Genomic DNA, 57671 nt, shown 5'->3' on the forward strand with positions numbered 1-57671 from the left:
CTAATTGGTTAAACATGAGCGGAATGCTGGTTGGTATGGCTTACCATCTTATCGTAAACCAATTGGATGGTTTCATAAGCTCTGTGCTGGGGCTATTGGTAGCAGGCGGCATATTGCTGGTCATGTATATTTTTAAAGCGCTCGGAGCAGGTGATGTGAAATTATTCGCAGCTATTGGAGCTATCAGCGGTGTTTTGTTTTCTTTATATGCTATTATGTATACCATCATTTTTGCAGGAATTATTGCACTTATCGTATTATTATTCACTAAAACTTTTTTGATCAATATTACATTGGCACTCTTACATATTAAGGAATCTATTAAAGATAAATCACTAACACCTTTGGATGAATTTAAAAACAATATTTCCAACCGGTTTCCATTCATTTATGCTGTTATACCAGGTGTTATCACAGCATTTTATTATATGTATCTGGCTTAAGGAGGAATAACATGTCTACGCAACTGGATGAATATTCAATAGAGTATGTTGAATCTAATGGAACATATTTAAAACTGCAAAAAAACCAGAATGAAGGATTTAAACAAGACGATTTTCAGGAGCTTCAGCTGAAAATGATTCAGTCAAATCATTTTCCCAGACTGCTGCCAATGAGCTTTGAAGATATAAATAACCGGATTTCCGTTTTTTATAAAATTGAAGGTTTACGAAAGTTACGTTCATTAACAAAAGAACACCCACCTACCATGCAGGAATATTATGCTTTGTTTATCAATCTTATTCAGGCATTGCAAGATTCGAACAATAATATGCTGACAGACCGTCACTTTGTATTGAATGAAGAGAATATTTATATAGGAAATGGTTATCACGATGTAAATTTAATTTACCTGCCGCTTAAACAAAGTGAGGAGAATAGCTCTGTTTATGAAAGTTTGAAACAACTGTTGTTAAATATGGCGAGTGAAGTTAAAGGGTTGAATGGTACGCAGTTTAAAATGATTCTTAACTATATCAAAGATCCCGGTTTCAGTCTTCAGGGAATAAAACAGTTATTAAGCAAACTTCAAGATAAACAGCAGGAGCATGCTGCTGAAGAGGACAATCAGGAAGAAGAGAATCATCAGGAAGAATATAAAACAAAAAAGATAAGGCGAATGCCCCCTTTAAACAGGAAATTAAAACTTTATTCCGTATTAATTGGGGTTCTGTTACTCGCCGTTGTCTGGAATTTTTATGATGGATCTCCAAGTCCGTTTATGTTTACATTATCAATCATCTTATCGCTTGCTGTTATTGGTGGTGTAGTCGTTTATTGGTTTGTATGGCGGCCTGGTGTAGAACCAATTATTACTGAAAAAGAAGTAAAGGTGAAGAAAAAACAAAACAAACCAAAGCAAACAAGGGAAAGAAAAGCGAAGGCTGCGTCATCAAATGAATGGCAACCTGAAAAACAAAAGCAGGAAAGCAATCAGCTGACGGAAACAGGTTTTGCATTACCTCAACAGGAAAGTGCTTCAACCATTGATTCAACTACTGGAAACAATGCAATACCTGAGAAACCACAAACACAAGTTTATGATGAAACAATGCTGCTGGATGAATCGGAAATGGTATCCGAATCGAAATTACGAAAAGCACAAAATTATTTGCTGGTGGACCGAGAAGGAACGGAAGAAAGAATGGAACTGGATGAAGATAATTTTGTTATTGGCAGGGCAGAAAAAGGAACAAATTTTGTTGAAAACAGCATCGGTGTATCGAGAATGCATATTGAATTTATAAAACTCTCTGATACTTACGGGATAAAAGATTTAGGTGCTAAAAATGGTACCTACATTAATCAAGAGAAGATAATTCCTTATAAAATTTATGAACTGGAAGATGAAGATGAGGTACAAATCGGAAAAACAATCTATACGTATAGGGTCGTCTATGATTAATACAAGGAAGGGAATAAAATTGTACGGAGGAAAGGTAAGTGTAAACCCTTCATCCAAAAAGGTGAATGAAGATTACCTTACATACGTCAGCGATACGATGAATAATGGTGAAGATGTACATATAGGAATCATTGCTGACGGGATGGGAGGACATACATCAGGAGATGCCGCGAGTTACTATGCAGTCCATTTTATATTGAAATGGTGGAAGCGTATCCTCTGGGAACATGATTCAGTGGATGCATTTTTTAAGGATTGTCAAGCCAGTATTATAGATGTCTTTTACGAAATCAATGATAATTTAATTGAGTTAGGAAGACTGGAGAATAAGAAAATTGGTACAACATTAAGTGTCATATTATTTGTAGGGAATGACTATTACGTTTGTCATATCGGAGACACACGAATTTATCGATATAGGGAAAGCGTGCTGGAACGAGAGGAGAAACCGACAGACGATACTATTGATCTGGATGAGGAAAAGTCGCTATTACAGCTGACAGAGGATCATTCCTGGGCATCGGAGCAAATTAAAAACGGTAAAATGGAACCTGAAGCTGCCAATAATCATGAAAAATCTCATTATCTTACGCAATGTCTGGGTGTAAAAGGTGGCATTAAGCCTTTTACCGCTTCAGGATCTTTTACAAGTGCTGATTACTTTTTATTAACCTCTGATGGGTTTCATAATTTATTTTCCGATAATTGGATAAGGGATCAATGGTGCAATAAACTTGAAGAAGGGGCAAGTATGCAGGAAATCTGTGATTACTTTTACAAATTAGCTAAAACATCTCATTTCCGTGATGATGTTTCCATACTTACGGTTAATATCAGTGAAAGAACTGGGGAATAAAAATGGTAAAAACGCTTGAATATATTGATGGGAAGTACAAGATAGTAAGCTTTCTATGTGAAGGCGGCACATCTCATGTATATGAAGTAGAAATTGCTGGGGAAGAGCGGGCTGTTTTAAAAATATCTAAACAGCCCACAACCCTATTAAACGATCAGATTGATAATGAGGCTAAAATTCTTGCTGCTGTTAACCATGAAAATATACCCAAACTGTTTGATAAGGTAATGGTGGATCGTCACTACCACGGTATTATCATGGAAAAATTGGAAGGCAAGCGCCTATCGGATATTATTGAAAATGAAGGAAGGAAGTTCGATTGGCAGGAACTGTTGGATGTTGCCAAACAACTTGCTGATATCATTCAAACTTTCCATCAAAAAAATTCGCCAATTGTGATCAGGGATATTAAACCATCAAATATTCTGTTGTCTAACCGAACCGAGGTACATTTAATAGATTTTGGGACATCTGCTGTACTGAATGCTGCCGAGCGGCATAAAGCTTTAGGAACAATTGGTTATGCAGCACCGGAACAGTTTGAAAACGGGGGTATTGATTTGCGATCAGATTTATTTTCATTTGGAGCCACATTGTTTTACATCGTAAGCGGCGGTAAAAATATTTACACAAGCAATGCAAGAAATATATTATCCAATAACCTTCCTAAATCTTTTGCTCATTTTATATTGAAGCTGACAGAAACAAATGCGGATGAGAGATATGACTCGATAGACCAAGTTATAAATAAATTAAATAGAGTACGGCCAACTTTTTTGGAACGTATTTTCCGTTCGGATATTGACCAGCCAATGTAGATTTTATAGAACCTTGGAGGTGATTATATGGAAGATTCTCATGTGCTAAAGCATGGATATATTAAAGAAGAGAACGAATCAATTATTTATCAAATTCAAAAGGAACAAACAAGATTGGTTGATAAGGAACAATTATATGAATTAAAGAAAGATGATCCTTTATTCTTTAAGTTTCAAAACTGCAAAGTAGATGATACATATGTTCGTGTTTCCTACGAGAAGCTGCAAGGATATAAATCTATTCAGCATTTTTTAGAAGCCGATCAAGAAGTTAAACGTCAAATAGCTATTAACCTTTTGTCCGTAGAAAAAATGATTGGCACACAATATACCACGCTAATTCATCCAACTAATATTTATGCTGATGATATAGGTAATGTCATGCTGGCTCATCGTGGCATTCGTTCTGTTTTTCCAACCGAGGAATTAACAGTTCCTCAGCTTCTGTCAGAGTTAAAGAAGATAATCATTTATCTGTTTTCATCCTATAGTTTATCGCAAATCAACAGTACAAAAAAGAAGAACATATTAAGAGAAAATTCTTTTCTGGAAAAAATTCATCAGGCCGACAGCATAGAGCATCTTAATCGAGTGCTCCATTCTGAACCAATTCCAGAGCAGAAGCAGGGAAAAGAAATTCCGAAAAAACCGTTGCTCTCTGGTATTTTAATAGGTGTACTTGCCGGTATGTTATTGCTCTATATGTTTAAAGTAGTACCAATGTCTGAAGCGGCAGATAACCAAATGAACCAAGAAGCGGAACTAAGTCATGAAAATCTGGAATTAATTGATGAAAAAGAGGAACTGCAAGCTTCACTTGAGAATAGAGATTTAATGATAAGAGCCTATGAAGCAGCTATAAATGGTGATACAGAAGAAGCCATTTCAACTTTCGAAGGTGTTGAAAATCTTCATGAAAACGCTGAAATGATATTACTTGAACAATATCTTAACTCAGATACTCCAGAAAGTCTGGAAAAAGCAGCCAATTTGGGTGAAGACTACCCTTTGAGGGTTGTTGAAGGATTAACGGGACTAAATAGTTCAGATGCTAATGAGGCAATTCTTACGATAGCATCTGATATACCGGAAGTTAGTATTGAAAAAGCCTGGATAAATGAAGAATATGAATCTGTGATTGAAGTTTACGATGATAATCAGGAAAATGAAAGAGCAAAATATCTGGCGGCTCACAGTTATATTGAACTGGAAAATCATGAAGCGGCACTGGATCTTGGGCAAGAACTCGAGGATAATGATATTCAAATTGCCAGTCTTATTCTCCAACAGGAGGAAATAGCGGACGATGATGACCTGGATGATGATGAAAGAGATGATTTAATTGAGGAATTGGATGAAATGATTGATGATTTGGAATAATAATAGAAAGTCTGGGCAAATTTGTTATTGGATGAATGGTTCAAATCAGAATCCGATATAATGAGAAAGATAGGTTCTTTTACGAAATGCAGGATAGGGATCGTTTTAGCTATGAACTTATTTTACGTTACGTCCTGTCTCTTAGGGCTTGAAAGATTTTAATTAATTTATTCAAATGAATGGTAATAGCTTACAAGCCAAAACTGAAAAGCAAGTGATCAAGCCGATGAACTCCCGAATGAAAAGCTTCAGCGGACCCGCCACTGTATAGGGGATTTTCGTCAGATATGCACTGGAAAAATTCCGGGAAGGTTTGGTGAAATGTTGATTCTGAGCCAGGAGACCTGCCTAATGCTTCTATATGTATATAGATGATGGAAAAGTCTGTAGTGTATTTGTTATGCAAATAAACTACAGACTTTTTCTGTTTAGCAGTCTTTCTTATTCTGAATAAGGTCAGGCTAATCCTATTACTATAAAGACTTGGAGAACAGCTAATTTCAACAAAAAGGAGATGGATAAAATGAGTCTGTTACAAGAAACAATAGGAAAGATTGAATCACTTGATCAAATAAAAATGAATGAGATAAGAATGAGACTGGATAATCTGGTGAAACCTCCAGAAAGTCTAGGTAGATTAGAAGATATCGCTATTCAGCTTGCTGGAATTACAAAAACAGTTTATCCAGACCTGAACAATAAAGCCATAATTGTCATGGCCGCCGATCATGGCGTCTATGAAGAAGGGGTTTCCGGCAACCCGCAAAATGTAACATATATACAAACACCGCTATTTCCAAGGGGACTAACAGGTGTGTGTGCGATCAGCAAGGTTTCCGGTGCTAAAGTTGTAGCAGTTGATATTGGTGTAAAAGGCGACATTTCAAGTGAGACCGGCGTAGTCATTCGTAAAATAAAACATGGTACAGATAATATAGCTAAAGGCCCTGCCATGACAAGGGATGAAGCAATAAAGTCAATAGAGGTTGGGATACAAATTGCCAATGAGGAAATTGAAAATGGTGCACAATTACTTGGAATCGGTGAAATGGGGATTGGGAATACAACACCATCCACTGCCATTTTATCGATATTAGCAGGAGTTGATGACCCCGTTGAAATCACAGGTATAGGTGCCGGGATTGGAGAAGGCGGAATTGATCACAAGGCAAAAGTAATTGATGAGGCGATTAAGCTTAATCACCCTGATCCTAAAGATGGCACCGATATTTTAAGCAAGGTGGGAGGTTTGGAAATTGGAGGGATGGCCGGTGTCATTCTTGCAGCGGCAGCGAAGCGAACCCCCGTTGTTGTCGATGGTTACATATCTACTGCAGCCGCCCTGATTGCTGCAGTGATTGAACCTAAGGCAAAGGAGTTTATGATTACTTCCCATGTTTCTCTTGAACCCGCTGCAAAAAAAGCCAGCGAACTGCTTGGCATTAATCCGTTAATGGAAATGAATATGCGTCTTGGAGAAGGGTCTGGGGCCGCACTTGTTTTCCCGATTATCGAATCAGCATGCAGCATTATCAGAAATATGGCCACGTTTGATGAAGTCGGAATGAAAATTTAACTATATACAGATAAAAAACGGGCTGCCAAATCACTCTGGCAGCCCGTTTCTTCAAACATTCCCTACTCCCCATCAATCTGCCAAGCGCCATTTCTCCTCGGATCTCCGCCGCCATACATCCCCTGGGTCACTCCGTTATCATCAAGAATAACACCCAGTCCTTGAATTCCGCCGTAGAATAGCGGTGATTCATGGCCAATCACGGAGTATCCCATATTTCTAAGGTGCTCCACCGTTTCCTCCGGCAGGGCTTCCTCGATATATATCACTTCTTCATCATTGTAAAACCGTGGCAGCTCGATGGCTTCCTGCAGACTGAGCAGGTCTCCCTGATCATTAAGCGCATAGTGATACTGCATAATACTCTGGAAAAGCATGGCAGGGATTCTTCTGCCCCCTGGTGTTCCGAGTCCGAGTACCGGTTTTCCTTGTTCTTCAAAAATTATCGGCGACACAAAGGTTCTTGGTCTTTTACCTGGTTCATAGCGGTTGATGGAATCATCGACCTGACTAAAGTTATCCAACTGATTATTGAGAAAGAAACCTTTTGTATATCTTCCCGAACCATAAAATTCTCCCAGTGAATGCGTAGCTGAAACCATTCTTCCTTCTTTATCAACAATCACAAAGTGGGTCGTATGTCTGGAATCATTTTTTTCTGAAGGAGAATCAAATAGTGTGGAAGTATCTATATCGGTTACTTCATCATAGGAAATTTCATCCAGCATACTATCGATATACTCATTGCTCATTAATGCGTTATGATCAATCACATCAAATCCCGGATCACCTAACGTATCAACGCGATGACTGTAGGTGACTTTTGATATTTCATTGATCAAATGCATATAAATATGCTGCAGTTCTTCATGGTTGACCAAATCTCCCATAGAAATATCCTCTGGAATGTCTTCATCTGGAAGCACTTCCTGCATATTTATTTTTTCAGTAAGCTGCAGTGCCTGAAGCACTACGGTTCCCGATGATGGGGAAGAACCACCATAAATGACTTGATCTCCCATATCTGCCATTGCCGGTTCTGTTATTTGCACATCATAAGCTTCAAGGTCTTCCGAGGTAAATCCTAATTCCTGTTGGAGCGCTTCTCCGATTTCACCACTATAAAAACCATCAGCTCTGTTCTCCCGAATTAGCTTCAATGTTTCTGCAAGCTCTGTTTGTACAAGGGTGTTGTTCACTTCTAATGTTTGACCACCAGGGAAAAATAATTCACTTTCCTGCGGATTCAGTTCCAAGTATCGAACAGCATTCCCTGTTTGCTGATGAAAAATTTCACCAATTTGAAAACCCTCTTCAGCTACTTCGACTGCAGGTTCCAATAGACGCTCCCATTCAAGCTTTCCGTGATTTTCATGAACCTGCTCCATTCCTTTTACTAATCCCGGTACAGCTACACTTCTTTCAGGCCATGCTTCACTTTCAGCTGCAGCCTCCCGGTAATCATAACTTACAACACCTTCTTCGGGGTCATGATATAACATCATGCCGCCACCGCCAATACCGGAGCCATAAGGTTCCACGACATTAAGCATAAAAGAGACAGCTACAGCTGCATCAATGGCATTGCCGCCATCTTCAATGATTTGCATGCCGACATCAGCAGCTAGGGGGTGAACAGCACTGACACCATACACTTCCACCTCAGCATCTTCTTCACGCTCATTACTTTCTGTATTATCTGCACCAACTGATTCCACTTGCCTTTCAGTAAAATCACTGCTGGAGTATGGCTCTCTGAATGGATCAAATTCATCCTCAAAATAAAAGTTCCAGCTGATCAATCCGATAAAAACAATCCCTGCAAGGATGTATGTAATTTTTAAATGAAATTTATAATTCATGGTGCCACCTCCACTCCTTCCAGGACACCGGCCGCATCCAAATCAACAATCAATCGGCCGTTTTCTGTCGTCCACCAGTCCTCATCCAGTTCTTTTCTTAACGTCCGAAAAATGCGAAAGTCCCGGTATGGTTTTGTCCAGCCGGCTGTTTCCCTAGGACGTGTATCTTCAATGTACATCGGCACAAAAGACATTTGCTTGGAACCGTCCGCCAGAAAATCAAGCTGTGCAATCGTGGATTCTTTTGTCCGTGTCCACCCTTGGTCAAATATAAAGTTCCCCATGCTGTTTAATACAAGCGTACGGTTACCACTTGTTCCTTCCACTACAGATACGGGTTCGAGTACATGGGAATGGTGCCCAATAACAATATCAGCCCCTTGGTCAGCCAGGAATTGCGCCTGTTGCTCTTGGGCTTCATTGGAACCAATCTGATATTCGTCACCCCAGTGGATGTGAACAATAACAATATCGGCACCGCCCCCGCCTTCTGATTCCGGTGCTTTACCTCGAAGCAATCGATTCCTTAACTCATCCCAGCCTAGGTTTTGTGGAGTGAATACACCCCCCACATAATCTTGGGCACTGAACCCCTGCACAAAAACATCAGTAAAACCAATAATACCAGCACGGACATTTTCATTTACATCAAAATAGTACATTTCCGCTGCATCAATGGCGCCTTCTGCCAATTCTTCATCAGATAAGTTCATCGCATCACCGATTCCAAGTGTATCAATCGCTGCATCCCTTGTGTGGTCCAGTGTTTGCTGGAGAGATAAATCGCCAAAATCAAGTGCATGGTTATTGGCAAGACTGACGGAATCAAATCCTGCATTTGTCAATGCATCAATTGCCCAAGGCTCCGAATAAATGTGAATATCCTTGTTATGGAGTTCCGCCTCATCCATTATCGCATTGATTTCTTCATCTTCGGTATTTAAAATTGGTGTCTCGAAATTTCCGGTTACATAATCGGATTCGTCAAAAAAAGGCTGCACATAATCAAACACACGATCAATTGGCTCATTACTGCGGACAGCTGCATCATGCACGTGACGTCCCAGCATCATATCGCCGACGAAGGACATACGGTATTCCACATCGTCCGGCCGTGTATCCTCAGGCAGATCAGCTGAGAAATACCACTGATGAGCAAAAAAAGGAACTGAGAGTACTACTAGTGCAATAATGGAGTGAAGTGTTGCCTTTTCCCGGTGCCGGATTGTTATTAATTTTAATTTTTCCTTAAAAGATAATTCCTTAGACATAGATAAACGCTCCTACTTTAAAACAAATGAAAACCGGTGATAATAGCGAATGTGAAAAATGCAATAATAAATGTAGATGAGAAGGTAGGGAGGACACCTTGCTTCTGAATGGAATTAGCAATTAAGCCCGGAACAATGACACCAATCCCCCTTAATTCCATCATAGGAAAGGGGGTGAGCGGATATAAGAAATCCATTCCCATTTTCAAAAGGATACCAACCGTCAGCATGGCGGCAAACTTCCTTCTTCCATATAAAACAGTTACTCTTCCTATTACTTGTGTCACGATTAAAAATGTCAATATACTGATCAAACCTACAACGACCACATACATTAATTGATCAAAAACAAGGGCAAGGTATCCTGGGACCACTAAGCCGGCAGGGACAATTCCCGTTTTTTCCGCATAAAGCAGAGAAAGTAGAACTCCTATAATAATTGCAATGTACAAATCTGTTCCAAACACTTCATTTACAACTCCTAATCTAAACCTGCCTTTACTCCCAACTTATGATGAAGATTTAAGAAGGAAAATTGGCATAAGCTTTTTCTTTTTTGGGTGACTTCCATTGATATTGTTTTGCTTTCTTCGAGCTGTCCAAATTTATCTCTTCAAAACCAAGTAATTCGATGGCGTCTGAAAGTTCTTGGCCGCCGCCATGAATGTTTCCAATCCCATAAATAAGGCTATTGGGTTCGAGCTCGGTTATTGAACCCATTATTTGTACTGTAGACTGTTTTTCCAAATTAATCAAAGTCGTTATAGAAAGTTTGCCATCCTCATATGCCTGTACAACGGGGGTAACATTTTTCCCTGTTAGTATAAGTTTATGTGCATCTATTTTCGGAAGCACTTCTTCAGCAAACTGAATAGTACGGTCTACACGGTCATCACGGCAATTCATGATCACTACTTTATTTTCAGATGGATAATCCTGTTCCTGTATTTTATTCCAAATATTAATAGTGGAAGTTGGGTCATTGGCAGCAAATCCATTAAAGAAAAAGCTTGGGGCAGCTGCTTTTCCAAATTGATGAACCCGCATTGCACCTGGATCTACCGGGGCATTTAACATACCGCGCAACGCCACGTCCCGTTCAATTCCAAGGATCTCAGCCACAGCTAGACCAAAGGCTGCATTTTCAGCGAACATCATATATGGAAATTCAGCCAAATAGGCTTCATCTATAAGACTTGTATCTGCCACAACCACTTCCGTGTTCCGCTTTTTTGCGATACGCCGGAAATGTTCCTCGTATGTATTTGGCGGGATTACAAGATAACCATTTTTAGGAATTGTTTTTCCAAAGGCTTCCGCTATTTGATCTAAGGTCGGCCCCATCACGTCCAAGTGATCCTCCATGACATTGGTGATAACCGTAATATTGGCTTGTACAAAACGTTCCTGAAATACATGCTGATATTCAGGATTGACCGCCATGCACTCTGTTACGAAGGCATTGACATCCCTTCTGGCCACTTTGCTGACCATCATTTTCTGTTCAGAAATATTAGCTCCTTGCAGACTTCTGACAATGGGCTCTTCTTCCTCTCTATCCCAAAAAAACAGCCGGGGTGATGTCCCGGTCGTTTTACCAGCCACACGCTGACCATCTTCTTTTATCATTCCCATAAGCAATCGGGTTACCGTGGATTTCCCTCGAATTCCATTAACAAGAATTTTATTCGGGATTCGTTTGATGTTTCTTTCCAATTTATTTCGTTCCAAAATACCAAGTAATAAAACAATGGCAGCAAAAAAAGCCAAAAAAATCATTTCTTTCACGGAAAATCCTCCTATCAATGCACGTCCAAAAAAGGAGAGTGTAAAGGACCGACCATTTCGAAATCCCATTTTCACCAGACTTTTTGAACTATTTCTATCAATCTTCTAACCTAAATAATATGACCTATATTATTATAAATCAATGAATAAGATAATACATCATTCTTACTTTTTCATTACCCTATTTAGAAAGAAATGAAGCATAAAAATATTAGGAAAATTAAATGAGGTTTGTATAATGTGTTATTAAATGAAACATTATTTCGTCCGGAAAATGCCATTATGGTAATTGGCTATAATGACCGAAGCTTTAGTGAAGCAAAATGGCCGGAGAAAAAAATAGAGTCAGTATGGGCAGCGGGAGATTTATCATGTGTACAGAAGAAAGAATTATAAAAACATGGTGAGGAGAAACTATGAATCCAGAGAAGATCGCTCGATTAGGACACTGCTGATTAGAAATAAACCTATTGAATTTAAATTAGAAACGGAATTAGTATTTTTACAGGTTATTGGGTTTATTATTTTTTAAGAAAAGCACTATGTTAATATTGGTAAAGACTATGCCAGTATCGTATATTAAAACAGGAGTGAGACAGACTTTCTCCACAGTGTAATGATTGAGAAATGGGATGAAAAAGAATTTTATAAGGCCAGAGACAGTTATTACGCCAGTCTGCAGTATGTAAAAGGAAAATTTGCTGCCATACTTAGTCAACATTTTGTACAGGATATTAATTTATTGGGATAGCGGGTTTATCGTCTATAATTGGAAATGCAGTGGCATAGCATTATGATGACAGTATGCAGCTGATGACCGATATGGTGGATAATCTGGCATAAAAATATTAAGGCTTGGAATAACCCAAAGTTCTCTAAGATGCATTTTCCATAAACCGTATACTGAAAATGATACATTGCTGAAAACTATTTACTCATCTTTTTACTCCTCCTGGGAATGCTATAAAATGTAAATTAATTTCTGAGAGGATGAGCAGATTGATGAAAAGAAAATTAATTATAGTATTTGCTGCTGTGCTCGCTGTAGTTACAGTACAATCAGCCTTCAGCACGACGGTTTTTGCAGAAGAAGAACTGGTGCCTGTATGGGAAGAGAAGAAGGATCATCATAATAAACATAGTTTGGAAAAGTATGAATCACTGATCATACACGAAGCGGAGAAGCTGGAAATTGAGACAGAAGGCAAAAAACTGGAAGATCTGGCAAAGGAAGTCTTTGAAACTAATCTAAAAAATATGGCAAAGGAAATGGGGCTGGATGCAGAAGGAAAGGATATTGAAGAATTAAAACAGCAGGTGCATCATGCAAAAGTTGTGGAAAAAGCGGAAGAGCTGGGCGTGGAATCCAGCGGAAAAACGCCCGAGGCGCTGGCTGAAGAAGTGCATGAAGTCATGGTTCGAAATAAAGCGGGTGAGTTAGGAATAGATGCCGCGGGGAAGGACATTGAAACCCTCAAAAAAGAAGTCTCATCGTTACTTATAACAAATGAAGCAGAGTCGATGGGGATTGATGTTGGGGATAAAGATCCAGATTTGCTAAAGCAAGAAATCAGGGACCGTAAAATAGCACAAACTGCGGAAGAACTCGGTATTAATACAGACACATTGGATACAGAACAGCAGCTTGATGAAATACTAAAGCATCATGCCGTTGAAGCAAAAGAGAGAGAGTTATTCCCATTTGATGATAAAAATGGGAAATTCCATTAATAAACTGCAGATCCCCAATGTGAATTGGGGATCTTTTCGCAACAAAAACCTTTATTCCAATTTATATGTGGAAGTTTAGCTCTGTTTAGAGAGGGATCCAAAAAATATTTGCCAAAAGTGAAAGATATGACAAAAAGGTACAAGAACATGCAGGATTTCTGCTGTTTAAGATAGAAGATTATATATGAAGCACTGACAAAATGGAGGTAATAATAGATGGCAAGTTTTGATGATTTTATGAAAATTGATTTGCGGATAGGAACTGTGTTAAAGGCTGAATCTTTTCCGGAGGCACGCACACCTGCGATTAAATTGGAAATAGATTTTGGAGAGGAAATTGGTGTGAAACAATCTTCTGCACAATTAACAAAAAGATATGAACCAGAAGAACTGGTAGGCCGGCAGGTTACAGCAGTGGTAAACTTTCCGCCAATGCGCGTTGCCGGGTATAAATCAGAAGTGCTCGTGCTGGGCGGTGTGCCGGAAGAAGGGGATGTTATTCTTCTAATGCCGGATGAAGAGACGAAAAATGGAACAAAGATTTCATAACAAAGAGGTGAGCATATTTTTGAAAGATATTATTGTTTCCTGGAGCGGAGGAAAGGACAGTGCACTGGCACTCAATGAACTGCTCAATGATCAAAATCACCGTGTAAGAGGGCTTTTCTCCACGACATCTTCAGCTAGCGGTCGTTTGCCAGTTCATGAGGTAAAAAAAGAATTTATACACCAGCAGGCCAAAGAAGCAGATCTCCCTTTATATGAGGTGGATATACCTGCAGGCGCAAGCAACGAGCAGTATGAAACAATTATGAGGCGAGCGTTTGACAGCTTTAAAAAGCAGGGGATAGAAACGATTGCTTATGCAGATTTATTGCTGGAGGATATTAAAGCCTATCGAGACGATCTCCTTGCATGTACAGGAATGAAGGGATTATATCCTTTATGGAAAAAAGATACAAGGGCAGCGGCAAATGATTTTGTTGCAAAAGGCTTTCGTGCAATTGTTACAACGATTGATGCTGAAAAACTTCCTGCAGAAAAGGCTGGTAAGTTATTTGATCAAAAATTTATCGATTCGCTTCCTGAAGATGTGGATCCGAGCGGGGAGTATGGAGAATTTCACACCTTTGTATTTGACGGACCAATATTTAAGAACCCGGTTTCAGTTAAGAAAGGAAACCAATTCAACACATTTTCCGGAAAGTTTATACATGCAGAACTAAAATAAATGGAGGCGATATAATGGCACAATTAAATTATGAAATTATCAAAACGATAGGTGTTCTTTCTGAATCACCGAAAGGCTGGACAAAGGAATTGAATTTGATAAGCTGGAATGAGAGAGAACCTAAATATGATATACGTGACTGGTCTCCTGACCACGAGAAAATGGGAAAAGGGGTTACTTTGACAGAAGGAGAAATTTCTAAGCTAGGTGAAGCGATTAAATCAATGTGAATTTTATCTTTTGCTGGTTATAGCGTTATAGCTATCTTATTTGTTGTCATAGGCTATAATAAAAAGTATAAAAATCAATCATGAGATTAGTCTTGATTATTTTTATTAGCATAGAAGCTATGCGGTTTTTAAGAACTGGAATATTACTAAAATAGAAATCATACGGACGAGTTATGGGGGACGAAAAAATGAATATTATAGAAGCGTTAAAAAATCTTTTACCCTCTAAAAGGGTGACAACCAATGAAAATGTACTAGAACAGCATAGTTCAGATGAGTCCTATCATACGCCGCATACGCCGGATGTTGTCGTATATCCTGAAAGTGCTCAGGAAGTCAGTGAAATTATGAAACTGGCATCCAAGCATAAAAAGCCTGTAATACCTTATGGACTCGGTACTAGTCTAGAAGGGAATATGATTCCATATAATAATGGGATCATACTGGATTTTTCTTTAATGAATAAGGTGCTGGAAGTAAAGGCAGACGATTTTTTGGTGAAAGTGCAGCCGGGAGTCACGCGTACTCAATTGGAAAAAGAATTAAAAAAATACGGGCTATTTTTCTCCGTAGATCCAGGAGCAGACGCAACACTTGGCGGCATGGCTGCTACTAACGCGAGTGGAACGACTTCTGTTAAATACGGTATTATGCGGGATAATGTTCGGGACATGGAAGTCGTGCTTGCTGACGGGACAATAATACATACAGGAAGCCTCGCCCAAAAATCATCTTCAGGCTATCATTTGAACGGGCTTTTTGTTGGTTCGGAAGGGACCTTGGGCTGTATTACGGAGTTGACTTTACAGGTGAAGGGTATTCCTGAAAATTCCATAGCAGGCAGAGCTGCTTTTGCTACAGTAGATGGCGCAGTAAATGCCGTGATCAGTGTGCTTCAGGCAGGAATTCCTGTAGCTAGAGTAGAGCTTGTTGATGAGGCTTCCATGATACAAATAAATAAATTTAGTGAAACAGATTACAAAGAGGTGCCTACTTTATTTCTTGAATTTCATGGTAATGAGGCAGGCCTTCAGCAGGATGTGGAATTCACGAAAGAAATTTTAAATGATCATGATTGTAAAGAGCTTGCCTTTGAGTCGGATACGGCGGCGAGGAATAAGTTGTGGGAAGCAAGGCATAATGCTGCTTATGCCTACCTGCATGGGAATCCCGGAAAGAAACAAATGGTAACCGATGTTTGTCTGCCGATTTCCGAGCTTGCCGGTGCCATAAAAGATGCAAGAGAAGCAGTGGAATCTTCTGAGCTCACAGGTGGCATTGTCGGCCATGTCGGTGATGGGAACTATCATATCTTATTAATGGTGGATGTCGATAATCCGAAAGATATTGAAAAAGCAAACCAAGTGAATGAGCGGATTGTAAAGTATGCACTTGCACGCGGCGGCACCTGTACAGGCGAACATGGCGTTGGGGTAGGTAAGCAGAAGTATCAGAAAGAGGAACACGGGGAAGCACTGGTAGTTATGCAAAGAATTAAAAAAGCGCTTGATCCGGATGATATTTTGAACCCCGGAAAAGTGATTGATCTATAAACGGTCGGGCATAAAAATGAATCTGCTGTAGCATACTAGGGTAAAATTACAGGAGGTTCAAGTCTATGTCCGAAGAAAATAAAAACAAAAATAAAGATAAGGGCAGACAGCGGAATGTGAGAAAGTATGACACGGAGCCAAACCGAGATAAAGACGTGGAGTTTTCCGAGGAAAGTGAATTTCTGAATCTGGATAATAAGAAAAACAAAAGAGAGCAATAATGAAATAGCTGCCTAATGACTTAACGTTGAGAATGCAAACAAGCAATTCACAAATAATGTCGCAGTGGTATTCACAATAGAATTCACTGCGATGTTTTTATTGTTAAATTAGGATATTCACTCTTTTATTTGAAATGCATCTAGAAAATCAAATCACTCTCATTTTCACAGATATGAAATAAATATTTCCCTCTTACCAATTTCCAGCAAATTGATATACGAATTACACTCAGAAACAAAGGTATTTGAATAATTGTTAAAAATTTAATAGAAAAACAGAGAGATTGCGATGTTTTACACTTAAAGCTAACGAAGTAGGTTTGTGGTTAATGAAAAGTAGAAGTAAATGTTAAAATTTATAAAGCGCTTTTAATATCATCATTGGGGGAATGTGTTGTCAAGGCCGTAAAGGTTTATCATTATGATGCTTTTAGTAAAGAACCTAATAAGGGAATCCAGCGGGAGTAGTTTTAAACGGAGATGAATTAACAGATGCACAGATGCAAGAAATTGCTTTTAAAGTAGGATTTAATAAAGCTGCTTTCCCAGTTAATTCGGAAGTGGCAGACCTAAGAATACGTTTTTTTATGCCAGGTCACGAAATGAATTTGTGTGGTCATGCAACAATGGCAACTGTTTATGCGTTAAAAATGAAAGGATTATTAGGTGGAAAAACAGAATTAACGGTTGAAACAAGGGCAGGAATTTTACCTATAACTATTAATTCGACTACTAAAAAAGAAATAATTATAACGATGAGCCAAGCATCACCAACATTTGAAGAGTTCAATGGTTCAAAAAAAGATTTAGCTAATTCAATAGGCTTACAAGAAACCGACATAAATGATAATTTACCAATTCTATATGGAAGTACAGGTACCTGTACATTATTAATTCCAATTAAAAACTTAGATGCTTTTAAAAGATGAAACCAAATAATAAAGATTTTCCTGCTGTTTTGAAGGAGAAGCCTAAATCATCCATTCATCCATTTTGTACAGAAACTTATGACTCTGATGCTGACATGCATGCTCGGCACTTCTCTTCGCCGTATTCAGGTACTGTTGAGGATGTCGTAACAGGTACTGCTTCAGGGGTAATGGGAGCTTTTTATGCTAAGTACATAAATAAGGATTTTAAAGAATCACTAACTCTTGTAGTTGAGCAGGGGCATGAAATTGATAAAAATAGTCGGGTAGGAGTACAGATTTCTAAGAATGGTGAATCAGATCATGTTCAAATTACTGGAAATGCAGTTCGTGTTAATAAATTCAATTGTATGTTAGAAAATTAATAGTTTGTGAAGAATGGAACTTAAAGTAAAGGGTGCAATTGATTAATAAGAACAAAGTAATTTTGGCAGCGTAACCTAAAAGACCCTGAATGACTTCAAGTGGAGCTCCGTTATTCAATACATGTGTTGCGTAACTGTGTCTAAGTTGGTGAGAATGGATAGTTTTATTAACCCCAGCACGTTGAGAGATTCGTTTTATGATATATCTCATGTGAGCTGCACGCTCTCTATGGGGAACTCGTTCTGTTACAAATATAGCTGGATCCTTGTCACTTCTACTATTTAAATATATCTTTAGATAAATGTTACATCGAATATTAAAATACACCTCTCTTTCCTTATCTCCCTTTCCTTGTATAATTGCTGATTGACTTTCCAATTTATGCTGTTCTGATCCAGTGAAATGATTTCTCCAATACGCACCCTGTAGAAAACATACATTCTAATTATCAACATCATCTCCAAACAGCAGAATGAAATAATCTTTCAATAATTCTGGTATATATTATGATAATTAATGTTTAAATCAAATTATGATATTCAGCCAACGGGGCAGGTTAATAGTGAAGAGGTTTTAACTTTATTCCACAATCCAGATAAAATATGGAAAAACATGAAATTGGTATTATTATGTTTTAGGTTATTTAAATGTTTGGTACAATAAAGCATGCGTATTATCGATGTTTTTTAAGCCTAAACAAACCTAAACTTGTTTTTAAAATTATGGAGATATAGAAAGAATAAAAAGGAGGACAAAACGATGAATGAGTATGGGACACTTCAAGAGGCAAACGGTCGTTATACTTTAAGATTTGAACGGCTTTTTCATCTTAATCCAGAAGATGTTTTCCGTGTCATAACGAATCCTAGTTCCTTCACCCAATGGTACCCTTTCGCCACCGGGGAGATGGATCTTAGACTTGGTGGCAAGATTGCCTTCGATGACGGTGAAGGAACGACATATACTGGAACCATTACAGAGTTAGAGCAACCTTATTTATTTGGTTTCCTTGAAGTTGATGATCTGATAAACATTTCATTGCAGGAAGATGATAAAGGTTGTCGAATGATCTTTAGCCATACTTTTGACGATGATTCATGGGCAGTTAATACAGCTGCAGGATGGCATAGGTGTCTGGATGTATTGGTCCAGATCGTCAATGGTAAACCAATTAAGTGGTACGATAACTCAACCCAGCTGCGTAAAATCTATAGTGAAGCATTTAATGTGGAAAGTTAAAAGATTATAAAAAGGTATTCCATTATAGGATGCAATAGGTTAAGTATAATATTTCACAAAATAGCTAATCTTCCTAATAGAAAAATCAATTTATAATTTAATTTTATGTGTCTGTATTACACGGGAAATGTCCTGTAATCCTTAACCCTGCAATATTTTAGCTTTTGCTTTATTCGGGGTTATGAGCTTGATCGTTTCACAAAATGATATATAAAGATAGCTTAATATTCCATCACCTTTGTAACTTTTTTCTTCTTCATAAATAATTACATAAATAAATCATTAATCCATAAAATAAACCTAAAAGCTAGGAGGGTATTTTGTGGGTTATAGTGATTATCGGGAAGAAATTTATGTAAAGACAGAAGAATTTAATGAACTTATATCACGCTACTGGAACACTTATTCCGGTTTTGATACATGGCAGTTTTGGGTATCTTTGCTGCTTTTTTTACTCCCATTGGCTTTACTTTTCTTTACAGTTGATCGAAAGAGGGTTTTTGAAGTCTTTTTCTTTGGCTATACGGTACATATTTTATGGACATATGCCAGTATCATCCTTGAAAACCATAATTTGATGAACCATACACACTTTCCTTTCCCTGCTCTACCATTCTCATTGAATATAACGACTTCTATTCTGCCTGTTGGTTTTTTGCTTGTATATCAGTATACAACAAAATATAAGAAGAATTTTTACATGTATGCCATTCTTTTAAGTGCTGTATTTGCATTTGGCTTTGCAACGATAGAGAAATGGCTGGGCTTAATAGAGTTTCATAAGGGAGCAAGTAATTTTCATCTATTCCTTGTTGACCTTGTCGTTGTCTTTATTTCATATTGGTTCACATTGTTTATAAAAAGATGTAAAGATAATCATGCCAGAATGAAAAAGTAAACACTTTCAGGATAGCTTCTTAAATTTCCTGGTAAAAACAAAGAACTCGATGAAAACATAAGCCGGCGTGTCTTGTAAGGATTGTGAAAACATTACATTAGAGGGTGTGATTTTGAAAGAAGATCACATTCTCTTCATTAAAAAGACTTGAATTTTAATTTACCTTGTTATACAATTGTTAAAACGAACGTTCAGTTTATAAAGTGTCATTAATAAATAAAGGAGAAAGGTTTATGGCTAGGCCAAAAGGTCAAGGTGAAAAAACGAAGGAACATATTGCTAAAAAGGCAAAAATCATTTTTGAACAAAAAGGTTATGCTGGAACTTCAATGGAAGATATTCGCGAGCTTAGTAAAATAAGCAAAGGTAGCATCTATTATCATTTTAAAAACAAAGAAGAGTTATTTCTATATACAGTAAAAAAATCTCAAGAGGTTTGGAAGGCAATGTGGGAAGAACATGCAAAAAAGGTGGAAACTTCAACAGAAAAACTTTACCTGCTTGCAAAATACTATGCTTCTGACATGCAAAAAACTTTATCACATACTGTTCCAGAATATATGGCCACTGAGAATTTAGACAAGATGATGCAAGGTAAGATACTTGATTTGATAAAACCCGAATATGAGGTTTTCTATAAAATTATAGAAGAGGGAATACGGAATAAAGAATTTAAAAGCAATCAATCACCTGATGATTTAGCTTATATTTTATACAGCACACTCACAGGTTTAAGTATCACCCAATTCGTTGGTTATAGTGATCAACAATTCCTTATACTTTATCAGAGTGCAATAGATATCTTTCTAAAAGGAATATTAAAAGATAATACCCCTTAAAAAAAGAAGGGGTTTTAAAATAAATTTTAATAAACCGAACGGTCAGTTAAATTATGAGGAGGAAATGAAATGAAAAGCTATGATATTCAAGTAATGCCAATGAGAGAGGCTGAAAGTGATGTATCCAGGGAAGTAGCTAATGTTTTTGTTGATGGATACGAGAAAGATTTAGCGTTTCTTTCAAACAATCGTGTAAAGTTAATTGAAGCATTTCAAAAAATGATCTGCCCGGATGTTTTTTTCTTTGCTACTTTAGAAGGGGAAGTCGTTGGAATTCTTGCTTGTTCTAATAACCAAAAACGAGGATTGACAATGGATAAAACAATTTTGAGAAATTCATTTGGCTATGTTAAAGGGAGTATCGCCTATCATTTTATGAAAGATGAGTTTAATAAAAAATTATCTTACCAAGATGACACAGGTTATATTGAATGTGTTGCCACCACAAGTAAAGCGAGAGGTAAAGGGGTTTCAACCTCTCTGATGAATTATGTATTAGAGAATGAAGATTATCATCGTTATACTCTAGAAGTAGTGGATACAAATGAGATTGCTTATCGATTATATAAAAAATTAGGTTTTACAGCGTTTGAACGGAAAAAAGAAAGTTTTTCAAAGATGAAAGGCTTTAAATATAGAGTCTATATGGAATTATACAATCCTAAGTAAACAAGAAAAAATTAAAGTGTGGCATCCAGCAAAAATGCATATTCCACAATAGGGTGTACTTATAAAATAGGGCTTAGAGAAATTATTTCTCTAAGCCCTATTAAAGTGGTTTTTATTGAGGAATCAGTTTGAAAATCGAGTGAATTATGCTGCGATCTATCATTATGCACCTCACAAGTAAATCCGATTATTGGTCAGGTTAAATTTCACCTAAGATATTTTAAAATCAAATCGTTTCTCATCTTTAAATTCTCCCTTACTAAAGGTCCGTTCGAGGAAAGTAACGTTATTCTGTTTATCCACCAATAAAACGGTTGAAGACCTGGTTCCGTACTCAGGCGTTTTAATAAATAGGGAGGAAAGTTTTCGTTCAAGCTCCAATCCTATTCCAGTCTCCGGCAGCGAAGAATCATCTGCTTCTTCAGCATCGGCAACAATCGAAAAGAGCTGAGCCGGATCCATCTTATTTTGTCCTTCCACATATTCTCTCAATTGCTTTTTTCCTTTTATTACTTTTGGCCATGGTGTATTCAGGGTAGCGTTACTAAGCCCGTGCGTTCCTGGTTCAATTTCAGTTGTTTCTTCCAGTACGTTATTATAATGAAACAGCCTATCTGGAGTTCCAAAGAGAACATTAAAACCGACATAGTCCTTTCTTCTTTCCTTCAGATGTTGAAGATGCTCTTCGGGAGATTGGTCGGCCGTTAAATAATCTTTCACAATTTCCCCTCTGGATAATTCTCCTTTTTTCATATGGTCAGGATCACGGTAGTTGGTTAAAGCGGCAAAACGTCCATTTTTAGAGATGCCAAGCCATGTACCTTTTTGCAATAAGTCCTGCCCTGCCAGAATGTTGGGCTCTTCATCCCAAAATTGAGCGGGTGCTGTAGGCCGCTCGTAAAACTCGTCTCTGTTGGCAGCAATAATCAATTTATAATTTGGATGGTCATTCACTTGAAAATTTATCAAACACATTGCCTTGACTCCCTTCTTTCTTATATTATACGTGGCAGATGGAGATAGGATCAAAATTTTAAACTCAAAATCTGATTAGTAATACAATTGGTTTACAATACGATGCCATGGATGTATTGCCAATGGGATTGGATTCTGCTTGCTGCGTTGTATAGTAATGACGAAATAAAAAATGGTATCTTTCCTTTTAAAAAAGCGGGGATGATACAAGTGAGAAGGTGAAAAATATTATCAAACTGCGTTATGACCATAATTAGAAAACAGTTTGTATCACAACAAGAAGCCGCCTGCCCACATGCCAATGGAAAACAGTAAACCAAATGTCCAGTGATGACGGGCAGCCCTTTTCATTCCTTTCATTTCTTCTTTGGAGGTTTTTAACCACGTATTTGCTGTTGTTTGGACAATTAAAGCAGCAATAATCATCACATAAAAAAACATCCCTGCGGATAGGAGCGTATAAAGAAGTAAAAGCAGTTCCAGCTATAACAGGACTAATGGTTCCACTGAAAGTCAATGGACGCATGAGTTGAAATCAGGAAAAACGATACAGGTATGAATTTGCTTGAAAACTATCTATTTTTTCTATTTCCGTATCGCTTATAACTTCGACGGATTCCATGCGGCAAGGCGGATCAGCTGCCCAATGAGCGGCTGTTTAATTCCATTTTCCGCTTCCTTCCACAGAAATTCATCGTTAAAAATAATCATCATTTCCCGGTATGTTTCCGTATGTTGTGTTTCATAAATAGTTCCACGTTTTGATCGGTCCAAATACGGTACCAAGTAAAATACCGGTGATAATAATGAAAGATCTTGCCAGGGGAAATAAGTGTCGTGTTCCTTTCATCAGTGAAATAAGGAAATAATACTGTTTGGCAAGGGAACGTTTTAATGTGACCGGAATAACTTCCCAGTCGATAAACATAATACCGCCTGTCCAGGTGGTTGCCAGCATGATGTATAACCAGGATAAGATCCCGCATTGCTCTCACCCTTTCTTATCTCTTAACTTTATTTCATTCCTTTATTAAAAACGTGATAATTATCACGAAATCATTTAGGGATGTGTAATTTTTGTGAAAAAAAAGACTGTCGGTAAAATACCGAATCAGTCTTTTGGGGGTAGCGTTTTTAAAGGGTTGGCGATAAGCCAAATTGATTAATTTGTAACAGTAATTCCTTCACGCACTTTTTCAATCCATTGGAAAGGATCTTCTTTTTTTCCATATTGAATGCCTGTTAAAGTTTCATATAGGGATTTCGCAATAATACCTGTTTGTGCGCCGTTTATGAATATATCTTTTCCATCCCAGTTTAATTGGCCAATTGGAGATACGACGGCAGCGGTACCTGTGCCAAATGCTTCTTCCAAGGCGCCGTCCAAATAGGCCTGATACAGTTCTTCCATGGAAATCCTCCGTTCAACAACCGGAATATCCCAATGCTTCAATAATTGGATGACTGAATTTCTTGTAATACCTTCAAGGATACTGCCATTTAACGCTGGTGTAACAATTTCACCATTTATTTTAAAGAAAACATTCATGCTTCCTACTTCTTCAATATATTTTTTTTCAACACCGTCTAACCAAAGTACCTGTGTAAATCCATTCTGTTCACAGATTTCCTGTGCTTTCAAGCTTGATGCGTAGTTGCCGCCAGTTTTTGCTTCACCTGTTCCACCTTTTACAGCACGGACAAATTGGTTCTCTACCGCAATTTTAACCGGGTTAATGCCTTCTTTGTAATACGCACCAACAGGAGAAAGAATGACCATAAATTTATAATGATGTGAAGGCGCAACACCGATATATGCTTCCGTGGAAATAACGAATGGACGAATGTACAGAGAAGTCCCCTCTGCAGTCGGTACCCAATCTCTATCCAGATCCACCAGCTGTTTAATCGCTTTCAGGACAAATTTTTCATCAATAGCCGGTATACAAAGGCGGTTATTTGAATGATTCATCCGTTTGAGGTTTTTTTCAGGACGAAACAGCTGAATATCCCCATCCGGAGTATAATAAGCTTTTAAACCTTCAAATACTGTTTGACCGTAATGGAAAGTCATTGCGGACGGATTGAGCGTGATTGGCTGGTATGGAATAATTCTGGCATCATGCCACCCTACAGGCTCGCTGTAATCCATTATAAACATATGATCCGTAAACGTTCTGCCAAAAACCAAATCATCCGAATTTGGCTTTTCCTTCCGATCTTTTATATGCTCCACTTCAACTCTCTGGTCTTCCATGTCACTATCCCCTTGTTGTGAAAATTTAATATTAATCTTACGCCATATATCGCAGAAAATCAACCCTTCAAGTTCACTTTTTTTAATAATTCTTATTTTGCTGTATAATAAAGTTAGTATATGAGTTAGAAAAGGGGATGACTGGGTGATTAAAGCAATTTTATTCGATTTAGACGATACATTATTATGGGACGAAAAAAGTGTTAGTGAAGCTTTTAAAGCGACATGTCAGCTGGCAGAAGAGAAATATAATATAGCCACTGATATATTGGAGGAAAATGTTCGTAAAAACGCAAGAGAACTGTATGCCTCCTATGGAACTTATCCATTTACAAAAATGATTGGGATCAACCCATTTGAGGGTTTATGGGGAGCTTTCCCGGACGAAGGGGAGGACTTTCAGAAATTGAAAGAGCTCGCGCCCGATTACCGAAAGGAAGCGTGGACGAAAGGTTTGAAGGATTCGGGTGTGGACGATCCTGATTTTGGCTATGAATTAGCAGAGGCGTTTCCGATTAACCGGAAGAAAAATGCTTTTGTTTATGAAGATACATATTCTGTTCTTGATCAATTAAAAGGAGACTACCAGCTGCTGTTATTGACAAATGGCTCCCCGGATTTGCAAAATACAAAGCTTGACATCACGCCGGAGCTGATGTCTTATTTTGAACATATCATTATATCTGGTGATTTTGGAAAGGGCAAGCCGGATCCATCGATATTTACACATGCTCTGGAGCAAGCGGGGGTAAGTAACGAGGAAGCCTTGATGGTAGGGGATAATATAATGACTGATATTCTTGGTGCCAACAAAGCGGAAATTGACTCCGTATGGGTGAACAGACATGGGAGAGAGCATGGTGAGGTGGTGCCGACGTATGAAGTTTCCAATCTGGAGGAACTATTGGTGCTTCTTGCGGATATTAATCGGAGAAAGCAAATATAGTATAGAAATGGCAGGGTAGTTTAGAGACAACTATCCTGTTATGTTACACATTATAAAAAAAGAATGCCCTCACCACGAGGGACATTCTTTAATCACACAGCTTTTACTTAAAGATCTACAGCAGTTACATCTTTAATTTCTTCCAGGCTGGCCAACGCTTCTTTTTCCTTACTTTCCAGATATTTATCAATGGTGAGCATCATAATAGCATTTCCTCCGATATCGGAGCGGTCCACCTGCATGGTGGCAATATTTACATCATGCTGGGCAAGAAGATTACCCATTTTTCCGATCACGCCTGGCTGATCTTTATGGTGAATGACGACTATATGGCCTTTTGGCGTTACATCAACGCTGTATTGGTCGACTTCCACAATTCGCGGTCCAAGGCCATTTAGTAATGTACCGGAAACACTGCGCGTCTCTGACTTGGTTTCCACTTCAACGCTGAGTAAATTAGTAAACCCCTTGGCTTTTGATGTCTTGTTTTCATGGATGATAATTCCTTTTTTGTCCGCCAGATAAAGGGCGTTAACATCATTCACATGGGATCCCAAATGCCGTTTCAGTAATCCTTTTACTGTGTTTCTTGTGATTGGCGCTATTTCTAAACCGGACAGATCTCCTGAATAATAAATATTTATTTTTTCAGCTACATCGTTAGACAGGTAGCTTAAAAACACCCCAAGTTTTTCAGCTAAATTAAAATACGGCTCAATTTTACCAAGTGCTTCACCGGAAACGGAGGGGAGGTTAACCGGGTTTTTCACTTTATCACTGGTTAAGAAACTAATAACATCTTCACATACATCAATTGCTACATTTTCCTGGGCTTCCACTGTGCTTGCCCCAAGATGCGGGGTGGCAATGACTTCCGGTAAATCGAGCAGCTTATGGTCATGAAAAGGTTCTTCCTCAAATACGTCTAGTGCTGCACCGGCAACTTTTTTAGAAATAATTGCATCATATAAAGCCTCTTCCTCAATAATGCCTCCTCTGGCACAATTGACGATGTGTACGCCTGGCTTCATCATATTAAAAGCATCTGTATTAATTAAATGCTTGGTTTCTTTTAAAAGTGGTGTATGAACGGTGATGAAATCCGCCCTTTGTATTACCTCTTCAAAACTACCATAATCAAGTCCCAGATTTTCGGCTTTTTCTTCAGTAAGAAAAGGATCATATGCAATCACATTCATGCGCTGGCCTTTTGCTCTGTGGGCAACTTCTACACCGATTCTTCCAAGCCCCACAATGCCCAGTGTTTTATTCTTTAGTTCAATGCCTACATATTTTTTTCGTTCCCATTGTTGATTTTTCAGAGATTGATAGGCCTGGGGAATCCTTCTTGATAGAGACATAAGCATCGCCATCGTGTGCTCGGCCGCAGAGTTGGTGTTCCCATTCGGTGCATTGACAGCGATAATACCCCTTTCTGTAGCTGCATCAAGGTCTATGTTGTCAACACCGACACCAGCTCTTCCGATGATTTTAAGCTGTTTTGCATGGTCGATAATCTCCCGGGTTACTTTTGTCTGACTTCTTACTAACAATGCATCCGCATTTGCAATTTTCAACTTAAGCTCTTCTTCTGATAGACCTGTGGTCATATCAATTTCAATGTTTGGCTCGTTTCTTAACGGTTTTATTCCTTCCTCGCTGAGCGGGTCAGTAATTAAGACGCGAAAAGTCATTATTCCACCTCCATTAGGTATATATTCTGAGCTGCTTGTACGCCTTTGCCAAGTTCGATCTTTTTCCCTATTTTGTATAAACCAATTTCTATCAAACTTAACGTTTGCAGTATATCAGCTGGTGAGCAATAGCCCATATGTCCGATTCGGAAAATTTTTCCTTTCAACTGATTTTGCCCTCCTGCAATCGATAAACTGAAATCTTTTTTTAATACTTCTCTCAATTCATCTGGCTTAAAATCTCCCGGTTTTATCGCTGTTACCGTTGGAGAAGCAGCCTCGTCTGTTGTAAGTAAAGGAATATCGTGCTCACGAAAACAGATTCTTATCATATTCATCATTAATTGATGTCGTTTATTCACTTCCAATAAACCTTCCTCATGCATTCCCTTAAGCGCCTCTTCCAAACCGAACAGCAGGCTGACAGCAGGCGTAAATGGTGTTGAATCATTGGCCAAATTATCCCTGTATTTTCTCAGATCCAAGTAAAAACGGGAATGGGGATTATTTTCTATCACATCCCAGGCACGCTTACTTGCAGCAATAAAAGCAAGTCCGGGTGGCAGCATCATTGCTTTTTGTGATCCGGTGACTAATATATCGATGCCCCATGCGTCCATTTCTGCTTCAACGGCACCCAAGCATGAAACACCGTCCACAATAAATAATGCATCCGAGTGGTTATGTACGGTTTCAGCAAGCTCCTGAACTGGATTTAATACGCCGGTGGATGTTTCACAATATGTTGCAAATACTGCTTTAATGTTGCTGTGATTAGCCAGAAATTCCTTTACAACTTTCGGGTCAGCGCCATTTCCCCATTCTATATCCAAACGATGGGTCGTCATTTCATATGCTTCACAAATCTTGGCGAATCTGTCACCAAAGGAGCCGGTAACAATAACTAAGACTTCATCTCCCGGCCGTGCTGTATTTACGACAGCAGTTTCCAGTGCTGCTGTACCACTCCCGGCAATCATCATCACCTCTTCTTCTGTTCCGAACACCGGCTTAAGCTGTGGTTTGATACGGTGAATCAGGTCTTTCGTATCCTGATCTCTGTGTCCGATCATTTGCTGTGTCATGGTACGCTGCACACTCGGCGGAATAGGGCTTGGGCCTGGAATTCTTAAAAACTGTTGTTCTCTTAGCACGATCATTACTCCTTTCTTTGTTTAAATCCGAACATTTAACGTAAAAAAATATGTAACGTTAGCTAATTGAAGGATTAATATTAATCAGCATAGCAGAATGAACGAAAATGTCAACGCGTTTGCATAATTGAAATAAATTAAATTATAACATGAAAAACCTCACTTGCGTAAACAAGTGAGGTGTCTATTTCTGTAGTATCTATGGTTATTACTGTGAACAATTAATCTCGCTGAATCATATCTTCCCTCATAGAAACCGTATCTGCAGTAGCGTCGTTTCCCATCCTTAATTGATTGTCTGCGATTATTACAATTTCTCCATCTTCTATTGCTTCTATGAACTTTTCAGCCTGTTTTTCCGATATATTTCCTTCTGTCAGCTTTTCATGAAGCGTTGAATGTGAATCGGTGTTATTCGAAAATAAGCTTTGCATCTTTTCCATAAATGTTGGTTGATTATTTTGATCGTCAGCCTCGCTTTCAACATTAACATCCGTGTTTTTAATCAAATCTTCTGTGTGGTCTTCATGGGTAAATAGAGAGATATTACTGGATTTGTAACCTTTTAATTCCAGAGTGGTTACCATTTTTCTCACTTCATCCGTGGATTCATAGGGTCCAAAAACTTCATTTCCCATCCTTTTCACCTCCTATTAATTAGAAGTATATATTGTTTTATTCCCGTTAATATATGAATTAAACGAAGTGAATCAGCTCATCTTAGACAAAGCTATGTTTGTCTTGATAAGGTTAAGGAAATAAAAAATAATACTGATCAATATATGAGGAGAATATAATGTATAAAAACTCGGAGAAATTTTTAACGGCATTTACAAAAATTGAGAAACAATTAAAATCTCGATTGGATAATCGAAGGGATGTAGGGTTTTCCCGATCTGTAAAAATATTGCAGAGTTCAAATGCTATAGTAAGGCGCTACATTGATGACTTATTGTCCTTTGCTGAGCTTCGGAATGCAATTGTACATAATAAAATTGACATGGCCTATGCGATTGCAGAACCGCATGATTCCATTGTGGAGCGAATCGAACGAATAGAAAAAGAGCTAACACACCCAAAATTAGTCGGTTCTATGTTTAACAAAAAGGTGTTTGCCTTCAAGGAAAATGATTCGCTGGTGGACATGCTGATCATGTTCCGGGAAAAAGACTTGTCTAAATTTCCCATATATGAGAATAATATGTTTAAGGGGTTGCTCACCCAAAAAGGGATAGCAAAATGGCTTGCAAATAATGCAACGGATCCCCAATTGGCAAAAAAGACATCTATTAAGGAAGTTCTTCCCTTTGAGGGGGAGAATAATTATAAATTTATTGCAAGTAAAGTTTCTGTTTACCGGGCTGTGGAACTTTTCAGGGAGCAGGTTGGCAGAGGGAAACGGCTGGAAGCATTGTTAATTACGAAAACTGGCATGCCGGAAGAAAAACTGGAAGGAATAATTACGGCTTGGGATATTTTAGATACGAATTAATTTGCTTATTTTCATCAAAAGACTGGAGGTTAAAGCATGAACACCAAAAGATGGGTTGCGCTTGCGATAGCAGTGGGGTTGTTTTTTGTTTCGATTGTTTTTCAATTTACAACGAATGTTGCTACAACCAATTTTGAAGAAACATTTAGTTTTTGGGATAGAGAATTTGAAGAAAATGTCATTGAGGAAGGAGACTTTAATGAAAGGATTGCTGTTCTTCATGTGGAAGGAGTGATCCAGGATGCTTCTACAAACGATCTAATGTCATCTTCAGCCTATAATCATAAGGAATTTCTGGAGATGCTGCAGCACGCTGCGATGGACAATACGGTGAAAGGCATTATTTTGCGCGTGAATACTCCTGGTGGGGGTGTGGTAGAAAGTGCTGAAATACATGATCAGATTGCAGAAATACAGGAAGAATATGAAAAACCTGTATATATATCTATGGGCAACACTGCAGCATCAGGCGGTTACTATATTTCAGCTCCAGCTGATAAAATTGTTGCGCACCCTGCCACTGTAACCGGATCGATCGGCGTTATTATGGAAAATATAAATTTTGGTGAGCTGGCGGATGATCTTGGGATTGACTTCAATACGATTACAAGCGGGGAGTATAAGGATATCATGTCGGCTACACGTGATATGACAGAAGAGGAGTTTGAGATTTTACAGACAATCATTGATGAAATGTATGATGATTTTGTACAGGTTATTGCAGATGGGCGAGGCATGGATGAAAATGAAGTTCGTGACTTAGGAGATGGGCGAGTCTACACTGGCCAGCAGGCACATGAAAATGGGCTTGTTGATGATTTGGGTTCCATGAATGATGTGATTTCCATGATTCAAGAAGATTATGATCTGCAGCAGGCTTCTGTCATTGAATATGAAGCGAATGTTGGTTTTAGCCAATATCTTATGGGAGCATTTAAGAATACCTTTGGTTCTGATACAGATATGCTGGGACTCCAGGAATTGCTAAGACAATCCAATGCACCAAGTGCCATGTATTTATATACGAAATAGGAGGTGACTCTAATGAGTGAAGAGCAAGAAGTATCCAATACATGGACGGAACCAAGATTTGCCGGCTTCTGGATGAGGTTTTGGGCATATTTGACTGACTTGCTTATCGTTTTCAGTATCAACGGCATTTTGCTAAGTCCTCTAGGTTTTATGAATGACGGACTCCCGCTGGAAATAGGCTTCTGGACGGTAGCAGGGATTGCAGGCTCTGTCATTTTTTATTTGTATTTCCTGCTGATGACCCGATTTTACTCCCAGACGCTCGGGAAAATGATTTTCGGCTTGAAAGTAGTGCGGGAAGATTTTACAGCATTAAAATGGAGTGATCTTCTTTTCAGGGAAGTGGTTGGCAGGTTTTTTCACCGTGTGTTTTTCTTTACTTTTCTGCTGTATATGATGGTTGGTTTTACGTCAGAGAAGCAGGGAGTGCATGACGTTATCGGAAATACGCGAGTGATATTTGGCGATTGAATGGTTAAAAACTGGGGATAAACCAAGCGACCAAACCCTGGACATAACATATAGCAGGTGGAATTCTCACTGAATTTGAACAAGCCATTCACTCTTAGCGAGTTTGAGGACAATAAGTAACTATTGTCTGTAAGTGTAGATATGTGTAGGCAATGGACAAAAGTGTGAAGGTAACTCGGGAGATTCTGTGAGACGTAGAGTATGGGGAGGAACTCAATCCTTTAGGAAAGGTTCCCCTCTATTCGAACGCTATCCCAATTCTTATTCATATACTTCGGTCATCCAGTCAACGATGCTTTGCTGGCTTTCTTTTCTTAAATCTTCCACGTTATAATGGGCAATAATGTTTCCGGCTTTGATCGCTACAACTTCATCGAGGATATTTTCCACTTCTCTAATCTCGTGTGTCGTTAGGAGAATAAGTTGTTTTTCCAAATCCACAAAGGAGATAAGCCCTTTTACAATCGAATTTCGCACCATGGGATCAAGTCCGGAAAACGGCTCATCCATCAAGACGACAGGTGCACTCCGGGCTAACGAGAGAACAATTTTTACTCGCCCGCGGTTCCCTTTGGACAGATGTTTTAATTTTTTCATTGGGTCAAGCTTCATAAATTTCATGATCTCATATGCTTTTTCTAAATCGAAATCCGCAAACTGACTAGCCTGAAATTCAATCGCCTGCTTTACATTGAAAAAGCGATAGTACTCATCAAGTTCTGAAAGGTATGAAACAGATGAAGCATTTTTTCGAGTCACTTTTTCCCCGTTCACCGTGATTTCTCCGCCAGTAGGATGGTTTAACCCGGCAATCAGTTTTAACGTCGTTGATTTTCCGCTGCCATTCTCACCAACAAGACCAATTATTTTTCCTTTCGTAAGCGATAAACTAACCTGATTTAATGCATTTTTTGTCCCATATTTTTTCGTTACATTCGATAATTTAATCATTCCTTACTCTCCTTCTCATCTAAAAATTCAGTTACTCCCCGTTTAATTTCCGCTTTAGTATAGCCCATTTCATACATTTGCTGTGTGAAATTCATCATAATTTCCGCCTTCATTTCTTCACGGATGGATGCAAGCACATCCTTATCCTCTGTAACAAACGTCCCTTGCCCGCGTTTTGACTCTACAATTTTCATGTATTCCAGCTCCCTATAAGTTCGTTGTACCGTATTGGGATTGACATTGACTTCCATGGCCATCTCTCGAACAGACGGAAGCTTATCTCCCGAAATTAATTCTTCGCGAATAATTCGTTTCTTGATGAGTTCCGCGATCTGTTCGTAAATTGCCTTTGAAGAATGGAAAAGATCTGCCATTTTTACACCTCAGCTTTTTTTTCAATGATCCAGCAAGCAGTGATAAACATAATCACTGTGACAATAAGTTCTCTTACAAAATGTCCGATATAGAAAACAGATGCTTCACTGATTGTTTCTACTTCAAAGGCATCTTTAACAATACTGAATTCAAATTCGACAGTAATATCCTTTAATTGAATAGCACCCCAGTTTGTCAGTGTTTCCATGAAAGCCAAATGAATAAACTTATCATAAGCCCAAGCCATTATGAGGAAAACTATGAAAGTCAAAATAAAGCTTAGAAAGTCATTCATTCTCTTGCTGAGTGTCAGAAAAATCGACCAAAAGAAAATAAACGTAATTGCAATAGATAATCCGTAAACAAAAATACTAATTGATATTAATCCAACAATATTAGCAATTGTTTGTTCATTGAAAATATCATAATGATGATTGAAAAATAAAGCTAATGAGGTGATCGCAATAATAAAAGTAAATCCCTTAAATACTATTCCTGTAACAAGTTTTGAAATTAGCAATCCTGCAATTGGCATTGGAGTATGCAGCCATAGATGCAGCCTTTTTCTTTCCACATTTAAGCTATATAAGGAATAGAACATCAGAGAAAACACGTGCAGCATCACTATGATTATAAAGGCTGCTGTAAGAAATTCTTGTTCATAACCAATATAATTGCCAAAAAAATACCCCCCTGCAACCACACCTGCAAACAAAATCAAAGCAACAAGAAAAGCAGGCAAACCAAGTCGAAATTCCTTCTTTGTTAAAGCCAACCATGCATTCATTTTACATCCTCCTATAATGTATCAGTGTACTATTTAAATAGTACACTGATACATTAGTGTTTGTCAATATACTTTTAAAAAAAGGTTTGACACACAGTGACTTGCTGTGTGACAAACCTAGGCCATAACATATAGAGGGCAGTAAAATATATCCTTTTAGCCCAGACTGGGAAGTAACGATATAAACTTACCAGATCGCAATAAAAATATACCTTTAGAGTAACTGAAAAAGAACATAAAGTTATAATAAATATATAATTTCATAAATGGAAGTTCCCGATGTAGTATAGAACTTTTTGAAAAAACCGTAATACATCGGGGTTATTTCAAAAAAAGGGTTGAACAAGTGGAGTAAGAGGAATCATGGTGCCATGAACGGTAATATGCGCGAATTGCATGGTGAAAATCAGAAATGGAACTTGATTTGTGTTTTGTCGCACGCTTTTATCTTTTTTCCACAAACAACAAAATAAATGTAGCAATTGGCCCAAGCAGTAATGAAAGTAAAAACCAATTAATCCCAGTACGATTCTTCCCCTGTGCCAAACCTGCATTAATTAAGGCCAGTGTTCCCCAGCCTACGAAATATTCATTATTCATTTTGTACTCCCTCCAGAAAGCTAGATGTTTTTCCTGACGGCTAAGGCTTTTACTCCAATATAAGACCAATAAGTAACCGAATGAAGAAAAATCATTGTCGTTTTTGTCGCTCATAACCCCTCTAAACGAGCGAATGATATATTTGCTTCATTAGCGCGAGGCAGGGTTTCAAAAAACAGGACAGTTCGTATTTTATCACAATATATTCTTGTGTTGAGAAGAAATCTGAATTAAAATAAAAAGAAGGAATATTCAGCAATTGATTCATTATAAAATATCATTTGAGGGAGTGGAGAAAATGAATACGGAAACAAATATCCATAGCGACCTGGAAAAAATGTTAGCGCGTACAAGACGTAACACACTGGGAGATTTGCTGGTAAGAACCCGGGAGCGTATGCCGGAAAAAGCAGCTGTTGTGTATGAATCACAGCGACTAAATTATGCTGAATTGGACGACCTGGTTAATCAGACTGCACATGCATTTTTGGCAGATGGTATGAAAAAAGGGGACATGATTACCGTGATGTCCAAAAACAGTCTTGATTTCATTGTGGCGAATTTTGCCCTGGCTAGAATTGGAGCGGTGATGATTCCGATTAACTATATGCTTTCCACAGAAGATATTCAATATATTCTGGAACATGCAGAAATAAGCGGGTTTATTGCTTCTGAAGAATACGCCCCAATCCTGGATAAGTCAGCAGGGAGGTTAGAAATTAAATTCCGCTATTTAATGGATGTGCTTGGTTCCTTTGAAGGAGAGCTATCGGTATGGACGCCGTTATCCATGGCACGTGACGGTCAGCCTGCAGATTTTGTTGATGCGGATTTACACGATGACGACCTTGCTCATGTACTGTATACAAGTGGAACAGAATCACGTCCTAAAGGTGTCATGCTTTCCCATAAAAGTCTGATCAGTGAGTATGTGAGCTGTATAGTGGATGGTAAAATGGAGTCCCGCGATATTGCTATTCATGCTTTGCCGCTTTACCATAGTGCGCAGTTGCATGTGTTTCTCGGTCCAAGCATATATGTAGGAGCGAGCGGAATTGTTCTCGGTTCGGCGAGTCCGGAAGTAATTTTAAAAGCGATTGAAATAGAAGGGGCAACCCAGTTATTTGCACCGCCAACTGTATGGATTGCACTTCTTCGCCATAAAGACTTTGATAAACGTGATTTATCCACCCTGGAAAAATGTTATTACGGCGCTGCAATTATGCCGAGGGAAATTTTAAAAGAGCTTGCAGAACGCCTGCCAAATGCGAAGTTTTGGAATTTTTACGGACAAACGGAAGTCGCTCCTCTTGCTACCGCATTGCAGCCGGAGGATCAATTGCGCAAGCTGGGTTCGGCTGGCGTTCCTTCCCTGAATGTGCAAACAAAAATCGTGGATGAAGAAGGGAAGGAAGTAAACCGAGGGGAAATTGGTGAAATTGTCCACCGTACTCCACATGCGATGAAAGGATATTTACATGACCCGGATAAAACGGCAGCATCTTTTAAGGACGGATGGTTCCACAGTGGAGATTTAGGTGTGATGGATGAAGAAGGGTATGTCACAATTATTGATAGGAAAAAAGATATGATTAATACAGGTGGTGTCAATGTTTCAAGCAGGGAAGTGGAAGAAACACTTTATCAATTGGAGGCTGTTTCAGAAGTGGCTGTAATCAGTATTCCTGATGCTTACTGGATCGAAGCGGTATCCGCCATCATTGTTCCGAAAGAAGGAATGAGTGTAACAGAAAAGGATGTAGTGGAGTTTTGCCGAGCACGATTGTCGAAATTCAAGGTTCCTAAATATATTGACTTTACGGATGAGTTGCCCAAGAATCCAAGCGGGAAAGTGTTGAAAAGATCGTTGAGAGATAAATATGAAGCATATTGGAAATAGGTGTTTTAAAAAGCACTATGTTTAGCGGCATAGTGCTTTTGCATTAAATAAGAATAGGTTACCTTTTATTTTGCAACAATAGTACTGGAGGTGTTTACAGTGAGCAAAAAGAAAAATCAGTACAGCAAACGAAGAAACGATACGAGCATAAACCCACAAGGTTTAACTGAAGACACGGAAGATCAGCAGCCTAAATCCCAGTTGGAACAGCGGGCTAAGAAAAAGAATACAAAGATTTAAGAAGGTGAACAGTATCGATCATACTTTGAAATATTTAATCGAGGCGTTGTCGAATTATAGGGCGAACAAACTATGTCAAAGTGTCATTGCAAAATTAGAAAAAAATAATTACAAAAGTGAGGAAATGTTTGTAAAAGCACTGGATGAAGAAGAAACAACTTATTTAAATGATGTACTGGAAAATGAGTTGGCGTACGCTAAACGGGTCCAGTATGACGAAAGGGTGAAAGAACTGACAGAGGTATATGAGTTGTTATTCTAAAATTAGACATAAAATTAGGATATTATTCCCATTGCAAAATAGCAGTGAAAGGTTTAATATATAATTATAAATACAAGCTACATTGTTCGTATTTCACTTAAGTTTTAACCTCTAAAGAGATAATAGGGAGTTTTACATTGAGACTCAAATGTCGAGCCGTCATTGTGTAGCGGAAGACAGGAAAGTTTCTGCAGACACCCACCTAGTGATGTGGTGGTTAAAAACTTGTTATCTTAAATACGGCAATTGTGGCCTGTATCATACATAGTATTGGGAGCCGGTTTCTTAAATGAAGCTGGCTTTTTTGTTGTGGGATAGTGGGGGCGTGGTACCTATCCCGCTGTATAAGTAAAACAGGTCTCTACTGATTTGAAAATGGTATTATCTTCTTATCGCTCGAACTGGTAGTGTTAAGTTAAGGAGGAGATCAAAATGAATTTTCAATATGAGGCATTGGATCACGTACAATTAGCATCACCAGCAGGGAGTGAGGAACAGGCGCGTGATTTTTACCGGAATAAGCTCGGGTTTAATGAAATAGAGAAGCCGGAAACATTAAAGAAAAATGGGGGAGTATGGTTTCAGGCAGGTGCTGTTCATATCCATATTGGGGTAGCAGAACAATTCACTCCAGCAAAGAAAGCACATCCGGCCATCCGGGTGAAAAACTTAGAAGTACTAAAGGAACACCTGCAGAACGTCGAAATAGATTTTACTGTGGATGACCGTCTTCCTGGGGCAAAACGGTTTTATGTTTCAGATCCATTTAAAAATAGAATTGAATTTTTGGAATGGGAATAAGTTCCGTGGGAAATGCCTCTCCAAGTTAGAGTGGTTAACTTGGAGGGGCGTTGTTATTTATAAAAATAATTAAGTTTATACCAATGCTGTTTTCCATTTTTTTGTCTCTAATCTTTTATGATAGATTTTCATTCGCTCACGCGAAATCTTGAAATATGGAGTGGGCTTTACTTCCAAATTAAATAAATCATGTACTCCATGTGGTGCACTTAGAATGAGTTCCCCTTTATCATTCAATTGAACGGCAAGAGCCGTAGCCGTCTCTGGAAATTTGGCGACTGCATCTACGGTACTTGTGTAAGGGTCTACGTTATTCCTTACATGCATTCTTGCTTGGTTTTTTACAGACCAGGGTACGTTAGGCTGCAATGCCAGCAGTTTCTTCTCAAAGCGTTTTTCCTCCGATACATTCAAATTGGTATCATCAAAATAAACAATATCCACGTCTGTCAAAGGAGTCCTATCTTTAAAATGATGCAAAGCATCCCACACTTTTGATCGTACAAAACCTGCACAAATCCAGCAATCAGGTAAATGGAATGTTTGTACTGTTTCCAAAATATCCATCATCCATGCATCTGAACGGATTAGCTTAATCACATCTTCTTTCGTAGCTATTTTCATCATCTTCCCCCTCGTATTTCATTATAAAGACATTATTTCCAGGAATACAGTGACTAGGTACCATTACGGTGAGACGAGCATTTAGCGCAGTCCCAGATCTTTACGGTGGGACGAGCATTTAGCGCAATCCCAGATCTTTACGGTGGGACGAGCATTTAGCGCAGTCCCAAATCTTTACGGTGGGACGAGCATTTAGCGCAGTCCCAAATCTTTACGGTGGGACGAGCATTTAGCGCAGTCCCAGGCACTGTAAGTATGATACAATGGTTATTGTTTGTAGAGCGTTTGCAACGAGGAGATGATTGATATGAGTAATACTAAAACAGAAAATCCGGAACAGATAAACAAGCTTCCCATCGTTGCAGTACTTATTACTGGGGCGTTTTTAGCCATTTTAAATCAGACATTGCTTGCTACTGCCATCCCCCATATCATGGAGGATCTAAATTTAACAGAGAATACAGCTCAGTGGGTAACAACTGTTTTTATGCTAGTGAATGGGATTATGATTCCAATCACAGCCTTTTTAATTGAAACTTTCACAGCAAGAAAATTATTTCTAACAGCAATGAGTATATTTGCATTTGGCACACTGGTATGTTCGTTTGCTCCCGATTTTACGTTGTTAATGATTGGACGGGTTATTCAGGCTGCCGGTGCAGGAATTATGATACCCCTTATGATGACCATATTTTTGCTGATCTTTCCCATTGAGAAAAGAGGGACTGCAATGGGGACAGTTGGACTGGTCATTGGATTTGCACCTGCTCTGGGGCCGGTTATTTCCGGCTGGCTGGTTGAACAGTATCCATGGAGAGCATTATTTTATGTTGTACTGCCCTTCGCTATTATCAATATAATCATAGCTTATTTTGTAATGAAAAATGTGACAGAACAAACTTACCCAAAGGTGGATGTATTATCTATTATTCTTTCTACTTTAGGTTTTGGAGGATTGCTGTTAGGTTTCAGCTCTGCAGGAAATGTTGGCTGGACAGATACTGTGGTGGCTCTGTCATTGTCTGTCGGTGCTGTATCACTGACCGCTTTTATTCTAAGACAGCTGAAGCTCAAACAGCCTATTTTGGAATTTCGTGTGCTGAAAAATAAAATATTCACGATAAGCACAGTTATCGGAATGATTGCTTTCATCGGGTTGATTGGGGCAGAAACTATTTTACCAATTTATATGCAGACGATGGCAGGGTATACTGCGCTGCAATCCGGGTTGATAATTCTTCCCGGTGCGTTGATTATGGGTTTTATGTCCCCGGTTAATGGCAGGATTTTTGACAAATTCGGTGCAAGGTATCTGGTCATTACAGGGTTAACGTTATTAACAATTACTTCTTTTCTTTATACCACGTTGACACCGGAGACGTCGCTTGCTTTTATTACGACTGTTTTTGCCATACGTATGTTTGGAATATCGATGATTATGATGCCCGCAACCACGGCTGGCTTGAACCAGCTACCGAATAAGCTAATTCCGCACGGTTCTGCTATGACGAATACAATGAGACAGGTGGCAGCTTCGATTGGCACGGCCATTTTGATCACGGTGATGACAGCGACTGCATTAAACACCGGACCTGATGCAACTCCTGCTGATTTAATTCATGGTGTGAACATATCTTTTTATGTTACTACAGGACTTTCCTTGATAGGTCTGGTTTTAGCTTTTTATATCAAAGGAACAAGGCCGACAGCGCAAGCCTGAAAAAGGGTAGAAGTACGAGTGAATTAATAGTTGGTGAGGTGTTCCATTGCTTATGGGGGCACCTTTTTTTATTTGTGGGTGATTGTTCGGTAAATCGAAAATTACAGCATGGCAGGAGTGGAAATTATTTCCCCAGATGCCAGTTCCATAGTGGCAATTCCATTCTTAAAGATTGGTAGACAGTTTTTCTACGTGGTTGTCTTTCTACGTGTTTACAAATGTATATGTTTTCTTAGATCCGATAAATCGATTTAAATATTAAACGTTTAAAATATATCTTGTCTAACAACAGTCTATTCGCAAAATTATTGACACTCCCGTATATGCAGTGATAAATTTGTATGAGTATAATGCAGATGCACTTGCATTGACTGCTGATAAATTGAATCCATTACAGCAACTACATAGCAACTCTGGCCTCCTGTGGGGAAAAATACTGAATGAAACGAGTTTTGATTATGCCTGATCATCATCTATTAGTCGACAACCTTACCTCAGTATGGTGGATAGTGCTGGTGGCAGCACTCGCACCAATAATTGCGCTTATCTCGCGTAGATATGTGCCTGATGTGGTTTGGCTGCTTGCATTCGGAGTTATCATTGGTCCTAACATGCTCGGGCTGGCTGAGCAGACTGAGGCCGTGGAGTTTCTTCGTGAACTGGGCATGGGTTTTCTGTTTTTGCTGGCAGGTTTTGAAGTCAGTACCTCTGATATGCGAGCGCGCCAAGGCAAACATGCCGCCCTCACATGGATGATTTGCGCCGTATTGGGTGTGGGTGCTGGCCTTTTACTTACCAATGGTGAATTCCGTGTAGCTATAGTGCTCGCTATCGCCTCTACTTCAACGGCTCTGGGAACATTATTGCCTATCCTGAAGGACTCAGGGGGGATGAATACCCCACTGGGCAGGGCGACGATGACGCATGGTGCATACGGAGAGCTGCTTCCAATAGTGGCCATGTCACTGTTGCTTTCCACGTTCGCAACATGGCAGGCTTCGGTGGTTCTGATTGTCTTCGCCATCATTGCTGTTCTGGTAGTCGGTATTCCAATACGATTCATTCGAAGGGTCCCACTGCTTGGCAAGGCCGTGGTATCGGCATCCAATACAACAATGCAAACGACGCTGAGAATGACTGTCTTTGCATTGGTTACCCTAATGTTACTCACAGCAATATTTGAACTTGATATCGCACTGGGAGCATTTTCTGCAGGACTCCTGCTCAACGTTGTATTTAAAACTTTTTCACCAGAGCATGGGAAGGAAATTGCACACAAAGTTGAAATTGTAGGGTTTAGCTTCCTGATTCCGATTTTCTTTGTCACCAGCGGAATGGGAATTAACCTCGGTCAGGTGCTCGGGGAATGGCAGCTTCTGCTGGGATTCGTCGCTTTGATTGCGATTGTTCGCGGTTTGGTGGTCTTCCTTAGAGAACGTTGGAGCAACACATATTCCGGTATCGAATCATCGAGAGAACAGATTGCTTTAGGCTTATATTCCGCTACTGGGCTGCCTATTATCGTTGCAGTGACACAGATTGCTGCGTCTTCGGAGGTTATTGATCAGGTAACGGCTGCTACTATGGTGACTGGCGGGGCACTGACGGTGCTCATCTTCCCCCTTATCGCAAACTTCATTCTGCGGAAAAATAACTGAAAAGACAGCTTAAGTGGTGATTCACATAGCATTTGAGCGCGTAGTTCTAAGGTCCTTAGACGTTGAAGAAATTGAAAAAGTACTGAAAGCTGAGATTGATGTCAATCTCAGCTTTTCTATTACTAGTATAAGTAGTAGAATCTAAGATAAGTGAGTGAAACTAATGTTACATAAACAGGTGGGGCCTCTGTGGGTTGAAGCCGGTTTTTTAACGAAATTATATAAATAGCGACTGAAAGATATAAAACTGCTAGATATGTTTATCAATACTACAATACAGATGGTGAACAAACTTAGTGAATTTCTTACCGAGAATTTCTCCGTGGATGGGATGTTTCCAGTAGTGGGACTATAAATATATAAATATCTCTAGGCGAACAATGGGTCCTGCCGCGAAAGTTATAATCAATTCTCTTGACCCTTTCATCAAATCATCTAATTGGTCAGCAACTGAAGAAGAAGGTCCTATTCCGACCTGAAAGGTCGTTATTTAAATAGATTAATGAAACGTGTGCTAACATTCTGCAAAGGGTAATCAAGTCATTTACACAAAATTATTGACACTCCCATTACCAATTTTCCCATGATAAAATACAGGATGTTTAAGATATATATAGAAATATATATTAAGGATAAAATTTAGGTGGGGGAATACGAGATGAATTTTAACATAAAAACAAAGCACACGTTAATTGATGAAGCATCGATAAAAGAGTTGCTGCATGATTATAATCTGGATAAGATCAAACAGTGTCAGTTTCTCACAAGCGGGTTAAATGATACGTATTATATCAAGGATGCACGCCGTGCTTATATTTTCCGGGTATACCGTCATAACTGGCGGGACGCGTCGGGGATTTTATTTGAGCTAGATGCATTAAATCATTTAAAGAAACAAAAGTTTCCCCTTTCTTCACCTATCAGTAAAAAGGATGGGTCTTATCTATGTGAAATCAAAGTACCTGAAGGATTGAGGTATGGTGTGTTATTTTCATATGCAAATGGGGAAAGACCTATAGTAAATACAGATCATTCCTTTCTTATGGGAAAAACACTTGGTAAAATGCATGTACAGACGGATAACTTTCAAACGAGAGAGGACCGAGGGTTTGAAATAGACACTGCTTATTTACTAGACAAGCCAAGTTCATTCATAACGCCTGTACTAGAAACATATTTTGATAAAGAAGTCGTAAAGTCCTTCCATGATACCATTGAAAAAATTAAAATAGAATTGGAAGAAAGGAATTTGGAAATAGGTTTTTGCCACGGGGATTTTCATAATCACAACATGCATATCAAAAGCAAAAAGCTGGAGATTTTTGATTTTGATTGCTGCGGAATTGGTTATCGTGCTTATGATATTGCGGTCTCCTGGTGGAATTTGATCACTAATTACAAAAATGATGAAAAAGAATGTTGGGATGCATTTTTGCAAGGATACCTGACTGAACGGGATTTACGTAAAGACGATTTTTATGTATTGCCTTTTTTGACAACAGCAAGAAGAATCTGGCTCCTTGGTACCATGCTTGAAAATGATGATGTCTGGGGAAGAAACTGGATAAACAAACAAGCATTGGAGTTATTTATACTGCAATTAAAAACAGATCATATAACGGGTTAATAGGAGTGTGGTGGTAATGGAAATAACTGCAGGACTTTTATTCTACGCTGGTTTTCTGTTCTTCACTTTGGTTACAGCCATTGTAAGTAATTTTAAAAACAGGCTGATACCTTTTGCTTATATAACAATTATTCTCTCTCTTGCTGTACCGCTTATGAATTTATTGTTCATCACCGGTAAGCCTGCGGATATAACAAGCACGTCATATCTCTTGCAAGAATTTCAAGCAAGGAATCTTTGGGCTGTTCTCCTTATCATCATGTACATCTATTTGGCTGCGTGGATTGTGTTGTTTATTTATACGCTGTACGGGAAAAGTTTTAACAATGGATATCGTTATGTTTCTGAAAAATGGAAAGAACTATGGATGTATATTTCAAAGAAAATAAAAGAATTAAAGAAACAGAAATCTATGGAAAAAGAACGTAAAGCGGGAGAAAAGTAATGAGAGGCGTTTTTCTTAATTTAGATTTACCTTTCACTTGTAGTTTTATGAATATTTCTATAGTATATTGAATAATATTACATTGGTGCTTTAGCTGGTGCATAAATCCGGAAATCATTTGGAGAGCCGCAAGCTGCCACTTGCGACTCCGACAGTTACCTTAAGGATGCGGCGGCTTTTCATTGGATAAAAGTAATGTTCCCGTACGGTCAGACATCCAGGGACGAGTTACTTTTTTCCACGGGTATCAACAATTAACAGAACTAGCGTAGCAAACATAAACATAAGATGCATCGTCGTGTCAATCGGAATCAAAATTTTTCACCCTTTCACCGGGGGGTTTTTTCAGCCGCCAATAAAAGAATTCTATAGCTTTAACCGAAGCTCATCCAAGGGTAGTCCTGTCATTATCAGTATACTATAAAAAATACATTTAATGTGGTAATTTTTAGAAAATGGTACAAAGTTCACAGCTTTCTGATATAGTCCTAAAACTTATTCACTGTAAAACGCATGCAAATAGTAGCATGCTTTTCCACCCTAAAAGTAACTTGTTATACTGCTTTTTTCCTATGTGAAAATATGGGATAACTATAAGGAGTTCAAGCTGAACTAGTGCTAACTATGAAATATGGAATCCGTAATTCTTGCTTTATGTTTCAATTTTACTTATAATAATTTTTAATATTCATCTTAAAAAAGGCGATGAAGAGGAAAAGTAGGGTTTAGCTATTTTTTAACAGAGAGCTTCGGATGGTGAAAAGAAGCAAAAATACGAATCTGAACAATGGCCTCTGAGCTCCGTGCTGAACGTATTTAAATACCAGTAAGTTCCGGCGGATTTGGTAGTCGTTATTTATACCAAAGTATAAAAAAACGTTGAAAAGTTTTTCGTACTAGTTGAGGCTGTATGTGTGAGCATGCAGTGAAGTAAGGTGGAACCACGTAAATTCAACCACGTCCTTACCGTTTTTCGGTAATGGCGTGGTTTTTTAATTTTTATATGGGAGGACTTGAAATGAAAAGAAGCTTGGTATTGCAAACCGACTTTGGACTTAGTGATGGTGCTGTAAGTGCAATGTACGGCGTAGCAATTTCTGTAGACCCTGATTTGCGCATATTTAACTTGACCCATGATATACCAAATTACAATATATGGGAAGCTTCCTATCGGTTATTTCAGACGATCACGTATTGGCCGGAAGAAACGGTTTTTATTTCCGTTGTCGACCCAGGAGTAGGAACAGAGCGTCTAAGTGTAGTTGTTAAAACAGTAGATAATCAATATATTGTGACGCCTGATAATGGTACTTTAACCCATATTAAAGATCATATCGGCATTGTGGAAGCCCGTATGATTGACGAGAAGGTGAACCGGCTTCCGAAATCTGGTGAATCGTATACTTTTCATGGTCGTGATGTATATGCCTACACCGGCTCAAGATTGGCTTCAGGTGTTATATCTTTTGAGGATGTTGGTCCGCCTGTAGAGGTGAGTGAAATTATCGCATTGCCAAAGTCTGATGCAAATGTAGAGGGAGATGTGATCTCAGGTCATATTGATATTCTGGATATTCGCTTTGGCAACTTATGGACAAATATTAACCGGGAATTATTTAAACAGGCTTCCATTGCCTATGGCGACACGCTGGAAGTGACGATCACTCATAATGATCAGCAAGTGTATAAAAATTATATTAAATATGTCCGTTCATTTGCTGCCAGCCGCCTTGGTGAACCGCTTTTGTATGTAAATTCGCTGGATAAAATCGGCGTCGCGCTTAATCAGGGATCTTTTGCGAACGCGTATCATATTCGGACGGGGAGTAATTGGAAAATAAGTATGTGTAAAATGGAAAAGGGGGCTAGGGTTTGATTCGTAACAACTTTTGTGATTAAAATCAGTCAAAGGATAAAAGAGAGGGCTTGCCATTGCTCGAAAAACTGAAAAGCATCAAAATTTAATACCAAGAGAAAGCGTCTCGATTACCTCATTGGCTGAAAACTGTTGAATGAAGACCTCGAGAAATCTTCTCAGGTATATGAATATGGGAAAAAGCAAAATGAGACACTAGGGGGCGCGGCAAGTTATGTAATTGTGTATCTGCAGCCGTTGAATCACAAAAGAATCGTTTCGGGTAAGCAATGTGTCATTATATTGTTATATCTCGGACAGCCTTACATCTTCTTATCAAGTATACTTTTAATAGGAATTAGTAGTATGTGAAAGAAGGTGTACCTATGCTGGATATTATTCTTGATGAATTTCACTTTTCGACGATGTGGAATGGTGGGATATTTTTATTTACTCTGTTTGCATTAATTATTTATTTTTTTATTTTACCTGAGGATGATAAGTTTTCGATAAAAAAAGCAATCCTTTTTGTAGCAGGTATGATTGCTGTATTTGCTGCACTGGGCAGCCCGTGGAATATTATTGGCAGAATCCAGTTCAGCACGCATATTATTCAATTGATTTTACTGCTGTTCGTTGCGCCGCCGTTATTAATCATGGGCTTTAAAATGAGAATATTCGATAAAATTAAATCGATTTCTTTTTTGGATAAATCATTTCATTTCCTAACTAAATCAGTTGTAGCAACAGTTCTGTTTCAATTGTTTTTTTATGGCTATCACATTCCGGCTATTTTTGATTTCGCACGAATGGATCTTTATTTAAATTACTTTTTTCTGTTGGCTATTTTTATAGCGGCTATATTAATGTGGATTCCGATTATATCGCAAAATATATTATCCAAAAAGCAAAAAATGGGCTATATATTGATAAACAGTGCACTGCTTATGGCGTACAGTTTGCTTTTAATCCTTTCAGGAGAGGCACTTTATGTCATTTATACAGATGTTGATTTATTCGTATCTTCCCTGGAAGCCTGTTTTCCAGATTTGGATTCAGTGCCTGATGACTTTTTTGCTGCCCTGCTTCCATTTGAGCCGATACATGAGCAAAAACTTGGCGGCTGGTATTTATTGGCAGGACAACTCATTATATTTGCGGTTGCGGCCTTGCTCACATCTCTTAAAAAAGGTTGTTCAGCATAGCGTATTGGTTGACTTACGGCTTTCTTTTCCACTTTTTGTGAAAAGTAAGCCTTTTTCATGGTCTAGGAAATTATAAAATTTGTGAGCTGTGGTTAAATTGATAATGTAATTTAGCCACGGCCAGCTCCAGCGCCCAGCGCGACTTCCTTCACCTCCGTACGATAAGTCAACATTGGCACCGATGTTGAAGGAAGGCCGACTAAAATCGGACTTTGCGTCCAACGTCGGCATCCCCTATGAAGGGGCATGTTTCCTTTATCTCCTACGGAAGGAATGATCAGCTAAATACGCCGCTTTGCGCGGCAACGCTGATCCACCTTGCATGGCCAATCTTTACGGTGGGACGAGGAACTACTGTACCGTAGTCCCAAGACGCAGTCCGTACGTCGCTAAACGGGCGTTTCCGCTTGTGTTCTGGAGAGTTGTTAACAAGTACCATAGAGAATACTTGCTTATTTTATGTATAATAGAGTGAGAGACTCATAGGGGGGAATAGCATCTTGAAGAAAAAAAGATGGATAAAAATTGGCGTGGGACTGCTTTCCATCCTGTTAATTATAAATATGATCGCAAGTTTCTATTTTTATAATCTAGCCATTGAGCGGAATGTGAAGGACTTCTTAGTTGATAATTCCGATTTGGAAGTCTCTGCAGAAGCAATGGATATTTTTATAGATGGGGGTTGGCGTGATTGGGCAGATAACCAGAAGTTCGAACAATGGGAATTGACTTCATATGATAGCCTGAAACTTCAGGGGTACTTTCTAGAAGCAGAGGAACCATCGAATAAAACTGTTATTTTTGCCCACGGCTATCTCGGACATGCAAGAGATATGGCTTTATATGGACAATATTACTATGAAGAGCTCGGATATAATATGCTTACAGCCGATATGCGGGGGCATGGCCAGAGTGAAGGAGACTATATCGGTTTTGGCTGGCATGACCGGCTGGATTATTTGGATTGGCTAGATCTTGTTTTGGAAAATCAGGGTGAGGATACGGAAATTGTGTTGCATGGCTTGTCCATGGGCGCGGCGGCGATGTTAATGGTCAGTGGAGAGAAACTTCCTGTAAATGTCAAAGCTGTGGTTGCCGACAGTCCATATGCAAGTGTGTATGATTTGTTTGATTATCAGCTTGATCGAATGTTCAACTTGCCATCATTCCCAGTACTTCCAAGTACAAGTCTGGTTACGCAATTACGTGCAGGATATTCCTTGACAGAGGCCTCTGCAATGGATCAGGTGAAAAAGGCGGAAGTTCCTATTTTATATATTCACGGAAAAGAAGATACCTTTGTTCCTACAGCCATGGCTGAGAAGTTATATGAAAATACGAAAAGTGATTCGGAAATATATTTATTTGACAACGCCGGTCATGGGGAAGCATTTGTCACACAGGAAGAGAGATATATAGAGAAATTGAATGCTTTTTTGGGAAAATATTTGGACTAGGAAAAAGGGACTGCCACATAAGTCGTAAAACAGACTTAGGGAAGGCAGTCTTTTTCTCATTAATGTATTTCCCCAATCATCTATACTTAACTTGATCGGCCTGTATTTTTCAGGTGAAAGTGGTTTGACAGTTTGTTCATAAAGAAAAAAACCAGTTGCTCACCAGGTAAAATCAAACATACAATGTATAAATATAAAAATACTTGCATATTTATGTATATAAATCTATAATAATGAATAATTATCATTGAAACAGTTCAATTCAGTCAATCAGAGGAGAGATTTTCATGTGGAATAAAAAAATACCAAAAAAAGTGCTTGTCATTGGCTCTGGTCCTATCGTCATTGGTCAGGCAGCTGAATTTGACTATGCAGGAACACAGGCATGTCTGGCACTCAAAGAAAAGGGTATTGAAGTTGTGTTGGTAAATAATAACCCGGCTACCATTATGACGGATGAACAAATTGCCGATACGGTATATATGGAGCCTTTGAATATAGAAACATTGGAAAAAATAATTGCCAAGGAGCGGCCAAGCGGGATGATTGGCACGCTTGGCGGTCAAACAGGGCTGAATTTAACCGTGAAATTACATGAAGAAGGTATTCTGGAGCGTTATCATGTCGAATTGCTTGGCACCAGTGTTGCTTCTATTCAAAAAGGGGAAGACCGGGAAAAATTTCGTCAGCTGATGATTGATATCGGCGAACCTGTCTCTGAATCTAAAATTATCTCGACACTGGACCAAGGAATGGATTTTATAAGTGAGATTGGTTATCCGGTAATTTTGCGCCCTGCTTATACACTTGGTGGAGAAGGCGGGGGCTTTGCCTATAATGAGGAGCAATATAAAGACCTGCTGGAAAAAGGCTTAAAACTCAGTCCGATTAACCAGGTGCTTGTGGAAAAGAGCATCAAAGGCTGGAAGGAAATCGAGTATGAAGTAATGCGAGATTCCTATGATCAATGTGTCATCGTCTGTGGTATGGAAAATATTGATCCCGTTGGTGTACATACCGGGGACTCTATTGTGGCAGCACCTACACAGACTATTACAGAAGCTCAGGAAAACATGCTGCGGAATTCTTCTATAAAGGTAATAAAAGCGCTGGATGTAGTTGGCGGCTGTAACATTCAGTTTGCCCTTCATCCGCATACGAATGAATATTTTATCATTGAAGTTAATCCAAGGGTCAGCCGATCCTCTGCGCTGGCTTCAAAAGCAACCGGGTACCCAATTGCTCATATATCAAGCATGTGTGCTTTGGGTTTATCCCTGGACACTATCCAAAATCCAATGACCGGGGTTTCGAATGCATTGGAAGAACCAGTGCTGGATTATACGGCCGTGAAACTGCCGCGTTTTCCATTCGATAAATTTACAGAAGCCGACCGCACTTTGGGCACACAAATGAAGGCAACCGGGGAAGTGATGGCCATTGATCTGACATTTCAAGCCGCTTTAAATAAAGCGGTACGATCGCTGGAGTTAAATAATTACAGTCTTCATTGGCCCGGGTTTTCTGAACTAAGCAATGATGAAATAAAGGATTTGCTGGAGGAGCCGAATGACTTGCGGCTTTATGCTATTGCTGAAGCTTTTTCCAGAGAAATTGCAATGAAGGAAATCCAAGAGTTAACAGAAATCGATCCATGGTTTTTGAAAAAAATGAAAAGCATTATAGAAATGGAAAAAACGGTAAAGGATTATACTTTAGCGGAAGTGCCTGAAGAGATATTACTTAAAGCAAAACAAATGAATATGAGTGACGTACGAATAGCGCAACTAATCGGTTCTTCTGAAAAAGAATTAAGAGCGGATTTTAAGAAGAAATCACTGGTGCCTGCCTATAAAGCTGTTCAGACAACAGGAGAGCAAGATGCCGTTCATTCTTATTATTACTCTACTTGGAATGAAAAGCTGGAGGATGACGTGAAGCCGAATCACGAAAAGAAAATACTTGTACTCGGTTCTGGTCCAATTCGAATTGGGCAGGGAGTTGAATTTGATTACTGCTCTGTCCATGCGGCGCTGGCAGTGAAGAAAATGGGGTACAAAGCAATTGTGATCAATAATAACCCGGAAACTGTCAGTACTGATTACAATGTTGCGGACCGTTTATATTTTGAACCATTAGCTGCAGAGGACGTTTTAAGGGTGATTGAAAAAGAAAACGTGGAAGGCGTACTTATTCAATTTGGTGGACAAACTGCGATTAATCTGGCAGATGAATTAAGGGAAGAGGGTATTCACATTTTTGGAACACTGCCTGAACAAATTGATCAGATGGAGGACAGGGAGCAGTTTTATGACTTTTTAAATGGACTAAATATATCTCATATATCTGGTCAGATTGTTCACCATCCAGCCGAATTGACAGAATCTGTCTATGAACTAGGCTTTCCAGTTTTGATACGTCCGTCATTCGTCATCGGAGGACAGTCCATGTTTATTTGCTACGATAAAAGAGAATTGAAAAATAATGTTCAGCGAATACAGAAAGATACAAATGACCAATGCTGGCCGTTGCTGATTGATCAATATTTACCTGGAAAAGAGTGTGAGGTTGATGTCATCAGTGATGGAAAAGAGATAATCATCCCAGGTATTTTTGAGCATATTGAAAAAGCCGGGGTGCATTCCGGTGACAGTATAGCGGTATATCCGCCGGTCACTTTGAGTGAAGATGTTAAAGAGAAAATCATGGATATAGCTCAGATGATAAGCAGGGAGCTTCCGATTGTGGGTATGATGAATATCCAATTTGTTGTTAAAGAAGAACATGTTTATGTGCTGGAGGTTAACCCGCGGGCATCCCGAACGGTGCCAATCATGAGCAAGGTTACGAGTATTCCGATGACGGAATGGGCTGTGAAAGCTCAGCTTGGAGAGGGTTTACAGGAGGAAGCAAAGCATGTTAATGAACGGATGGAGCCAGGATATTTTACAGTGAAAGCACCAGTGTTTTCCGCGAATAAATTAAAAGGGGTGGATCATGTATTAGGACCGGAAATGAAGTCTACGGGGGAGGTAATTGGGATTTCCCCGTCCAAACAGGAAGCATTGAAAAAAGCAATTACTTTTTCTTATGATGTAAAATCCTTTATCAAGAATGGCAGTAGGTTGTTTGTTTCTGTTTCTGATCGTATGAAAGAGGAAAGCCTGGAACTGATTCGCGATTTGAGTGCTCTGGGATTGGTGATTAATGCCACAAGAGGAACAGGAGCGTTTCTCACATCGGCAGGCGTGGAACCGGAAATACTTGTGGAGACAAGAGAGGAACTGCTTGATTATTGGAAAGAAACACCTCCGGATCTTGTGCTGAACATTCCTAATCAAGGACGGGAAAAAGAAAAAATAGGCTATTTTATCAGAGAACTGGCTGTCCGCCATCAAACCCCATATTTTACGAGTTTGGACACCTTAATGACACTGTCTGAATGGCTGCACGAAGCAGAATTAAAGGGAGCCCCATACTCGTTGAATAGCTGTACGAAACACCTGCGTATGGTCAGAGCGTAAACACGGGGACGGTTTTTCTGTTGCAGTTTTGCAACGAAAGAACCGTCTCTCTGTTTCACTTCTTTCGCTGCCAGTAGTGTATGGCGAGCTGGGTGCGATCGCGGAGTTCTAATTTTTCTAAAATAATGGATAGCATGTTTCTCACAGTACCGCCGCTTAGATATAGTTCTTCGCTTATTTCTTTATTAGATAATCCTTGGGCAATACATTCAACAATATCTGTTTCCCGGTCAGTCAGGCCATCCATTGTAACGGTTTCCGGTTCCATTATTGTCTTAAACACACCTGAATCAAGGATAGTCGCTCCTGCTTTTAAAGCTCTGATTTGATCAGCCATTTTCTCCACCGGAGTAGATTTTAGCACATAACCTTCTGCGCCGGCATTCAATGCCCGACGGATATTTTGTTCATCCCGGAATGTAGTAAGCATCATGATTTGTGTGTTCGGAAACTTATCCTTAATCACTTTTGTACTTTTAATGCCGTCCATCACCGGCATTTGTATATCCATTAAAACAACGTCGGTATCATACAGACATAATTCGATGGCTTCCCGGCCATTGCCTGCAGTCCCAACAACATTAAAATCGGATTCTTTACCGAGTAAAAGCTTTAAGCTCTGGCAAACTAATGGATCATCATCCACAATGATTACATTCATCTCTGATGCCCCCTTTCCTTTAGCGGAATGACACACACCAACAAAAAACCATCTTCATTATTAATTGATAGGCTGCCGTCCAAAACTCTCGCACGCATTTGAAGGCTTCTTAATCCACTTCCTGCAGACTGCTTTTTTTCTTTTTGAGATGTTCCGTTATCCTGAATACTTATTCTTACAATAGCATTTGTAACCTGTAAGTCAATATCTGCTTTTGTTGCATTGCTGTGTCTGGCAATATTGGTCAAAGCTTCCTTCAAACAAGCCTCCAGCAAGGTCCATATATAAGCGGGCACGATGCTCATATCGCCGTATTTTTTAAAACTGGTGTCAAATTGGTGGAAACCATTTACAATTTCACCCATCTGCTCTGCCCCTATAGTTGCTGTTGATGACATATTATGTACCGTTTCCCGCAAATTAATGGTACTCCGTTCAATACGTTTCTTCACTTCTTCAAGAATTTTTTCTGCTTCCTTTGGATCCTCCATATGTTTATACGCCTGAATAGCAAGTGCAGCTCCGGTTAAATCATGTCCGAGGTGATCATGAAGCTGTCTGGATATACGGTTTCTTTCCATAAGCTGTGCCTGAAGCGAAGTGGAGTGGCTTGCTTTCAGTAAATCTGTTTTTAAACGTTCCAGTGCATATTTGGATTTACGCATTTCATCCATTTCGTCTCGCTGAATTTGTTGATTTTTAATCACGGTATAGGAAAAGGTACCAAAAACAAATGCATGCAGCAAATACCAGAAGATAAAATCTGTAGAAGATAGAAAAATAACACCACTGAAAAACAATAGAACGGAATAAAGCCATTTACCTTTTAAGACTAGTTCAAATAGAGGATAAGCCAAGGCGTAATGACTGATAGTTGTATAAGGAAAAAATATAAGACAAAAAATGAGATCAAATCCAGCACTCCATGCGGGGAGTGAGATGCGCCAGCGCAAACTGGCCATCAAAAGCAGCAAAAGAATGAGAATAAAGGGTTCGGCTGTGGAATCACCAATAACCCATAAATGAATCAGTAATATAATATGAAGAAATCGCCATCCATTTATAAAAAAATGTGGTTCCATTCCGTATTCACCCTCTATTCTCCGCCTTAATTAATCCTTCTTACACTTCCGATTACAAGGAAAATAACTGTATATAACCATAATACACCATTGATCATGAGAAATTCAGAAATTTCCTCCCCGAAAACAATCCAATCTATTCCTTGACTGAGCCAATAGGTAGGGAAAACAACCGCAATTCGCTTTAAAATATCCGGAAAGGTTTCTAAAGGAACCAATAACCCGCCCAGGAGAACTAGCAGAAAAATAAGTGACATATAGACAAGAAAAGATGTCTCTGTACTACGATATAAAGAAATCCAGGCTAAAGCAATAGCTAGGGAAGAAAAACTGAAAGAAATAAATAAAACTATTAGCCATCCAGGCTGATAAAGCTCATGACCGTAAAGCATACCGCCATAAACTAGTATGATGCATTGAATAACCATAATGACTGCAAATGAAAGCAGGTTCTGGCTTAAATATTGGAAATGCGTGACAGGGGCAACAGCAAGCCGTTTGACAACTCCCTTTTGCCTGTCCTCAAGGATAATGTTGGCCAGGCGAATACCAACAAAAAGAACAATAATCCCGAAATACTGATATCCATAAGGAAGAAATGGCCACGCTTCTCCCGAAGGCAGAAAAATGGCTCCAATAGGAAACAGCGTGAGAAATATAAGGTTCGTTGTATTACTGAAAGTTCTTTTTAGAGCAAATTGAAAAATAGTCATCGCATTTTCCTCTTTCCTAAAATAAGCAGTACGATAAATAGCACCACAGATGCAATTAATAAAATATTCGACTGAAACCATGCCTCGCCCAGACTGGATTGATTCATGTTGTATATTGACTCTGCAGATAAGGTTAATGGGTTAGCATAGGAATTCACAAATTCAAAAAATGCATTTTCCGGCACCGGAAATAATAAACCTGCCAACAGGACAAATCCGACTCCATATACTTCACTCAACCGTTCGGCAACTTTAAAATTATTCACGGAGAAAGTGAAAATCAGGCAAACAATACTCGAGAGTAAGGACATAAGAAAAATCATATATACCGCCCATGGCCAGTTACCCCAATCGGCACCTAATACTAATTGGGAAAAAGTCATTAAAACAATACCGAGTAAAAGAGAATAGACTACACCACACACCATGATTGAAAAGGCATATAATGTCTGGTTAAACGGCAGTAAATAGATTCGCTGTTTTATTCCGGTGAAAAAATCCGATTGAATATAATGCATAACAAGTGACCCTCCGAATAACTGGAAAACGAGAACCATGAGCACGGCATGTTCATTAAAAACAGGTTCACCGGTTTCTGTCGTTACCCCTTGAAGGATAAAGTAGAAAACAGTGAGCAGGACGATCGGCACTACAAATAACAAAAGGAGTGTAATATACTCTCTGATCATGCGCAAAAAAGTAAACTTAATCGTAGAAATTACTCTCATTCTTCTCCCACCTTATCTCGCAACTGTTTCCCTGTTAAGGTTAAAAAGACGTCTTCCAGATTTGGCTTATCGGCCTGGATTCCAAGTACACCTGCATGCTCTTTAATCATAGACAGAATTCGGTCAAAGTTGCCTGTGTTCGCTTCTGATATAACAATGATACGGTTTCCGGTTACACTTGCCTGTTTCACTCCGGTGATTTCCTCCAGCTTATTTAGTGGTATTTCTCCGGTATCCGTTACATCAATTTCCATCTTTTCTTCATGCTGAATGGTTTGTATCAGTTCCTCGACAGTACCTTCTTTGATAATCTGACCCTGATCCATAATGACAACCCTGGAAGCAATTGCTTGCACTTCTTCCATATAGTGAGTGGTATAAAGAATGGTTGTACCGTTCTCCCTGAGCTTTTTCACGGCCTCCAAAATGTAATTTCTGGATTGCGGGTCAATCCCGACAGTCGGCTCATCCATAATGATAAATTTCGGGCGATGTGTTAATGCACAGGCGATATTCAATCGTCTTTTCATCCCGCCGGAAAATTTGTTTGGTACTTTATTTGCTCTGTCACTCAGGCCAACAAATTCCAGTGCTTCCTGCACTCTATTTTTCTTTTTTTCTCCTTTTAAACCATAGACACCTGCGAAAAATTGCAGGTTTTCTTTTGCCGTCAATTCTTCAAATATTGTAATTTCCTGTGTCACGAGCCCTATTTTTTCCTTGTTTTGGTGGGAGAAGGGGTTTTTGGCTTCTCCGAACAATGCCACTTGTCCTTTTTCATAAGGGACCATCCCTGTTAATGTCTGAATCAATGTTGTCTTCCCGGCACCGTTTGGTCCAAGCAGCCCGATTATCTCACCTTCATTGATCTCAAGATCAACATAATCAAGCACGATATTTGATCCATATCTTTTTACGACGCCTTGCAAAGAAGCAATATTCATTCGTTGCTCACCCTTTCCATCTTTTCTAAGTAAATTATGCCTTTTTTTATTTTGATTTAATAGTTACATTTGTCACGAAATGCACAAAGATGGAAGCGTATGTTTAACGATATACGGACTGAACTAGCAGGGCGAAAAAAGAGCCTTAATTGGTAGTAACGGGTTCAGTTCTAGGAGAGAAAACAGTAAATAACATACTAAATAGAATTACAAATCGCATAGCGTTTCGTAATTCTATTTTTATTGATATAACAGCCTTTGTTAACTTTTAACACCTGAATTAACATTGTAAATAGTAATATTTTCAGTATTTGTACATAGATCACTTCCGCACGATGTAAAGCATGTCCAATATAGCTGTTGTGATGCCCGGATCCCCTAAAAGATCTCCCCATTCGTTTGATCCTTTATTCGATGTGAATATCAAAACGGACTGATCATACAGCTCATTTAATCAATTGGAAAAACAGGTTGGCTTCATGCTGGTCATGGCCATATACATCAAGTCATCAATGAAGACAAGATCGGATTTAAGAATACGTCGTTTTCTAATCTGCGATTTGCGAAGAATTTCCGTTGTTTTAAGAATATGCACCAATTCCCCATTGGCAGGAAGAAGACCTGATGAAAAACTGGGCAGAGATATCGATGAATTATCCTTTGAGGAATTGCGCTCTCCTAAAATTAAAGAAAAATCGGGGAAAATCACTTTTATTACTGCTACAGATGGAAACCATGGTGCGGAATTACATGGACTGCGAGGGAACTTGGGCAGAAAGCTGTTATATTCATGCCTAAAGGCTCCAGCAGGGCTCGACTTAAAAAATTGCAGGATGAAAGGGCTTACGCAGAAATTACCGATATGAACTATGATATTTCTGATCTCGCTTCGACTTAGTCAATAGAATAACCTCCCAAACGTTATAGTTTTATTCTACCAATAAAAAATTAACTGCGAAGTAAGAGCCGTACGCTCTCTCACTTGCACAGTTAATATTAAACTCCCATTTGGGGAGGACAGGTGTGACTTTGATCGCTATTTTGCACTATATAATAAATTATAAAGCCTAATTCCCTTTCTTTTGAACAAGGAATTAGGCTTGTGATTTTTATAAAATCGCGCCCGTAAAGGAATAAACGAACCTCCCTTATATATCAATTATTTTCCAGTTTTTCGACAAGTTTTCCTTTTAGTTTAATTTTTTTAGCTGGCGGCTCTTCACCATTGCCATATGGAACCATTTTATAAAGTGCTTTAACTTCAATTTCGTATAAATACTTAGCGTCTTTCCTATCAACTTTATTTAAAAGATTCATCGCATCATTCATGCTGTTCATTTATGCCGGGTTCGGTCCCTGCACCAATTCTTTTAGCATTTCTGGATTCTTTTTTAAATATATTTTAATTTCTGTTGGAAGTTTTCTATAAATGCTTTTATGGTGACCGAACCATTCTCCATAATCTTACTTATCTTTTTATGGTTGAACTGCGATTTTTCAGATTCCTTATCCGATTCTTCTGTATTAGATGTTCCTTCGATCATAACAACTCCTGCAATAAATGCAAAAACTGCCCCCATCAATACTGCTATTATTCCCTTTTTCTACCTGACCCTTTCGTTCATTTTGTCTCCAACTTTTATTCCAGATAGGCGCCCGTTTGTTTAAGATACTTAACTAATGCCACTCCGTTAGTTGAGCATAAAATGGCCTTATTTTTCATCAAACAAAACCATAGCTGAAAAATAGAATAATGGGTTGCTGAATTTTATATCCACTACTTCAACACCACTGTTCAAGAATTCATTAACTTTTTTATCAAGTTTACTGTTATCTAGTGCATAAAAGGTTTTAATTTTCATTTTGAACCACATCCCCTATATTATCGTATCCGATTGTTTAATTGTATTGTATCAGAATTATTTTATAAATTGTTAACTTTGTCTAATAAGTGTTGTATCAAAAACGATTGTTTTGGTACATTAAATTGACAAATTTCCGAAACACCTATAGTATAGATGAAAATGATAATCATTATCAATGAGGTGGTTACATGATACAAGTCAAAGACGTGCAAGTCGGTTACGGAGATGCACTTATTATAGATTCTTTAAACCTTACCATTCCT

Annotated in this window: 61 protein-coding genes, 1 other RNA gene, 2 pseudogenes, 1 riboswitch and 1 other annotated feature (2 of these 66 cut by a window edge); of the genes and pseudogenes, 38 read left to right on the plus strand and 26 right to left on the minus strand. The window is 38.8% G+C overall.

All coding sequences use genetic code 11. The annotated features are described in order from the left end of the window. The 6 genes from ACDX78_RS06315 to cobT all read left to right on the plus strand — a co-directional run. Positions 1–443, plus strand: the 3' portion of a protein-coding gene (locus ACDX78_RS06315; protein ID WP_486026254.1) for an A24 family peptidase. The gene continues 76 nt to the left of window position 1, outside the view; only the last 443 of its 519 coding nucleotides appear in the window; its start codon lies beyond the left edge, outside the window; the stop codon is at positions 441–443. Between the two features lie 11 nt (positions 444–454). After that, the gene (locus tag ACDX78_RS06320; RefSeq protein WP_486026256.1) at positions 455–1906 is read left to right on the plus strand and encodes a DUF6382 domain-containing protein; all 1452 of its coding nucleotides are present in this window, start codon (positions 455–457) and stop codon (positions 1904–1906) included. Between the two features lie 19 nt (positions 1907–1925). Then, on the plus strand, positions 1926–2762 hold the full coding sequence (locus tag ACDX78_RS06325; RefSeq protein WP_486026258.1) for a PP2C family protein-serine/threonine phosphatase: 837 nt from the start codon (positions 1926–1928) through the stop codon (positions 2760–2762). A gap of 2 nt (positions 2763–2764) precedes the next feature. After that, positions 2765–3580, plus strand: a complete 816-nt coding sequence (locus tag ACDX78_RS06330) for a serine/threonine protein kinase (RefSeq protein WP_486026260.1) — start codon at positions 2765–2767, stop codon at positions 3578–3580. 27 nt (positions 3581–3607) lie between these two features. Beyond that, positions 3608–4960, plus strand: coding sequence for a type VII secretion protein EssB/YukC (locus tag ACDX78_RS06335; protein ID WP_486026262.1), 1353 nt, complete (start codon positions 3608–3610; stop codon positions 4958–4960). Between the two features lie 163 nt (positions 4961–5123). After that, positions 5124–5326, plus strand: a riboswitch (cobalamin riboswitch). Positions 5327–5483: 157 nt separating this feature from the next. Continuing rightward, entirely contained in the window at positions 5484–6536 is a 1053-nt protein-coding gene (gene cobT, locus ACDX78_RS06340) for a nicotinate-nucleotide--dimethylbenzimidazole phosphoribosyltransferase (RefSeq protein WP_486026264.1), read from the plus strand. A gap of 62 nt (positions 6537–6598) precedes the next feature. On the opposite strand, the gene ACDX78_RS06345 is transcribed toward cobT, so the two are convergent. The 4 genes from ACDX78_RS06345 to pgsB are packed head-to-tail and all read right to left on the minus strand — an operon-like array spanning position 6599 to position 11448. Next, on the minus strand, positions 6599–8398 hold the full coding sequence (locus ACDX78_RS06345) for a gamma-glutamyltransferase family protein (RefSeq protein ID WP_486026266.1): 1800 nt from the start codon (positions 8396–8398) through the stop codon (positions 6599–6601). Then, positions 8395–9669 (minus strand): CapA family protein, encoded by a 1275-nt coding sequence (locus ACDX78_RS06350; protein ID WP_486026268.1) that lies wholly within the window; start codon positions 9667–9669, stop codon positions 8395–8397. The genes ACDX78_RS06345 and ACDX78_RS06350 overlap by 4 nt, the downstream gene beginning before the upstream one ends. A 17-nt stretch (positions 9670–9686) precedes the next feature. Continuing rightward, positions 9687–10136: a poly-gamma-glutamate biosynthesis protein PgsC gene (gene pgsC / locus ACDX78_RS06355; RefSeq protein WP_486026270.1), complete on the minus strand. Its 450-nt coding sequence runs from the start codon at positions 10134–10136 to the stop codon at positions 9687–9689. A gap of 55 nt (positions 10137–10191) precedes the next feature. After that, positions 10192–11448 (minus strand): poly-gamma-glutamate synthase PgsB, encoded by a 1257-nt coding sequence (gene pgsB, locus ACDX78_RS06360; protein WP_486026441.1) that lies wholly within the window; start codon positions 11446–11448, stop codon positions 10192–10194. A gap of 249 nt (positions 11449–11697) precedes the next feature. On the opposite strand from pgsB, the gene ACDX78_RS06365 reads away from it, so the two are divergent. The 9 genes and pseudogenes from ACDX78_RS06365 (at position 11698) to ACDX78_RS06405 (ending at position 17717) form a co-directional block, all read left to right on the plus strand. Beyond that, positions 11698–11853: a hypothetical protein gene (locus ACDX78_RS06365; RefSeq protein ID WP_486026271.1), complete on the plus strand. Its 156-nt coding sequence runs from the start codon at positions 11698–11700 to the stop codon at positions 11851–11853. Next, positions 11831–11989, plus strand: a complete 159-nt coding sequence (locus tag ACDX78_RS06370) for a hypothetical protein (protein ID WP_486026273.1) — start codon at positions 11831–11833, stop codon at positions 11987–11989. Before ACDX78_RS06365 ends, ACDX78_RS06370 begins: the two co-directional genes overlap by 23 nt. A gap of 470 nt (positions 11990–12459) precedes the next feature. Further along, positions 12460–13188, plus strand: coding sequence for a hypothetical protein (locus tag ACDX78_RS06375; protein WP_486026275.1), 729 nt, complete (start codon positions 12460–12462; stop codon positions 13186–13188). Positions 13189–13404: 216 nt separating this feature from the next. Further along, the gene (gene csaA, locus ACDX78_RS06380; RefSeq protein WP_486026276.1) at positions 13405–13737 is read left to right on the plus strand and encodes a chaperone CsaA; all 333 of its coding nucleotides are present in this window, start codon (positions 13405–13407) and stop codon (positions 13735–13737) included. Continuing rightward, entirely contained in the window at positions 13718–14419 is a 702-nt protein-coding gene (locus ACDX78_RS06385; RefSeq protein WP_486026278.1) for a Dph6-related ATP pyrophosphatase, read from the plus strand. Before csaA ends, ACDX78_RS06385 begins: the two co-directional genes overlap by 20 nt. Before the next feature lie 14 nt (positions 14420–14433). Next, the gene (locus tag ACDX78_RS06390; protein ID WP_486026280.1) at positions 14434–14649 is read left to right on the plus strand and encodes a YdbC family protein; all 216 of its coding nucleotides are present in this window, start codon (positions 14434–14436) and stop codon (positions 14647–14649) included. Positions 14650–14837: 188 nt separating this feature from the next. Beyond that, positions 14838–16202, plus strand: coding sequence for an FAD-binding oxidoreductase (locus ACDX78_RS06395; RefSeq protein ID WP_486026281.1), 1365 nt, complete (start codon positions 14838–14840; stop codon positions 16200–16202). 65 nt (positions 16203–16267) lie between these two features. Next, positions 16268–16423 (plus strand): hypothetical protein, encoded by a 156-nt coding sequence (locus ACDX78_RS06400; RefSeq protein WP_486026282.1) that lies wholly within the window; start codon positions 16268–16270, stop codon positions 16421–16423. A gap of 381 nt (positions 16424–16804) precedes the next feature. After that, positions 16805–17717, plus strand: a pseudogene (locus ACDX78_RS06405) (PhzF family phenazine biosynthesis isomerase). Here the strand turns inward: ACDX78_RS06405 and ACDX78_RS06410 are convergent. Beyond that, complete coding sequence (locus ACDX78_RS06410) at positions 17695–18045, minus strand: tyrosine-type recombinase/integrase (RefSeq protein WP_486026442.1); 351 nt, start codon at positions 18043–18045, stop codon at positions 17695–17697. The pseudogene ACDX78_RS06405 and the gene ACDX78_RS06410 sit on opposite strands and share 23 nt — an antisense overlap. A gap of 432 nt (positions 18046–18477) precedes the next feature. Here ACDX78_RS06410 and ACDX78_RS06415 point away from each other — a divergent pair, with 432 nt between their 5' ends. The 4 genes from ACDX78_RS06415 to ACDX78_RS06430 all read left to right on the plus strand — a co-directional run bounded on the left by ACDX78_RS06415 (position 18478) and on the right by ACDX78_RS06430 (position 21363). Beyond that, complete coding sequence (locus tag ACDX78_RS06415; protein WP_486026284.1) at positions 18478–18957, plus strand: SRPBCC family protein; 480 nt, start codon at positions 18478–18480, stop codon at positions 18955–18957. Positions 18958–19279: 322 nt separating this feature from the next. After that, a complete protein-coding gene (locus ACDX78_RS06420; RefSeq protein ID WP_486026285.1) occupies positions 19280–19855 on the plus strand; it encodes a hypothetical protein in 576 nt (191 codons plus the stop codon). A 233-nt stretch (positions 19856–20088) separates the two neighbouring features. Beyond that, positions 20089–20694 (plus strand): TetR/AcrR family transcriptional regulator, encoded by a 606-nt coding sequence (locus ACDX78_RS06425; protein WP_486026287.1) that lies wholly within the window; start codon positions 20089–20091, stop codon positions 20692–20694. 69 nt (positions 20695–20763) lie between these two features. Further along, positions 20764–21363 carry a GNAT family N-acetyltransferase gene (locus tag ACDX78_RS06430; protein ID WP_486026289.1) on the plus strand — a complete coding sequence of 200 codons (600 nt, stop codon included), beginning with the start codon at positions 20764–20766 and terminating at the stop codon, positions 21361–21363. 210 nt (positions 21364–21573) lie between these two features. Here the strand turns inward: ACDX78_RS06430 and ACDX78_RS06435 are convergent, their stop codons facing one another. The 4 genes from ACDX78_RS06435 to ACDX78_RS06450 all read right to left on the minus strand — a co-directional run bounded on the left by ACDX78_RS06435 (position 21574) and on the right by ACDX78_RS06450 (position 24595). After that, positions 21574–22338 carry an NRDE family protein gene (locus tag ACDX78_RS06435; RefSeq protein WP_486026290.1) on the minus strand — a complete coding sequence of 255 codons (765 nt, stop codon included), beginning with the start codon at positions 22336–22338 and terminating at the stop codon, positions 21574–21576. 270 nt (positions 22339–22608) lie between these two features. Then, positions 22609–22767, minus strand: a complete 159-nt coding sequence (locus tag ACDX78_RS06440) for a hypothetical protein (protein ID WP_486026292.1) — start codon at positions 22765–22767, stop codon at positions 22609–22611. Between the two features lie 313 nt (positions 22768–23080). Next, positions 23081–23296: a hypothetical protein gene (locus ACDX78_RS06445; protein ID WP_486026293.1), complete on the minus strand. Its 216-nt coding sequence runs from the start codon at positions 23294–23296 to the stop codon at positions 23081–23083. A 204-nt stretch (positions 23297–23500) separates the two neighbouring features. Beyond that, positions 23501–24595 carry a branched-chain amino acid aminotransferase gene (locus ACDX78_RS06450; protein ID WP_486026295.1) on the minus strand — a complete coding sequence of 365 codons (1095 nt, stop codon included), beginning with the start codon at positions 24593–24595 and terminating at the stop codon, positions 23501–23503. Positions 24596–24740: 145 nt separating this feature from the next. Here ACDX78_RS06450 and ACDX78_RS06455 point away from each other — a divergent pair, with 145 nt between their 5' ends. After that, positions 24741–25541 (plus strand): HAD family hydrolase, encoded by an 801-nt coding sequence (locus tag ACDX78_RS06455; protein WP_486026297.1) that lies wholly within the window; start codon positions 24741–24743, stop codon positions 25539–25541. Between the two features lie 107 nt (positions 25542–25648). Here the strand turns inward: ACDX78_RS06455 and serA are convergent, their stop codons facing one another. From serA to ACDX78_RS06470, 3 genes are all read right to left on the minus strand, one after another. Beyond that, complete coding sequence (gene serA, locus ACDX78_RS06460) at positions 25649–27235, minus strand: phosphoglycerate dehydrogenase (protein ID WP_486026299.1); 1587 nt, start codon at positions 27233–27235, stop codon at positions 25649–25651. Next, the gene (locus ACDX78_RS06465) at positions 27235–28389 is read right to left on the minus strand and encodes a pyridoxal-phosphate-dependent aminotransferase family protein (protein ID WP_486026301.1); all 1155 of its coding nucleotides are present in this window, start codon (positions 28387–28389) and stop codon (positions 27235–27237) included. The genes serA and ACDX78_RS06465 overlap by 1 nt, the downstream gene beginning before the upstream one ends. Before the next feature lie 221 nt (positions 28390–28610). After that, on the minus strand, positions 28611–29027 hold the full coding sequence (locus ACDX78_RS06470) for a general stress protein (protein ID WP_486026302.1): 417 nt from the start codon (positions 29025–29027) through the stop codon (positions 28611–28613). Positions 29028–29185: 158 nt separating this feature from the next. Between ACDX78_RS06470 and ACDX78_RS06475 the strand changes: the two genes are divergently transcribed. From ACDX78_RS06475 to ACDX78_RS06485, 3 genes are read left to right on the plus strand one after another with little or no spacing between them, the layout of a single operon-like run. Then, a complete protein-coding gene (locus ACDX78_RS06475) occupies positions 29186–29881 on the plus strand; it encodes a CBS domain-containing protein (protein WP_486026304.1) in 696 nt (231 codons plus the stop codon). A 36-nt stretch (positions 29882–29917) separates the two neighbouring features. Continuing rightward, positions 29918–30913, plus strand: coding sequence for a signal peptide peptidase SppA (gene sppA, locus ACDX78_RS06480; RefSeq protein ID WP_486026306.1), 996 nt, complete (start codon positions 29918–29920; stop codon positions 30911–30913). A 12-nt stretch (positions 30914–30925) separates the two neighbouring features. Beyond that, on the plus strand, positions 30926–31384 hold the full coding sequence (locus ACDX78_RS06485) for an RDD family protein (RefSeq protein WP_486026308.1): 459 nt from the start codon (positions 30926–30928) through the stop codon (positions 31382–31384). A gap of 261 nt (positions 31385–31645) precedes the next feature. Here the strand turns inward: ACDX78_RS06485 and ACDX78_RS06490 are convergent, their stop codons facing one another. From ACDX78_RS06490 to ACDX78_RS06505, 4 genes are all read right to left on the minus strand, one after another. Next, entirely contained in the window at positions 31646–32335 is a 690-nt protein-coding gene (locus tag ACDX78_RS06490; protein ID WP_486026309.1) for an ABC transporter ATP-binding protein, read from the minus strand. After that, complete coding sequence (locus ACDX78_RS06495; RefSeq protein WP_486026311.1) at positions 32332–32709, minus strand: GntR family transcriptional regulator; 378 nt, start codon at positions 32707–32709, stop codon at positions 32332–32334. Before ACDX78_RS06495 ends, ACDX78_RS06490 begins: the two co-directional genes overlap by 4 nt. Before the next feature lie 2 nt (positions 32710–32711). Next, a complete protein-coding gene (locus ACDX78_RS06500) occupies positions 32712–33497 on the minus strand; it encodes a hypothetical protein (RefSeq protein ID WP_486026313.1) in 786 nt (261 codons plus the stop codon). Positions 33498–33941: 444 nt separating this feature from the next. Then, the gene (locus tag ACDX78_RS06505; RefSeq protein WP_486026315.1) at positions 33942–34097 is read right to left on the minus strand and encodes a hypothetical protein; all 156 of its coding nucleotides are present in this window, start codon (positions 34095–34097) and stop codon (positions 33942–33944) included. Between the two features lie 298 nt (positions 34098–34395). On the opposite strand from ACDX78_RS06505, the gene ACDX78_RS06510 reads away from it, so the two are divergent. From ACDX78_RS06510 to ACDX78_RS06530, 5 genes are all read left to right on the plus strand, one after another. Then, positions 34396–35997: a fatty acyl-CoA synthetase gene (locus tag ACDX78_RS06510; protein ID WP_486026316.1), complete on the plus strand. Its 1602-nt coding sequence runs from the start codon at positions 34396–34398 to the stop codon at positions 35995–35997. Positions 35998–36096: 99 nt separating this feature from the next. Next, positions 36097–36237: a small, acid-soluble spore protein L gene (sspL, locus tag ACDX78_RS06515; protein WP_486026318.1), complete on the plus strand. Its 141-nt coding sequence runs from the start codon at positions 36097–36099 to the stop codon at positions 36235–36237. A 4-nt stretch (positions 36238–36241) separates the two neighbouring features. After that, on the plus strand, positions 36242–36499 hold the full coding sequence (locus tag ACDX78_RS06520) for a sporulation protein (protein ID WP_486026320.1): 258 nt from the start codon (positions 36242–36244) through the stop codon (positions 36497–36499). A gap of 71 nt (positions 36500–36570) precedes the next feature. Further along, positions 36571–36758, plus strand: a non-coding RNA gene (gene ssrS, locus ACDX78_RS06525) — 6S RNA. A gap of 173 nt (positions 36759–36931) precedes the next feature. Continuing rightward, positions 36932–37300: a VOC family protein gene (locus ACDX78_RS06530; protein ID WP_486026322.1), complete on the plus strand. Its 369-nt coding sequence runs from the start codon at positions 36932–36934 to the stop codon at positions 37298–37300. A gap of 75 nt (positions 37301–37375) precedes the next feature. Here ACDX78_RS06530 and ACDX78_RS06535 read toward each other — a convergent pair whose 3' ends face one another. Continuing rightward, a complete protein-coding gene (locus ACDX78_RS06535; protein ID WP_486026324.1) occupies positions 37376–37924 on the minus strand; it encodes a nucleotidyltransferase family protein in 549 nt (182 codons plus the stop codon). A 307-nt stretch (positions 37925–38231) separates the two neighbouring features. Here ACDX78_RS06535 and ACDX78_RS06540 point away from each other — a divergent pair, with 307 nt between their 5' ends. From ACDX78_RS06540 to carB, 8 genes are all read left to right on the plus strand, one after another. After that, entirely contained in the window at positions 38232–39644 is a 1413-nt protein-coding gene (locus tag ACDX78_RS06540) for an MDR family MFS transporter (RefSeq protein WP_486026326.1), read from the plus strand. Between the two features lie 440 nt (positions 39645–40084). Continuing rightward, positions 40085–41302: a cation:proton antiporter gene (locus tag ACDX78_RS06545; protein ID WP_486026328.1), complete on the plus strand. Its 1218-nt coding sequence runs from the start codon at positions 40085–40087 to the stop codon at positions 41300–41302. 658 nt (positions 41303–41960) lie between these two features. Next, a complete protein-coding gene (locus tag ACDX78_RS06550) occupies positions 41961–42929 on the plus strand; it encodes a phosphotransferase (RefSeq protein ID WP_486026330.1) in 969 nt (322 codons plus the stop codon). Positions 42930–42945: 16 nt separating this feature from the next. Continuing rightward, positions 42946–43374 carry a hypothetical protein gene (locus tag ACDX78_RS06555; protein WP_486026332.1) on the plus strand — a complete coding sequence of 143 codons (429 nt, stop codon included), beginning with the start codon at positions 42946–42948 and terminating at the stop codon, positions 43372–43374. Between the two features lie 696 nt (positions 43375–44070). Next, positions 44071–44342: a binding site (T-box leader), on the plus strand. A 50-nt stretch (positions 44343–44392) separates the two neighbouring features. Beyond that, entirely contained in the window at positions 44393–45250 is an 858-nt protein-coding gene (locus tag ACDX78_RS06560) for an SAM hydrolase/SAM-dependent halogenase family protein (RefSeq protein ID WP_486026333.1), read from the plus strand. A gap of 365 nt (positions 45251–45615) precedes the next feature. Then, positions 45616–46434 carry a cytochrome c oxidase assembly protein gene (locus ACDX78_RS06565; RefSeq protein ID WP_486026335.1) on the plus strand — a complete coding sequence of 273 codons (819 nt, stop codon included), beginning with the start codon at positions 45616–45618 and terminating at the stop codon, positions 46432–46434. Positions 46435–46931: 497 nt separating this feature from the next. Beyond that, complete coding sequence (locus ACDX78_RS06570) at positions 46932–47891, plus strand: alpha/beta hydrolase (protein WP_486026444.1); 960 nt, start codon at positions 46932–46934, stop codon at positions 47889–47891. 287 nt (positions 47892–48178) lie between these two features. Continuing rightward, positions 48179–51415, plus strand: a complete 3237-nt coding sequence (gene carB, locus ACDX78_RS06575; protein ID WP_486026337.1) for a carbamoyl-phosphate synthase (glutamine-hydrolyzing) large subunit — start codon at positions 48179–48181, stop codon at positions 51413–51415. A gap of 55 nt (positions 51416–51470) precedes the next feature. Here the strand turns inward: carB and ACDX78_RS06580 are convergent, their stop codons facing one another. The 6 genes and pseudogenes from ACDX78_RS06580 to ACDX78_RS06605 form a co-directional block, all read right to left on the minus strand. Next, on the minus strand, positions 51471–52076 hold the full coding sequence (locus tag ACDX78_RS06580) for a response regulator transcription factor (protein WP_486026338.1): 606 nt from the start codon (positions 52074–52076) through the stop codon (positions 51471–51473). Then, the gene (locus ACDX78_RS06585; RefSeq protein WP_486026340.1) at positions 52073–53158 is read right to left on the minus strand and encodes a sensor histidine kinase; all 1086 of its coding nucleotides are present in this window, start codon (positions 53156–53158) and stop codon (positions 52073–52075) included. The genes ACDX78_RS06580 and ACDX78_RS06585 overlap by 4 nt, the downstream gene beginning before the upstream one ends. A 26-nt stretch (positions 53159–53184) precedes the next feature. Next, on the minus strand, positions 53185–53871 hold the full coding sequence (locus tag ACDX78_RS06590; RefSeq protein ID WP_486026341.1) for an ABC transporter permease: 687 nt from the start codon (positions 53869–53871) through the stop codon (positions 53185–53187). Beyond that, positions 53868–54599, minus strand: coding sequence for an ABC transporter permease (locus ACDX78_RS06595; protein WP_486026343.1), 732 nt, complete (start codon positions 54597–54599; stop codon positions 53868–53870). Before ACDX78_RS06595 ends, ACDX78_RS06590 begins: the two co-directional genes overlap by 4 nt. Next, positions 54596–55543, minus strand: a complete 948-nt coding sequence (locus ACDX78_RS06600; protein ID WP_486026345.1) for an ABC transporter ATP-binding protein — start codon at positions 55541–55543, stop codon at positions 54596–54598. Before ACDX78_RS06600 ends, ACDX78_RS06595 begins: the two co-directional genes overlap by 4 nt. A 197-nt stretch (positions 55544–55740) precedes the next feature. Next, a pseudogene (locus ACDX78_RS06605) lies at positions 55741–56147 on the minus strand (ATP-binding protein); the annotation flags it as partial. Between ACDX78_RS06605 and ACDX78_RS06610 the strand changes: the two are divergent. Continuing rightward, positions 56056–56409, plus strand: coding sequence for a hypothetical protein (locus ACDX78_RS06610; protein ID WP_486026447.1), 354 nt, complete (start codon positions 56056–56058; stop codon positions 56407–56409). The pseudogene ACDX78_RS06605 and the gene ACDX78_RS06610 overlap by 92 nt on opposite strands. Positions 56410–56698: 289 nt before the next feature. On the opposite strand, the gene ACDX78_RS06615 is transcribed toward ACDX78_RS06610, so the two are convergent. The 3 genes from ACDX78_RS06615 to ACDX78_RS06625 all read right to left on the minus strand — a co-directional run bounded on the left by ACDX78_RS06615 (position 56699) and on the right by ACDX78_RS06625 (position 57405). Then, entirely contained in the window at positions 56699–56872 is a 174-nt protein-coding gene (locus tag ACDX78_RS06615; protein ID WP_486026346.1) for a hypothetical protein, read from the minus strand. A gap of 62 nt (positions 56873–56934) precedes the next feature. Then, positions 56935–57087 (minus strand): hypothetical protein, encoded by a 153-nt coding sequence (locus tag ACDX78_RS06620; protein ID WP_486026347.1) that lies wholly within the window; start codon positions 57085–57087, stop codon positions 56935–56937. A 168-nt stretch (positions 57088–57255) separates the two neighbouring features. Then, positions 57256–57405: a hypothetical protein gene (locus ACDX78_RS06625; protein WP_486026349.1), complete on the minus strand. Its 150-nt coding sequence runs from the start codon at positions 57403–57405 to the stop codon at positions 57256–57258. Positions 57406–57596: 191 nt separating this feature from the next. On the opposite strand from ACDX78_RS06625, the gene ACDX78_RS06630 reads away from it, so the two are divergent. After that, a protein-coding gene (locus tag ACDX78_RS06630) for an ABC transporter ATP-binding protein (protein ID WP_486026350.1) crosses the window boundary here: on the plus strand, positions 57597–57671 show its 5' portion. The gene runs 708 nt beyond the window's last position; 75 of the gene's 783 nt are visible here — the first part of the coding sequence; its start codon is at positions 57597–57599; the stop codon falls past the right edge of the window.

It is taken from the genome of Virgibacillus oceani (assembly GCF_041521345.1).
GTDB lineage: Bacteria > Bacillota > Bacilli > Bacillales > Amphibacillaceae > Virgibacillus_N > Virgibacillus_N oceani_A.

What these genes read in the sequence shown, in the direction of transcription:
- ACDX78_RS06320 (WP_486026256.1), top strand. Translation starts at nt 455, where the DNA reads ATGTCTACGCAACTGGATGAATATTCAATAGAGTATGTTGAATCTAAT.
- ACDX78_RS06330 (WP_486026260.1), top strand. Translation starts at nt 2,765, where the DNA reads ATGGTAAAAACGCTTGAATATATTGATGGGAAGTACAAGATAGTAAGC.
- ACDX78_RS06335 (WP_486026262.1), top strand. Translation starts at nt 3,608, where the DNA reads ATGGAAGATTCTCATGTGCTAAAGCATGGATATATTAAAGAAGAGAAC.
- cobT (WP_486026264.1), top strand. Translation starts at nt 5,484, where the DNA reads ATGAGTCTGTTACAAGAAACAATAGGAAAGATTGAATCACTTGATCAA.
- ACDX78_RS06345 (WP_486026266.1), bottom strand. Translation starts at nt 8,398, where the DNA reads ATGAATTATAAATTTCATTTAAAAATTACATACATCCTTGCAGGGATT.
- ACDX78_RS06350 (WP_486026268.1), bottom strand. Translation starts at nt 9,669, where the DNA reads ATGTCTAAGGAATTATCTTTTAAGGAAAAATTAAAATTAATAACAATC.
- pgsB (WP_486026441.1), bottom strand. Translation starts at nt 11,448, where the DNA reads ATGATTTTTTTGGCTTTTTTTGCTGCCATTGTTTTATTACTTGGTATT.
- ACDX78_RS06375 (WP_486026275.1), top strand. Translation starts at nt 12,460, where the DNA reads ATGAAAAGAAAATTAATTATAGTATTTGCTGCTGTGCTCGCTGTAGTT.
- csaA (WP_486026276.1), top strand. Translation starts at nt 13,405, where the DNA reads ATGGCAAGTTTTGATGATTTTATGAAAATTGATTTGCGGATAGGAACT.
- ACDX78_RS06385 (WP_486026278.1), top strand. Translation starts at nt 13,718, where the DNA reads ATGGAACAAAGATTTCATAACAAAGAGGTGAGCATATTTTTGAAAGAT.
- ACDX78_RS06390 (WP_486026280.1), top strand. Translation starts at nt 14,434, where the DNA reads ATGGCACAATTAAATTATGAAATTATCAAAACGATAGGTGTTCTTTCT.
- ACDX78_RS06395 (WP_486026281.1), top strand. Translation starts at nt 14,838, where the DNA reads ATGAATATTATAGAAGCGTTAAAAAATCTTTTACCCTCTAAAAGGGTG.
- ACDX78_RS06400 (WP_486026282.1), top strand. Translation starts at nt 16,268, where the DNA reads ATGTCCGAAGAAAATAAAAACAAAAATAAAGATAAGGGCAGACAGCGG.
- ACDX78_RS06415 (WP_486026284.1), top strand. Translation starts at nt 18,478, where the DNA reads ATGAATGAGTATGGGACACTTCAAGAGGCAAACGGTCGTTATACTTTA.
- ACDX78_RS06425 (WP_486026287.1), top strand. Translation starts at nt 20,089, where the DNA reads ATGGCTAGGCCAAAAGGTCAAGGTGAAAAAACGAAGGAACATATTGCT.
- ACDX78_RS06430 (WP_486026289.1), top strand. Translation starts at nt 20,764, where the DNA reads ATGAAAAGCTATGATATTCAAGTAATGCCAATGAGAGAGGCTGAAAGT.
- ACDX78_RS06435 (WP_486026290.1), bottom strand. Translation starts at nt 22,338, where the DNA reads ATGTGTTTGATAAATTTTCAAGTGAATGACCATCCAAATTATAAATTG.
- ACDX78_RS06445 (WP_486026293.1), bottom strand. Translation starts at nt 23,296, where the DNA reads ATGCTGGCAACCACCTGGACAGGCGGTATTATGTTTATCGACTGGGAA.
- ACDX78_RS06450 (WP_486026295.1), bottom strand. Translation starts at nt 24,595, where the DNA reads ATGGAAGACCAGAGAGTTGAAGTGGAGCATATAAAAGATCGGAAGGAA.
- serA (WP_486026299.1), bottom strand. Translation starts at nt 27,235, where the DNA reads ATGACTTTTCGCGTCTTAATTACTGACCCGCTCAGCGAGGAAGGAATA.
- ACDX78_RS06470 (WP_486026302.1), bottom strand. Translation starts at nt 29,027, where the DNA reads ATGGGAAATGAAGTTTTTGGACCCTATGAATCCACGGATGAAGTGAGA.
- ACDX78_RS06475 (WP_486026304.1), top strand. Translation starts at nt 29,186, where the DNA reads ATGTATAAAAACTCGGAGAAATTTTTAACGGCATTTACAAAAATTGAG.
- sppA (WP_486026306.1), top strand. Translation starts at nt 29,918, where the DNA reads ATGAACACCAAAAGATGGGTTGCGCTTGCGATAGCAGTGGGGTTGTTT.
- ACDX78_RS06485 (WP_486026308.1), top strand. Translation starts at nt 30,926, where the DNA reads ATGAGTGAAGAGCAAGAAGTATCCAATACATGGACGGAACCAAGATTT.
- ACDX78_RS06490 (WP_486026309.1), bottom strand. Translation starts at nt 32,335, where the DNA reads ATGATTAAATTATCGAATGTAACGAAAAAATATGGGACAAAAAATGCA.
- ACDX78_RS06495 (WP_486026311.1), bottom strand. Translation starts at nt 32,709, where the DNA reads ATGGCAGATCTTTTCCATTCTTCAAAGGCAATTTACGAACAGATCGCG.
- ACDX78_RS06500 (WP_486026313.1), bottom strand. Translation starts at nt 33,497, where the DNA reads ATGAATGCATGGTTGGCTTTAACAAAGAAGGAATTTCGACTTGGTTTG.
- ACDX78_RS06505 (WP_486026315.1), bottom strand. Translation starts at nt 34,097, where the DNA reads ATGAATAATGAATATTTCGTAGGCTGGGGAACACTGGCCTTAATTAAT.
- ACDX78_RS06510 (WP_486026316.1), top strand. Translation starts at nt 34,396, where the DNA reads ATGAATACGGAAACAAATATCCATAGCGACCTGGAAAAAATGTTAGCG.
- ACDX78_RS06530 (WP_486026322.1), top strand. Translation starts at nt 36,932, where the DNA reads ATGAATTTTCAATATGAGGCATTGGATCACGTACAATTAGCATCACCA.
- ACDX78_RS06535 (WP_486026324.1), bottom strand. Translation starts at nt 37,924, where the DNA reads ATGAAAATAGCTACGAAAGAAGATGTGATTAAGCTAATCCGTTCAGAT.
- ACDX78_RS06540 (WP_486026326.1), top strand. Translation starts at nt 38,232, where the DNA reads ATGAGTAATACTAAAACAGAAAATCCGGAACAGATAAACAAGCTTCCC.
- ACDX78_RS06545 (WP_486026328.1), top strand. Translation starts at nt 40,085, where the DNA reads ATGAAACGAGTTTTGATTATGCCTGATCATCATCTATTAGTCGACAAC.
- ACDX78_RS06550 (WP_486026330.1), top strand. Translation starts at nt 41,961, where the DNA reads ATGAATTTTAACATAAAAACAAAGCACACGTTAATTGATGAAGCATCG.
- ACDX78_RS06555 (WP_486026332.1), top strand. Translation starts at nt 42,946, where the DNA reads ATGGAAATAACTGCAGGACTTTTATTCTACGCTGGTTTTCTGTTCTTC.
- ACDX78_RS06560 (WP_486026333.1), top strand. Translation starts at nt 44,393, where the DNA reads ATGAAAAGAAGCTTGGTATTGCAAACCGACTTTGGACTTAGTGATGGT.
- ACDX78_RS06565 (WP_486026335.1), top strand. Translation starts at nt 45,616, where the DNA reads ATGCTGGATATTATTCTTGATGAATTTCACTTTTCGACGATGTGGAAT.
- carB (WP_486026337.1), top strand. Translation starts at nt 48,179, where the DNA reads ATGTGGAATAAAAAAATACCAAAAAAAGTGCTTGTCATTGGCTCTGGT.
- ACDX78_RS06580 (WP_486026338.1), bottom strand. Translation starts at nt 52,076, where the DNA reads ATGAATGTAATCATTGTGGATGATGATCCATTAGTTTGCCAGAGCTTA.
- ACDX78_RS06585 (WP_486026340.1), bottom strand. Translation starts at nt 53,158, where the DNA reads ATGGAACCACATTTTTTTATAAATGGATGGCGATTTCTTCATATTATA.
- ACDX78_RS06590 (WP_486026341.1), bottom strand. Translation starts at nt 53,871, where the DNA reads ATGACTATTTTTCAATTTGCTCTAAAAAGAACTTTCAGTAATACAACG.
- ACDX78_RS06595 (WP_486026343.1), bottom strand. Translation starts at nt 54,599, where the DNA reads ATGAGAGTAATTTCTACGATTAAGTTTACTTTTTTGCGCATGATCAGA.
- ACDX78_RS06600 (WP_486026345.1), bottom strand. Translation starts at nt 55,543, where the DNA reads ATGAATATTGCTTCTTTGCAAGGCGTCGTAAAAAGATATGGATCAAAT.
- ACDX78_RS06610 (WP_486026447.1), top strand. Translation starts at nt 56,056, where the DNA reads ATGAAGACAAGATCGGATTTAAGAATACGTCGTTTTCTAATCTGCGAT.
- ACDX78_RS06615 (WP_486026346.1), bottom strand. Translation starts at nt 56,872, where the DNA reads ATGAATGATGCGATGAATCTTTTAAATAAAGTTGATAGGAAAGACGCT.
- ACDX78_RS06620 (WP_486026347.1), bottom strand. Translation starts at nt 57,087, where the DNA reads ATGATCGAAGGAACATCTAATACAGAAGAATCGGATAAGGAATCTGAA.
- ACDX78_RS06625 (WP_486026349.1), bottom strand. Translation starts at nt 57,405, where the DNA reads ATGAAAATTAAAACCTTTTATGCACTAGATAACAGTAAACTTGATAAA.